A 56,819-nucleotide genomic window follows, 5' to 3' on the forward strand; every position below is an offset into this window, starting at 1 on the left:
CCGCCGGTGTGCGTCAGATCGTCGATGCCGGCCGAGGCCGACGTCATGACGGCCTCCGTACGGAGCGGGTTGATCTCCGAGACGGCGCCGACGAAGGTCGTCTTGCCCACGCCGAATCCGCCCGCCACCACGATCTTGGCGGAGGTGGTTGAACGGGCCGCACCGCCGCTAGAGCTTGCGAAGTCCACTGAGCACCCTTTCGAGCAGTGTCACATCCGGCGTGCCGCCGGCCTCTCCGTTGCCCGGCTGGTGGATCGCCACCATGCCCGCCTCCGCCAGGTCGGCGACGAGGATCCGGGCCACACCCAGCGGCATCGACAGCAGCGCCGAGACCTCGGCCACCGACTTGACCTCACGGCAGAGGTGGCAGATCCGCTGGTGCTCGGGGAGCAGTCCGCCGAGCAGAGCCGGGTCGGCCGTGGTGGACACCAGCGCCTCTATGGCGAGCTGGTACCGGGGCCGCGTCCGTCCGCCCGTCATGGCGTACGGACGGACCAGCGGTTGGTCGCCCTCATGCCCGTACCCGGCGTCTGTCGAGACGCCGTACGGATCGTGAGAGGCGGTGGGCGGGGTCATGAATCCTCCGGGCTGACAGCAGGTGGTCTGCCTGTCGTCTGACTCGGGCCGGTGGGGGGCCGGATGAGGCGGCCGACGATGAACGGTGTGAGGGAAACGGTACGGAGGGGCGTACCGGGCCTCAGTGGAGCAGGCTGCCCTGGAGCTCGGCGCGGAGATCCGGGGTGAGGACGCTGCCGGCCCGGTCGACCAGCAGCGTCATCTCGTAGCCGACAAGGCCGATGTCGCAGTCCGGGTGTGCGAGCACGGCCATGGAAGAACCGTCGGAGACGGACATGATGAAGAGGAAACCGCGTTCCATCTCCACCACGGTCTGCGCGACCGCGCCGCCCTCGAAGATCCGGGACGCCCCCGCGGTCAGCGAGGTGAGCCCGGACGCGACCGCCGCGAGCTGGTCCGCGCGGTCCCGGGGGAAACCTTCCGACATGGCCAGCAGGAGTCCGTCGGCGGAGACCACCACGGTGTGGGACACCCCGGGGGTGTTGTCCACGAAGTTGGTGATCAACCAGTTCAGGTTCTGGGCCGCCTGGCTCATGGCTCTCAACTAACGCTCCTGCTGGTGAGTGGGGCCGATGTTGAAGCTGCCCGTGGTCGAGCTGCCTGCCTGGCGGCCCTGCTGAATACCGCGGCGGAGATTGGTCAGCCGACCGCGTACGTCGTCGGGAGCGCGCGACACCTGCGGACCGGACTGGTGGGTCTGCTCCTGCGCGGTGCCCGGTACGAGGTTCGCTCGCGGAACCCGGCGGGGCAGACCCGAGGTGGTGACACCGCCCGCGGCGGGCTTGCGGACCCGCTCGGCCTGGCGCACCAGTTCGTCGTTGGGGGAGGTGCGCCACGAACCCGTCGTGGACGCGGCGTCGGCGGACTGGCCACCGGAGCGCTGCGGCGCCGGGGAGGCCGGGCGGTCCTGCGGCGGCTGTGGCGGAACCACCGGGGTCGGGACCGTCTGGTCGTGACGCGGGAACTGCTCGCCGCCCTGCGCGGGAGGAGCCTGCCGGCCCTCCTGACCGCCGTGGAACCAGTTGGTCTCCAGCGTGTCGTACAGCGGCGTACGGCCGTCACCGGCGTTCGGCGCCGGCGGCAGGGCCTCCGGCTGCTGCTGCGGCAGACCCGCGGCCGGCGGGCGCCGGTCGCGCTGCGGGGCCTGGAAGTCCGGGCGGGTGAACTGCTCGGTGGACGCGGGGTCCTGGCCGCCACGGCCCGGCTGACCGCCCTGCGGGCCGGCGTTCAGGTCCTGCCGGGGTCCGGAGAACTCCGGACGGGCGTACTGGCCGGTGACCTCGGGCTCCTCGTGACCGCGCGGTGCGTCCGGCGGCGTCTGCTGCCGGTGCTGCTGCGGCACACGGGCGGGGTCGTTGCCGCCCCACGTGGTGGCCTGGGGCCGCTGGGTGCGCTGCGGCTGCTGCGGGGCGCTGCCCGGCAGCTCGGCGCGCGGACCGCCCGCCTGCGGCGGCTGCTGGCCGCGGCCGTCGCCCTGCTGACCGGCCCCGCCCTGCTGACCGGCGCCACCCTGGTTGTTGTTCTGCCAGATGTCCGAACGCGTCGGTATGCCGCTCTGCTGACCGGCACCCGACGGGGCGCCTCCACGGCTGCCGGCACCGCCGAAGGCACCCGCGAGCCCCGTGCCCTGACGCTGCGCATCCTGCGGCGCCCGACCGGGCTGCTGGCCCTGCGCGCCCGGACGTCCGCCCTGCTGGCCCTGGGCACCGCCCTGACCACGTCCGGCCGCGTCGTCCCGGCCGGGCAGTGCCGCACGGGGCGCGGAGCCCGCGCCCACCTGGCCGCGCGCCGCACCGGCACCGAGCCGGCCCGCGGGCGCGCCGCCGGGGCCGCCGGAGAGACCCTGACCGCCCGCACCACCCGGGAGACCCGGACGGCCACCGGAGCCGGCACCGGGACCGCCGGTCAGCCGGCCGCCGGAAGCCGCCGGAGCCTGCGGCATCGCGCCCTGGCCACCCTGGCCGCCCTGGCCCGGAGCGGGCTTCTTGCCGCCCTGGGCGACGTCGACGGGGAGCATGACCAGCGCGGTCGTGCCGCCCGAGTCGGACGGGCGCAGCTGGATGCGGATGCCGTGTCGCAGGGACAGGCGGCCGACCACGAACAGACCCATGCGGCGGGAGACCGAGACGTCCACGGTGGGCGGCGACGCCAGTCGCTCGTTGATCGCGGCGAGGTCCTCGGGGGAGAGGCCGATGCCGGTGTCGTGGATCTCGACGAGCACCCGGCCGTCGGGCAGCGCGTGACCGGTGACGCGGACCTTCGTCTGAGGCGAGGAGAACGATGTCGCGTTCTCCAGCAGCTCGGCGAGGAGGTGCACGAGGTCGTTGACGACACGGCCGGCGACCTCGGTCGCGGGGACGGCGGCCAGTTCGATGCGCTCGTACTGCTCCACCTCGGAGGCGGCGGCACGGAGCACGTCGACCAGCGGGACGGGCCGGGTCCACCGGCGTCCCGGCTCCTCACCCGCGAGGACGAGGAGGTTCTCACCGTTCCGGCGCATACGCGTGGCGAGGTGGTCGAGCTTGAACAGCGAGGACAGCTGGTCCGGGTCGGCCTCGCGGGACTCCAGCTCGGAGATCAGCGAGAGCTGACGCTGGATCAGACCCTGGCTCCGGCGCGAGAGGTTGGTGAACATCGCGTTGACGTTGCCCCGGAGGAGGGCCTGCTCGGAGGCGAGGCGGACCGCCTCGCGGTGCACGTCGTCGAAGGCCGCGGCCACCTGGCCGATCTCGTCCCGGGAGTGCACACCGACGGACTCCACGGACGTGTCGACGTCCTGCGGGTCGGACTCGGAGAGCTGCTTGACCAGCTCGGGCAGACGTTCCTGGGCGACCTTGGTCGCGGTGTCCTGCAGCCGGCGCAGCGACCGGATCATGGAGCGGGCCACCACGAAGGCGCCGACCAGTGAGACACCGAGCACGAGCAGGATCAGCGCACCGTTGATGATCGCGTCGCGCTGCGACTCCTGGCGCAGGTCACGCGCGGTGCCCTCCATCTCGCCCAGCAGCGTGGCCTCGATGGTGTCCATCGCCCGGATCTTGACCTCGTCCTCGTCGGTCCAGTCCAGGTGGTTACGGGCGGCCTGCTTCTGCATGCCCTCCTCGTCGGCACCGAGGACCTGATCGGCGTACCGGTCGGCGGAGGCGATGGACGGGTTGCCGCTGTTGAGCGGGGCCAGCAGCTCGGCCGCCTCACCGCCCGCGGACTCGTAGATGGCCTCGAAGGACTTGAGGGCGTTCTTCTCGTTGACGCGCGCGGCCTGACCGTACTGGCGGTCGTTCGGGTCGAGCGAGCCCTTCTTGTCGTTCGTCTTGGGCAGGGCGGCGGCGATGATCGCCCGCTGGACGGAGGCGTACTCCTTGGCGGACGAGAACGCCGCCAGCGCGCGGGTGCGCTTGATCATCTCCGGGTTGCTGGTCGCCTGCGCCATGTCCTGCGACAGGCTGAGCAGCGATTCGATCAGCCGGCTGTAGCGCTCGACCGTCTGGAAGTCCTGGGTGCCGGGCGCATAGGCGCCCTTGCGGAGGTCGCCGAGGGTGACGACCTGGGAGGCGATCTGGTTGACGTTGGCGCGGATGCTCTGGAGCGCCTCGTTGCCCTGGGTGTTGCCGATCGCCTCGGTGGCCTTGAGGAACGCCCGCTGCTTGCGGTCGGAGTCCTTGCGCGGCTCGCTGACCTTGTAGTCCGCCGGGGACGCCCCGTTGCTCAGCGGACCCGCCGACAGGTCCCGCTCCTTCTGGAGCGCCTTGGCGAGGTTGGTCGCCTCCTGAGTCAACTTGGTCAGCAGCTGCATGTGGTCCAGCTGCTCCATGTCGTTCATGGAGTCGTTGATACGAATGCCGCCCAGCGTCGTCGCCGCGACCACGGGGAGGGCCAGCAGCGAGACCAGGCGGGTGCTGATGCGCCAGTTGCGCAGGGCTATTCGTGAGCCGGCCTCGGAAGGCCCCTTCGGCTTCGGGGCGGATTTGGGCTCAGCACCGCCCGCGCCACCGCGGGAGGCTCGCTCGGCGGCCTCGCCGGCCGCGCCCGGTCCCGGGTTCTGGGTGTGCTGGGGCGAGGACCCGCGGTCGGTCCCGCGCGGCTCTGCATCCGCCGCAGCTTCCCCTCGCCCCTGGCGGGGCTGGGGAGACCCCATGCCATCCCTCTTGAAACGTCCCTGCACTAGCGTCGCAACCTCTGGACCAGGCGTCCCTCCGCGTGAACGGACGAGACGGTGTCGGCGTCGTGGAGCGCGAGTGCGCCCCATGGTGGTCGTTGAGTGACCGGCGCTCTTCCCCCTTCCCCGCCGCCACTCGGCGCTGCGTTGCGCCCCTGCGCGCCGGCCTACAAACCGCGGCGGTGCGTGGAATTCCAGCACAGTGCCGGATCTCCAACAAGGGCACCGACACGCGCCCCGGCGGGGGCGACGGAACGTGAGCACGGCGTCACGAACCGTAGAAGCCGATCAGGGAGAAAACGGACTAACCGGGGTGAGTCGCTTAGGGGGCGGGGGTGTCCCAGTCGCCATGATCAGGAGCGGAATGATGCGTTCAGGGGCGCAATGTCCGTTTTCACTGGTCCAGCCACCAGCCTGTAATGTCGGGATTGCCCCCCAGGTGGTGAGCAAACTCACACGTAGATCGTTGAGACATACCGTCATTCGCGGGGAATCCCATGTTTAGCCTGACGCTTTACAGGGATGGGAAATCCGTCAACCAGCGCCACGACCGGCGCCCGTACCCCGAGGTCTGAAGCCACCGATGAAGACGACGATGACGTTCCGCAGCATCGCCAACCCCCGCCGCACCACCCTCGTCCACCTGGCCGACGCCGGTGAGCTGGAGCAGGGTGCCCGGCCGGAGCCCTCGGCAGACCTCCCCACGAGCACGGCCAACCCGCGCCGCACCACCCTGATCGACGCCCCCGTCGCCGTCGCGCAGTAATACGGCAGGTGGGCGGCGGCTTCCGCGTTAGCCTGGAGCGTCAGACTCCAGCCAGCGGAAGTAAGGGGCACGGCATCCCGTGCGCATCGCCAGGTTCTCCATCGACGGCAATGTCGCCTTCGGCGCGGTCGAGGGTGAAGGCCCCGACAGCCTCGTCCTCGACATCATCAAGGGTATTCCGTACGCCGACTTCGAACTCAGCGGGACCAAGGTCCCGCTGAGTAAGGTCCGGCTCCTGCCGCCCGTGCTCCCCAACAAGGTCGTGGCCATCGGCCGCAACTACGCGGAGCACGCGCGGGAGCTCGGGAACGACGTCCCCGACGTGCCCGTCGCCTTCTTCAAGCCCACCACCTCGGTGATCGGCTCCGGCGACGCCATCGAGTACCCCTCCTTCTCCGAGGAACTGCACCACGAGGCCGAGCTCGCCGTCGTCATCGGCCGCATGTGCCGCGAGGTCCCGCGCGAGCGCGTCAAGGACGTCATCTTCGGCTACACCTGCGCCAACGACGTCACCGCTCGCGACGTGCAGAAGCGCGAGCCCCAGTGGGCCCGGGCCAAGGGATTCGACACCTCGTGCCCGCTCGGCCCCTGGGTGGAGACCGACATCGACCCCGGCGACCTCACCATCCAGTGCACGGTCAACGGTGAACAGCGCCAGCTGGGTCGTACGAGCGACATGACCCGCTCCATCGAGGACCTGGTCGTCCACATCACCGAGGCCATGACGCTGCTCCCGGGCGACGTCATCCTCACCGGCACCCCGGCCGGGGTCGGCCCCCTCTCCGTCGGCGACGAGGTCGCCGTCACCATCGAAGGCATCGGCACTCTCACCAACAAGGTGATCAAGCGTGGCTAACGCGATCCGCGTACGTTTCTGTCCCTCGCCGACCGGCAACCCCCACGTGGGCCTGGTCCGCACCGCCCTGTTCAACTGGGCGTTCGCCCGGCACCACCAGGGCACCATGGTCTTCCGCATCGAGGACACCGACGCGGCCCGCGACTCGGAGGAGTCCTACCAGCAGCTGCTGGACTCCATGCGCTGGCTGGGCCTCGACTGGGACGAGGGCCCCGAGATCGGCGGCCCCCACGCGCCGTACCGCCAGTCGCAGCGCATGGACCTCTACAAGGACATCGCGCAGAAGCTCCTCGACGGCGGCTACGCCTACCCCTGCTACTGCACGGCCACCGAGCTCGACGAGCGCCGCGAGGCCGCCCGCGCCGCCGGCCGCCCGTCCGGCTACGACGGCACGTGCCGCGACCTGACCGCCGAGCAGAAGGCCGCGTACGAGGCGGAGGGCCGCGAGTCCATCGTCCGCTTCCGCATGCCGGACGAGCCGATCACCTTCACCGACCTGGTCCGCGGCGAGCTGACCTTCACCCCGGACAACGTGCCGGACTACGGCATCGTCCGCGCGAACGGCGCCCCCCTCTACACGCTCGTCAACCCGGTCGACGACGCGCTGATGGAGATCACCCACGTGCTGCGCGGCGAGGACCTGCTGTCCTCCACCCCGCGCCAGATCGCGCTCTACAAGGCGCTGATCGAGCTGGGCGTGGCCAAGTCGATCCCGGCCTTCGGCCACCTGCCCTACGTGATGGGCGAGGGCAACAAGAAGCTCTCCAAGCGCGACCCGCAGGCGTCCCTGAACGTCTACCGCGAGCGCGGCTTCCTCCCCGAGGGCCTGCTGAACTACCTCTCCCTGCTCGGCTGGTCCTTCTCGGCCGACCAGGACGTCTTCACCATCCCCGAGATGATCGAGAAGTTCGACGTCGCGGACGTGAACGCCAACCCGGCGCGCTTCGACCTGAAGAAGGCCGAATCCATCAACGCGGACCACATCCGCATGCTGGACGTGAAGGACTTCACCGAGGCCTGTGAGCCGTGGCTGAGCGCCCCGCACGCCAACTGGGACGCCGAGGACTTCGACCGGGCCGCGTGGGAGGCGATCGCCCCGCACGCCCAGACGCGGCTGACGGTGCTGTCCGACATCACCGCCAACGTCGACTTCCTCTTCCGCAAGGAGCCGGTCGAGGACGAGGCGTCCTGGCAGAAGGCGATGAAGGAGGGCTCCGACGCCCTGCTGCGCACGGCCCGCGCCAAGCTGGAGACCGCGGACTGGACCAGCCCGGAGTCGCTGAAGAACGCCGTCCTGGCGGCCGGTGAGGAGCACGGCCTCAAGCTCGGCAAGGCCCAGGCCCCGGTCCGCGTCGCGGTCACCGGCCGCACCGTCGGCCTGCCGCTGTTCGAGTCGCTGGAGGTCCTCGGCAAGGAGCGCACCCTGGCCCGGATCGACGCGGCGCTGGCGAAGCTGGCCGCGTAGCACCCGGCACCCACGCCGCGGGGGCGGCCACCGGAGGACGGTGGCCGCCCCCGCGGCGTTGTCGGTGCCCGTCGCTAGGGTTCCCCCGTACGAGCCGCACCCCGTGTGCCGGCGCACCATCCCGAGGGGGGACCCGCAATGCCCATGGCCGCCGCCGACTTCTCCTGGCACTTCACGCCGGGGAACACCTTCCGGTTCGAGTCGGGCCAGACCGGCACGCTGTCCGTGGCGCCCGGCGGGGAGCTCTGGCTGCCCACCGGCCGGGTCGTCGCCTGCGACCCCTTCATCAGCCTCGGCGCCGGGGAGGCCGAGCCCTTCACCGCCGCCGTCGAGCCGGGGCGGTACGCCGTGGAGGCCGCCGTGGTCACCGTCACACAGCCGGACGAGCCGCCCGCCGACCGCCCCCACCTGAGGATCGCCGCCGCCCGGCTGGTGATCAAGGACACGCCGACGGTCTCGTACGAGCTCGCGCTCCAGCCCGGCCAGGACGCCTCCGAGCTCTCCGACGACGAGTTCTACGGGTACGGCGTGGACGCCGGCACCGGGTGCTTCTACGACGCGGCGTGCGACGAGTCCTTCCCCGAGTGCGAGGGCGACGAAGGGCCCCTGTGGGACGCCTTCGACCAGGACGGCTGGTCCGAGGGCCCGCACCTGATCACCGCCCCGGACACCGGCCACAACCTGGTCGCCTTCACCTCCGGCTGGGGCGACGGCGCCTATCCGACCTGGGTCGGCCGGGACGCCGAGGGCGCGATCACGTGTTTCGTCACGGACTTCTTCGTCGTCCCCCGGGAGGCGGTACCGGCCACGTAGGCTCGATCCATGCCGATCCGCGCCGTCCTCTGGGACATCGACGACACGATCTTCGACTACGCGAGCGCCGACCGCGCCGGCATGCTGAACCATCTGACGGCCGAGGGCCTGGTGGACGGGTACGACTCCGTCGACCAGGCCCTTCTCCGCTGGAAGGAGATCACCACCTTCCACTGGCGCCGCTTCGAGGCCGGCGGCGTCGACTTCCAGGACCAGCGCCGCGACCGGGTCCGGGACTTCCTGTCGGCGGAGCTGACCGACGCCGAGGCCGACGCCTGGTTCAACCGGTACGTGACCCACTACGAAGCCGCCTGGGCGCTCTTCCCGGACACCGTGCCCGCCCTCGACCTGCTGGCGAGCGGCTACCGACACGCCGTGCTGTCCAACTCCTCCGCCCTCAATCAGGACCGCAAGCTGCGCGTGCTGGGCGTACGGGACCGTTTCGAGGCCCTGCTGTGCGCGGCCGAGCTCGGTGTCTCCAAGCCCGCCGCCGAGGCCTTCCACGCCGCCTGCGAGGCGCTGGCGCTGCCTCCCGGGGACGTGGCCTACGTCGGCGACCAGCCGGACATCGACGCCCGGGGGGCCGTCGAGGCCGGTCTCACGGGCATCTGGCTGGACCGGACGGGCGCCGGCGGGCGGCCCGAACTGACCCGGATCACCGGGCTGGCCCAGCTGCCCGCGCTGTTGCGCGGCGATACCCGTTTTGGAGCGTCGGACACCTTCAGGTAATGTTCTTCCTGCGCCGAGGGGAGCGGGCCGAAAGGCCGGAACTCCGGAGCGTAACCCGAACAAAAACCCCTACCGGGGGTTGCGTTTTGGTGGCCTATGGTGTAATTGGCAGCACGACTGATTCTGGTTCAGTTAGTCTTGGTTCGAGTCCAGGTAGGCCAGCTCGCAGAGCTCATCTGCAAAGCCCCCGTTGTGTAGCGGCCTAGCACGCTGCCCTCTCAAGGCAGTAGCGCCGGTTCGAATCCGGTCGGGGGTACAGATCCTTCCCGCGCAGGTCATCCGGGTCGCACCCGATGACCTGCGATGCAGGATCGCTAGGGCCCCCGTTGTGTAGCGGCCTAGCACGCCGCCCTCTCAAGGCGGTAGCGCCGGTTCGAATCCGGTCGGGGGTACCAACTGGTCTAAACCACCAGTGGCCTATGGTGTAATTGGCAGCACGACTGATTCTGGTTCAGTTAGTCTTGGTTCGAGTCCAGGTAGGCCAGCGGGATCATGCAAGTGATCCATGCCCCCGTTGTGTAGCGGCCTAGCACGCCGCCCTCTCAAGGCGGTAGCGCCGGTTCGAATCCGGTCGGGGGTACGCATCGAGGAAGCCCTCCCCAGCAGGGGAGGGCTTCCTCGTTTTCATGATCGAAAAATGCACAGAGGGCGAGAACAACTCCGGCCCACCGCTGCGGCGTTGAAGCGGAGGGCCGGTCGTTGGCAGAAGGGATGGACGGGAAGCCGGTCAGCCCGAGCGGCGCAGGGCGTCCGACAGCCGGGCGGCCGCGTCGATGACGGCCTGGGCGTGCATACGGCCCGGGTGGCGCGTCAGCCGCTCGATCGGCCCGGAGACCGACACGGCGGCCACCACGCGGTTCGACGGGCCGCGTACCGGCGCGGAGACCGAGGCCACACCGGGCTCCCGCTCGCCGATCGACTGGGCCCAGCCGCGGCGCCGTACGCCCGACAGGGCCGTCGCCGTGAAGCGGGCGCCCTGGAGGCCCCTGTGCAGCCGCTCGGGCTCCTCCCAGGCCATCAGGATCTGCGCCGACGAGCCGGCCTTCATCGTGAGCGTGGAGCCGACCGGCACGGTGTCCCGCAGTCCGGACAGCCGCTCCGCCGCGGCGACACAGATCCGCATGTCGCCCTGGCGCCGGTAGAGCTGCGCGCTCTCCCCGGTCACGTCCCGCAGATGAGTCAGTACCGGTCCGGCCGTGGCCAGCAGCCGGTCCTCACCGGCCGCGGCGGCGAGCTCCGCCAGCCGCGGGCCCAGGATGAACCGGCCCTGCATGTCCCTCGCCACCATCCGGTGGTGTTCCAGTGCCACGGCAAGGCGATGTGCCGTGGGTCGTGCGAGCCCTGTCGCCGCGACCAGCCCGGCGAGGGTGGCCGGACCGGACTCCAGGGCGCTCAGTACCAGAGCTGCCTTGTCGAGAACGCCGACGCCGCTAGAGTTGTCCATGCAACGATATTCACGTCTCACTCTGTGAAACGCAAGTTCAATTTTCCAGGGATCTTGCCACTCTGGAGGTGCGGCCCGCGGACCAACGGGTCCGTTGCCGGCGTCCGGCACGTGGGAACGGACGCGGGCCCACATATCTCTAGAGGTGCCGGCACAACACGCCGGCCGGAGGGAAAGCGATGGGTAGGACACTCGCGGAGAAGGTCTGGGACGACCATGTCGTCCGGCGCGCCGAGGGCGAGCCCGACCTCCTCTTCATCGATCTGCACCTGCTGCACGAGGTGACCAGCCCCCAGGCCTTCGACGGCCTGCGCCAGAACGGCCGCCAGGTGCGGCGGCTCGATCTCACCATCGCCACCGAGGACCACAACACCCCGACCCTCGACATCGACAAGCCCATCGCCGACCCGGTCTCCCGGGCCCAGCTGGAGACGCTGCGGAAGAACTGCGCCGAGTTCGGCGTGCGCCTGCACCCGCTCGGCGACGTCGAGCAGGGCGTCGTCCACGTGGTGGGCCCGCAGCTGGGCCTGACCCAGCCGGGCACCACCGTGGTCTGCGGCGACTCCCACACCTCCACGCACGGCGCCTTCGGGGCGCTCGCCTTCGGCATCGGCACCTCCCAGGTCGAGCACGTCCTGGCCACCCAGACCCTGCCCATGGCCCGCCCGAAGACCATGGCGATCACGGTCGACGGCGAGCTGCCCGACGGTGTCACCGCCAAGGACCTGATCCTGGCGATCATCGCGAAGATCGGCACCGGCGGCGGCCAGGGATACGTCCTGGAGTACCGCGGCAGCGCCATCGAGAAACTGTCGATGGAGTCCCGGATGACCATCTGCAACATGTCCATCGAGGCGGGCGCCCGCGCGGGCATGATCGCCCCGGACGAGACCACCTTCGCCTATCTGAAGGGCCGCGCCCACGCCCCCGAGGGCGAGGACTGGGACGCCGCGGTGGCCTACTGGAAGACCCTGAAGACGGACCAGGACGCGGTCTTCGACGCCGAGGTCGTCATCGACGCCGCCGAGCTGGCGCCGTTCGTCACCTGGGGCACCAACCCCGGCCAGGGAGCGCCGCTTTCGGCGTCCGTCCCCGACCCTGCTTCGTACGAAGACGCTTCGGAGCGCCTGGCCGCCGAAAAGGCCCTGGAGTACATGGGGTTGACCGCCGGGCAGCCACTGCGCGACATCAAGGTCGACACCGTCTTCGTAGGCTCCTGCACCAACGGCCGGATCGAGGACCTGCGCGCCGCCGCCTCCATCCTGGACGGCCGCAAAGTAGCCGACAACGTACGCATGCTGGTCGTCCCCGGCTCCGTCCGGGTCGCCCTGCAGGCCGTCGAGGAGGGCCTGGACAAGGTCTTCAAGGAGGCCGGCGCCGAATGGCGGCACGCGGGCTGTTCCATGTGTCTGGGCATGAACCCCGACCAACTCGCGCCCGGTGAGCGTTCCGCGTCCACCTCCAACCGCAACTTCGAGGGCAGGCAGGGCAAGGGCGGCCGCACCCACCTGGTGTCGCCGCAGGTCGCCGCCGCCACCGCGGTGCTGGGCCACCTCGCCTCGCCCGCCGACCTGTCCGAAGCCCCCGCGACCGCCGGAGTCTGAGAACCATGGAAGCCTTCACCACCCACACCGGCCGGGCCGTCCCGCTGCGCCGCAGCAACGTCGACACCGACCAGATCATCCCCGCGCACTGGCTGAAGAAGGTCACCCGCGACGGCTTCGAGGACGGGCTGTTCGAGGCCTGGCGCAAGGACTCCGCATTCGTCCTCAACCGCCCCGAGCGGCAGGGCGCCACCGTCCTGGTCGCCGGCCCCGACTTCGGCACCGGCTCGTCCCGCGAGCACGCCGTCTGGGCGCTGCAGAACTACGGCTTCAAGGCCGTCATCTCCTCCCGCTTCGCCGACATCTTCCGCGGCAACTCGCTGAAGAACGGCCTGCTCACGGTGGTTCTCGACCAGAAGGTCGTGGACGCGCTGTGGGAGCTGACCGAGGCCGACCCACAGGCCGAGATCACCGTCGACCTGCAGGACCGCCAGGTCCGTGCCGAAGGCATCACCGCCGACTTCGAACTCGACGAGAACGCCCGCTGGCGGCTGCTGAACGGCCTGGACGACATCAGCATCACGCTGCGGAACGAGGACGACATCGCCGCCTACGAGGCGAAGCGCCCCTCCTACAAGCCGCGGACCCTGCAGGTCTGAGCCCCGCGTCACCTGGATGCCCCCGGCCGTTCGACGGCCGGGGGCATCTGTGTGTACGGCTCCGGAAACCGGGCACGGATCCGGGGGTCCGGGGGTGGACGCGGGCACGGTCCGGAGCGCCACGGGCACCCCAACTCGTTGGCGTGAAAGTGACCCTGCGAAGGTCGGCCGGACCGTCCGAGGGGCCATCCGGCTGACGTTGTCCACCGGTTTCCCAGGACGCCGCAGCGCCCTCGGAGAGGTAGCCGAAAGGGACTCCAACTCGGCTTGCGCACAGGGAAATTGGCTGCTGAGGGGGGTGACGGTGCGAGGTGCCCCGCAGTGCCCCGATCGGCCCTCGGGGCAGGCCAGTTACCCCCTACGGAGGCGACAACTCGCCCCAGATGGCACAATCGGTGCATGGAACGCGACAGCCAACTCGAGCTCTATGAGGTGGTCGCAGCCCGACTGAAAGAAGCGCACACCCGAGTGCGCGAACTGCAAGTCCCGGAGGGCGTAAGGATGGCGCTGTCCCGGAAGCTGCTGGCCGTGACGGCCTCGGCGAAGCACGATCTCGCAGGCGCGGCAAAGCGCCTGGACCGGTTGATGAAGGACCTCGATGAGGGCCGATTCCCTGAAGGCGACTAACTCTCCGAACTCCGCGACGGCCGACTTCGTTGCGGCACTAGGGTGATTAGCCCGTTTCGTGTTTGATTTGCGGTATATATCTGCCTAACGTGCGAAAAAGCTTGAACACTTTCGTTCCGGCAATGTCTCCGAAGGGGAAGACGTGAACAAGGCGCAGCTCGTAGAAGCGATTGCCGACAAGATGGGCGGCCGCCAGCAGGCCGCCGATGCTGTCGACGCGGTACTCGACGCGATCGTCCGCGCCGTGGTCGGCGGCGACCGGGTCTCGGTCACCGGCTTCGGTTCGTTCGAAAAGGTCGACCGTCCCGCCCGTTACGCCCGTAACCCGCAGACGGGTGAGCGCGTGCGGGTCAAGAAGACCTCCGTTCCGCGCTTCCGCGCAGGCCAGGGCTTCAAGGACCTGGTCAGCGGCTCGAAGAAGCTCCCCAAGGGTGGCGAGGTGTCGGTCAAGAAGGCGCCCAAGGGCAGCCTTTCCGGCGGCGCCGCCGCCCGCACCACGGTGAAGAAGGCCGCGGCGAAGAAGGCCACCACCAAGAAGGCCGCGGCGAAGAAGACCACCCCGGCGAAGACCACCGCGGCGGCGAAGAAGACCACCGCCGCCAAGAAGACCACCGCGGCGGCGAAGAAGACCACCGCGAAGAAGGCGGCGCCGGCGAAGAAGGCGGCCCCCGCCAAGACCGCGGCGGCCAAGAAGACCACGGCCAAGAAGACCGCTCCGGCGAAGAAGGCCGCGGCCAAGAAGGCCCCCGCCAAGAAGGCCACGGCGCGCAAGACCACCGCCAAGAAGACCACCGCGCGGAAGAGGTAAGCGGCACAGGCTCCAAGGGCCACTCACATGCCGGGCCGGACTCCCCCTCGGGGAGCCCGGCCCGCGGTGTGTGTGGAGCGTGATCAGAGCGTCTGCAGCGTCACCAGCGTGATGCGCAGGGCCTCGCCCTCGCCCTCGGTCTCGATCCGGACCCGCTGTCCCGGGCGCAGCAGCAGCAGACCGCCCGCGTCGAACGCCTCCGTCCCGAAGTCCACCGGGGTGCCGTCGTCGAGCAGCACACTTCCGCTGCGGGATTCGGGGTCGTACGTGTACGCGGTCGCCTGCATGACCGCAGCCTATCCGGACCGGGGCACCGGGGACCCTCCGGCGGATCCCCCCGGCACACCGGCCCCGGCCGCCGCCCACCGCTCGGCCGTGCGCGGCCCGACGCCCAGCGCCAGGGCCGCCCGCAGATCCGCGACGGTGTCCACGTCCTGGCGCACGGACGCGACGCCGTCCAGTCCTATTTCGACCGCGCCCGTCGACAAATGGCGGCGCCGCGACGCCCCGCCGAATGCCGGGCGCAATTCCACACCGGGCGCCGCGGCCAGCAATGTCGTACCGATTTCGGCGGCATCCGGGAGAAAAGCACGCGGAAATTGCCCGGCCGCCGACAGCACGCGCGCCAGCTCCCCCGGGCGCAGCGCCGGCAGGTCGGCGTTGAGCGTCGCGACCGGTGCCCCGGGGCTGTGGGCGCGGACCACCTCCGCACCGTGCGCCAGGGCGGCGTTGAGACCCGCGGCGGGGGAATCCGGCACGATCAGTGCCCCCAGGGCCCCCAGCGCCCGCCCGGCCAGCGGGTCGTCCGTGACGACCGCCACATCCCGCACCGCGGGGCAGGCCAGCGCGGCGGCCACCGTGTCCAGCGCGAACGCCAGTGCCAGGCCGGGCCGGGCCGGGGCGCCGGCGTCGGGAGCAAGCCTGCTCTTGGCCAGCACAAGGGGTTTCAGCGGGACCACGAGGGACCAGGAATGGGACCAGGGACGGGTCGGTTCGGCGTTCGTGGCGGAGTCTCCTTCCGTGCGCTTCGCGCTCATTGTGGCGCGGCCGTGCCGCGACCCGGAGGGCTGGTGACAGGGGTGGGGCGTACGGTGTTCTCGACAGACCAGGGCCCCGGGGCGACACTTGACCCCCGGCAAGCCAGCCCAGAGGAAGGTGCACGAGTGTCCCGCCGCAGAATCGGCTTCTGGTACCGCCTTGCGGCGGTCATCGCAAAACCGCCGCTGGTGGTTCTGTTCAAGCGGGACTGGCGGGGAATGGAGCACATTCCGGCCGACGGCGGATTCATCACCGCCGTGAACCACAACTCCTATCTCGACCCGCTGTCGTACGCGCACTACCAGTACAACACCGGACGGGTTCCGCGCTTTCTGGCGAAGGCCGCCCTTTTTAAGGGCTCGTTCGTCGGGACGATGCTGCGCGGCACCGGCCAGATCCCCGTCTACCGCGAGACGACCAACGCGCTGGACGCCTTCCGCGCCGCCGTGGCCGCCATCGAACGCGGGGAGTGCGTCGCCTTCTACCCCGAGGGCACCCTCACCCGCGACCCGGACATGTGGCCCATGGCGGGCAAGACCGGCGCCGCACGCGTCGCGCTGCTCACCAAGGTGCCCGTGATCCCGGTCGCCCAGTGGGGCGCCAACTTGGCGATGCCGCCGTACGCCAGGGAGAACAAGATCCGGCTCTTCCCGCGCAAGACCCTGATCGTGCAGGCCGGACCGCCGGTCGACCTTTCGCGGTTCTACGACAAGGAGCCCACCCCCGAGGTGCTGCGCGAGGCCACCGAGGTCATCATGGCCGCGATCACCGCGCTGCTGGAGGAGGTACGGGGCGAGAAGGCGCCCGCCGTGCCGTACGACCACCGCAGGGCCAGGCTGGAACAGCGGCGCAAGGCCGCGGGGGAGGAAGCCAAGTGACACGCCCCGTCAAGGCAGCGGTCTTCGGAACCGGCTCGTGGGGGACGGCCTTCGGCGTGGTGCTCGCCGACGCCGGCTGCGAGGTGACCCTCTGGGGCCGCCGGCAGGAGATCGCCGACGCCATCAACACCACCCGCACCAACCCGGACTACTTCCCGGGCGTCGAACTCCCCGCGTCGCTGCGTGCCACCACGGACCCCGCGGAAGCCGCGCACGACGCCGACTTCACCGTACTTGCCATCCCCTCCCAGACCCTGCGCGACAACCTCGCCGAATGGGCGCCCAAACTGGCCCCGGACACCGTGCTCGTCTCCCTCATGAAGGGCATCGAACTCGGCACCGCCAAGCGGATGAGCGAGGTCGTCCAGGAGGTCGCCCACGTCCCCGCGAGCCGCGTCGCCGTGGTCACCGGCCCCAACCTGGCCAAGGAGATCGTCGCCCGCATGCCGGCCGCCGCCGTCGTCGCCTGCGAGGACGAGGAGGTCGCCCGGCGCCTCCAGGCCGCATGCCACACCCCGTACTTCCGCCCGTACACCAACACCGACGTGGTCGGCTGCGAACTGGGCGGCGCGGTGAAGAACGTCATCGGTCTGGCCGTCGGCATCGCGGACGGCATGGGCCTCGGTGACAACGCCAAGGGCTCGCTCATCACACGCGGCCTCGCCGAGACCACCCGCCTCGGCCTCGCCATGGGCGCCGACCCGCTGACCTTCTCCGGCCTCGCCGGCCTCGGCGACCTGGTGGCCACCTGCTCGTCCCCGCTCTCCCGCAACCACACGTTCGGGACGAACCTGGGCAAGGGGATGACCCTGCGCGAGACCATCGCGGTCACCAAGCAGACCGCCGAGGGCGTCAAGTCCTGCGAGTCCGTGCTCGATCTGGCCCGCCGCCACGGCGTCGACATGCCCATCACGGAGACCGTCGTCGGCATCGTCCACGAGGGCAAGCCGCCGATGGTGGCGCTCAAGGAGCTGATGTCGCGCGCCGCCAAGCCCGAGCGGCGCTGATCGGACGACTTCGGGGGCCCGCCGGAGCCGGTGGCCGTGGCCGTCGCTGACGGGGCGGGGAGGAGCGGGTACGCTCATCGCGATATGAGCAGCGAGAACCTCCCCACCAGCCCCGGGCGTAAGCCGCGCGTGGCCGTCGTCTTCGGCGGGCGCAGCTCCGAGCACGCCATCTCCGTCGTCACGGCCGGTGCCGTCCTGCGCGCCATCGACCGGACCAAGTACGACGTGCTGCCCATCGGCATCACCACTGACGGCCGCTGGGCGCTGACCGCCGACGAACCGGAGCGGATGGCCATCGCCGACCGCGCGCTGCCGAGCGTCGCCGATCTCGCCGAGTCCGACGAGGGCAGCGTCGTCCTCTCCGTCGACCCGGCCAACCGCGAGGTCGTCTACAGCGAGCCGGGCTCCGTGCCCAAGGTCCTCGGCGACGTCGACGTGGTCTTCCCGGTGCTGCACGGCCCGTACGGCGAGGACGGCACCCTCCAGGGCCTCCTGGAGCTCTCCGGCGTGCCCTACGTGGGCGCCGGTGTGCTCGCCTCGGCCGTCGGCCAGGACAAGGAGTACATGAAGCGGGTCTTCATCTCCTACGGGCTGCCCGTCGGCCCGTACGAGGTGATCCGCCCCCGCGAGTGGCAGCAGGATCCTTCCGCCGCCCGCAAGAAGATCGTCGACTTCGCCGGTGAGCACGGCTGGCCGCTCTTCGTGAAGCCCGCCCGGGCCGGCTCGTCGATCGGCATCACCAAGGTCGACGACGTCTCCGGGCTCGACGCGGCGATCGAGGAGGCCCGGCGCCACGACCCCAAGATCCTCGTGGAGTCGCTGCTGACCGGTCGCGAGATCGAGTGCGGTGTGCTGGAGTTCGAGGACGGCCCGCGCGCCAGCGAGCCCGCCTGGATCCCGCCGGTCAGCGACCACGACTTCTACGACTTCGAGGCCAAGTACATCGACTCCGCCTCCGGTGTCGTGCCCGCACCGATCACCCCGGAGCAGACCGCCGAGGTGCGGCGGCTGGCGATCGCCGCGTTCGACGCGGTGTCGTGCGAGGGCCTGGTCCGCGCGGACTTCTTCCTGACCGACGACGGCGAGTTCGTCATCAACGAGATCAACACCATGCCGGGCTTCACCCCGATCTCGATGTACCCGCGCATGTGGCAGGAGAGCGGCGTCAGCTACCCCGAGCTGATCGACCTGCTGATCCAGGCCGCCCTGCGGCGCCCGACCGGCCTGCGCTGACGCGCCCGACCGGCCTGCGCTGACGCGCCCGACCGGCCTGCGCTGACGCGCCCGGCCGGGCCGCCCGGCGGCCGTGGCCACCGGGCCGGGGCGTTTCCGCCGGAGCACGATCCGGAAGAAGCGCGCCCCAGGGCGTGTTTCGAAAGTGGCGTCGTTCGCCCGGAGGGCGGGGCCGGGGGCGCCCGGTGCGTGCGATCGCGAGGCGGAGGGTGGGGGTACCTCCCGCGCCGCCAGGCGCAGGGGGAGAGAGCGCGGCGGGCTGCGCCGACGACCGACGACGCCGCGAGCGTGCGTGTCGGGCGTTCCCGGCCGGACGGGACTTTCGAAACACGCCCTAGAGGCGCTTCGGGACCGTCTTCCGGACGGGGGCGGCGAGATCCAGCAGCGGGCTCACCTCGGTGAACCGTTTGTCCAGCGTCACCTCGACATATGTCATGCGATAGGTCGTGGTGAACCGGGTCGCGCCGCCCGCCTGCTTCTCCAGCATCCAGTTGACCCCGTCGACCTCCACGGCGTCGGCCTTCTCGTCGCTCATCCTTTCGGGCCGGGGGACACCGCAGCGCAGTACGATCGCCTCGTCACCCCACCCGGCGGTCAGGTCGGAACCCGGCTCCGGATCATTCCGGCCGAGTCCCGCGAGGGTCTCGGGAAGCTCCTTGTGCAGCGCTCGGCAGAAGGGGGCCTCCTCCGCCGGCGGGCTGGGAACCGTGATCGACGCCTCGGCGTCGCTGGAGGAACAGCCCGCTGCCGCCAGCAGGACGGTGGCGGCAGCGACGGGCATGCGTGAGAGCCGGCGGGAAGACATCACCGGCCAAGGGTAGACGGGGGCTACAGGTGCACGACGGGGCAGGTGAGGGTTCGGGTGATGCCGTCCACTTGCTGGACCTTCGCGACCACCATGCGGCCGAGTTCGTCGACCGTGTCGGCCTGGGCACGCACGATCACGTCGTAGGGACCGGTGACGTCTTCGGCCTGGATCACCCCCGGGATCTTGGAGATGGTCTCGGCGACCGTCGACGCCTTGCCCACCTCGGTCTGAATAAGGATGTACGCCTGAACCACGGAACCTCCAGGGCGGCCACGAGGATCTTGTGGATAGAAGAAAGGGACGCCACGGTACCGCGTCGCCGCGGGAGACGGGGAGACCTGCGCGGCCGGTGGCGTACGAGGTCGGCGTACGGAATGGCGTACGGAACACAGAGTTGACGGTTCACTTGACGGTACCTACAGCAGTGACGGCGCGCGACCGCAACCGCACTGGGGCAGAAGGGGCACAGGCATGAAGGGCACTGTCGGCGAGTTGGGGGAGTTCGGGCTCATCAGAGAGCTCACCTCCCGGCTCACCTCCACCCCGGCGGTACGGATCGGGCCGGGCGACGACGCCGCGGTCGTGGCCGCACCGGACCGGCGCGTGGTGGCCAGCACGGACATCCTGCTGGAGGGACGGCACTTCCGCCGCGACTGGTCCACCGCCTACGACGTGGGACGCAAGGCCGCCGCCCAGAATCTGGCCGATATCGCGGCCATGGGCGCCGTGCCGACCGCGCTGCTGCTCGGCCTGGTCGTCCCCGCCGAACTCCCCGTCACCTGGCCCACCGAGCTCATGGACGGGCTGCGCGACGAGTGCCAGGTCGCGGGTGCCGCCGTGGTCGGCGGCGACGTCGTACGCGGCGACACCATCACCGTTTCCATCACCGCCCTCGGCGACCTGCGCAACCACGAGCCGGTCACCCGGGCCGGCGCCCAGCCCGGTGACGTCGTCGCCTACACCGGCTGGCTGGGCTGGTCCGCGGCCGGGTACGCGGTCCTCTCCCGCGGTTTCCGCTCGCCCCGCGCCTTCGTCGAGGCACACCGCCGGCCCGAGCCGCCCTACCACGCGGGTCCCGCCGCCGCCGGCCTCGGTGCCACCGCCATGTGCGACGTCAGCGACGGGCTGATCGCCGACCTCGGCCACATCGCCGAGGCCAGCAAGGTCCGCATCGACCTGCGCTCCGGTCTCATCGACATCCCGACCCAGATGAACGACATCGGCCAGGCCGTCGGTGTCGACCCGCTGCAGTGGGTGCTCACCGGGGGAGAGGACCACGCGATCGTCGCGACCTTCCCGCCGGACGTGAAGCTGCCCGCCCGCTGGAAGGTGATCGGCGAGGTCCTCAACCCCTCCGCGCTGCCCCAGGTCACCGTGGACGGCGCCCCCTGGCACACCAAGGGCGGCTGGGACCACTTCGGCGGCCACTACGGGGACGGCGAATGACCCAGGCGCCGCCCCGGGTGCTGACCGTCGCCGGCTCCGACTCCGGCGGCGGCGCCGGCATCCAGGCCGACCTCAAGACCATGCTCGCCCTCGGCGTCCACGGCATGAGCGTGATCACCGCCGTCACCGCGCAGAACTCCCTCGGCGTCCAGGGCGCCTGGGAGCTGCCCGTGGAGGCGGTCCGGGCCCAGTACCGCAGTGTCGTCGACGACATCGGCGTGCAGGCCGTCAAGACCGGCATGCTGGCGTCCGCGCCGCTCGTCGAGACGGTGGCCGGACTGCTGGCCGGGACCGACGCACCCGTGGTCGTCGACCCGGTCGGGGTGTCCAAACACGGCGACTCGCTACTCGCGGCGTCCGCGCTGGACTCCGTACGCAAGGCGCTGCTGCCCGTCGCGACCGTCGCGACGCCCAACCTCGACGAGGTCGCCCAGCTCACCGGCGTGACCGTGGAGAGCGAGGACGACCTGCGGCGCGCGGCCGCGGCGGTACTGGAACACGGGCCGCGCTGGGCGCTGATCAAGGGCGGCCACCTGCCCGGCGGGGCCGACGCGGTCGATCTGCTGACCGACGGCACCGAGGAGCACTGGCTGCGGGCACCCCGGTACGACAACCGGCACACGCACGGCACGGGCTGCACACTCGCCTCGGCGGTGGCGTCGGGCCTGGCGAAGGGCCTGACCGTGCCCGAGGCCGTCCGGGCCGCCAAGGAGTACGTCACGGGGGCCATCGCCGCCGGGTTCGCGCTGGGCGGCGGGATCGGCCCGGTCGACCACGGCTGGCGGTTGCGGCCCTAGGGCGTGTTTCGAAAGTCCCGTCCGGCCGGGGGCGTCCGGGGTCCGGCGTACCCGGAGGCCGGGACGCCGGAATCCGGGAGGCCGGAATCCGGGAGGCCGGAATCCGGGAGGCCGGAATCCGGGAGACCGGAGGCGGGGAAACCGGTTCAGGGAAACCGGTTCAGGGAAAGGCAAAAAGCCGGTCCACCGAGGTGGACCGGCTTTTCGGGCAACCGGACAGGCTGCGCTACGACGGGAGCGTCAGCGCGAGACCTTGCCGGCCTTGATGCACGAGGTGCAGGCGTTGAGGCGCTTCGGCGTCCCACCGACCACGGCACGCACACGCTGGATGTTCGGGTTCCAGCGACGGGGCGTACGGCGGTGCGAGTGCGAGATGTTGTTGCCGAAGCCCGGCCCCTTGCCGCAGACGTCGCAGTTGGCAGCCACGGGTCACTCCAAAGACTTCAGATGCACTTACAGTGAAATCCGGCGAGCCGGAATCAGGTCTGGTGACTGAAGTGGCGTTGCCGGGGGAATGGCCCGACTCTCGTCGGGCAACCGGAGCAGCATACAACGGCTGCTTCGGTACAACGAAACTACCACGGCTCGCCCCGCCCCCGCGTGGGCCCCCGGCGCCGGGCGGGGTCTACCCTGCGTGCAGCCCGCCCCCGCTCCGCCACGGCGCGCGGGACCGCCGAAGGAGGAGCACCAGGTGCCGCAGAACCTCGACCCGGACGTGGTCCGTGCCTGGTGCTCGCTGGCGCTGGAGGCGCTCGGCCGGGAGCGCGAGGAGATCGACGCGATCAACGTCTACCCGGTCGCGGACGGGGACACCGGCACCAACCTCTACCTGACCGTCGAGTCCGCCTCCCAGGCCGTGGAGGCCGTCTTCACCGCCCTCACCGCCCCCGGCCTCGACGACGCCGTGAGGGCCATGGCGCACGGCGCCCTGATCGGCGCCAGGGGGAACTCCGGGACCATCCTGGCCCAGCTGCTGCGCGGCATGAGCGAGATCCTCACCGAGGGCCGTGACGGAGATCACCTGGCCCGGGCGCTGCGCCGGGCCGCCTCCTCCGCGCGCGATGCGGTCGCCCACCCCGTCGAGGGCACCATCCTGAGCGTGGCCTCGGCGGCGGCCTCGGCCGCGGCGGGCATCTCCGACCCGGCGGCCGTCGCCCGCGCCGCCTACGAGGGGGCCCGCAAGGCTCTGGACTCCACCCCCGGACAGCTCGCCGTGCTGGAGCGGGCCGGCGTCGTGGACGCCGGCGGACGGGGACTGGTCACCGTGCTCGGCGCCCTGGTCCAGGCGGTCTCCGGCGAGGCGCCCGCCCGCCCGGTCCACGCGACCAGGACGACCGTCACCGCCTCCCCCGAGCCCTGCCCGGACGGCGGGCCGGCCTTCGAGGTCATCTATCTGCTGGAGGCGGACGACGAGGCCGTGGCCCGGCTCCGCGCCCGGCTCGACGCACTCGGCGACTCCCTGGTGGTGGTGGGCGGCGACGGGTTGTGGAACGTCCATGTACATGTGGACGACGCGGGCGCGGCCGTGGAGGCCGGGATCGAGGCGGGGCGCCCGTACCGCATCCGGATCACCCACTTCGGCACGCCGTCGGCGGAGCCCGTGGAACGGGCCCAGCGCGCCGTCGTGGCGGTACTGCCCGGCGAGGGACTCGCCGCCCTGTGCGCCGAGGCGGGCGCCACCACCCTGCTGGCCAGGCCCGGGGAGCCGCCTGCGAGCGGCGAGCTGGTCGAGGCCATCCGCCGCGCCCACGCGCGCGAGGTGGTGCTCCTGCCGAACGACTCCGAACTGCGGCACACCGCCGGTGCCGCCGCCGAACAGGCCCGGGCGGAAGGCATCCGGGTGGCCCTGATCCCGACCCGCGCCGCCGTCCAGGGCATCGCCGCGCTGGCCGTCCACGAACCGGACCGCCGCTTCGACGAGGACGTGGTCGCGATGACCGCCGCGGCCGGCACCACCCGCTACGGCGAACTGGCCTTCGCCGAGGCCCAGTCGTTCACCTCGGCCGGCGTCTGCCAGGCCGGCGACGTCCTCGGCCTCATCGACGGCGACGTCGCGGTGATCGGCCAGGATCTGTCCACCACCGCGGTGACGGTCCTGGACCGCATGCTCTCGGCCGGCGGTGAACTGGTCACCCTCGTCCTCGCCGACGACGCCCCACCGGAGCTGGCCGGACTGCTGGAGGCCCATGTCCGCGAGGCCCACCTGGCCGTCGACACGATCACCTACCAGGGCGGCAGCCAGGCATCCCCGCTCCTGATCGGCGTCGAATAGCGCACTTGTCACTGCCGTGGTGTGCAATGGATCGCGTGCCTGCGTTCGACGAACCACTGAAGAAGCTGCTCGGGCCCGCCACCGCCAAGGTGATGGCCGAGCACCTCGACCTGCACACCGTCGGTGATCTGCTCCACCACTACCCGAGGCGGTACGCGGAGCGCGGCGAGCTGACCGCGCTCGCCGACCTGCCGCTCGACGAGCACGTCACCGTGGTCGCCCAGGTCGCCGACGCGCGCGTGCTGACGTTCAACGGCGCCAGGGGCCGCGGCCAGCGCCTCGAAGTGACCATCACCGACGGCAGCGGCCGGCTGCAACTGGTCTTCTTCGGCAAGGGCGTCCACAAGCCCCACAAGGAGCTGCTCCCCGGCACACGCGCGATGTTCGCCGGCAAGGTCTCGCTCTTCAACCGCAAACTGCAGCTCGCCCACCCGGCGTACGAGCTGCTGCGCGGCGACGGCGACGAGGCGGTCGACTCCTGGGCCGGAGCGCTGATCCCGATCTACCCCGCCACCACGAAGCTGGAGTCCTGGAAGATCGCCAAGGCGGTCGACGCGGTGCTGCCCAGCGCCCGGGAGGCGGTCGACCCGCTGCCGCCCGCGCTGCGCGAGGGCCGCGGCCTCACCGGTCTGCCGGACGCCCTGCACAAGGTCCACCGCCCGCGCACCAAGGCCGACATCGCCGACGCGCGCGACCGCCTCAAGTGGGACGAGGCGTTCGTGCTCCAGGTCGCGCTCGCCCGCCGGCGGTACGCCGAGACCCAACTGCCCGCCGTCGCACGGAAGCCGGCCCCCGACGGCCTGCTCGCGGCCTTCGACGCCAAGCTGCCCTTCACCCTCACGGAGGGCCAGCAGAAGGTCTCCGGGGAGATCTTCGACGACCTGGCCACCGAGCACCCGATGCACCGGCTCCTCCAGGGCGAGGTCGGATCCGGCAAGACCATGGTCGCCCTCCGGGCGATGCTCGCCGTGGTCGACGCGGGCGGTCAGGCCGCCATGCTCGCCCCCACCGAGGTCCTGGCCCAGCAGCACCACCGCTCGGTCGTGGAGATGATGGGCGAGCTCGCCGAGGGCGGCATGCTCGGGGGCGCCGAACAGGCCACCAAGGTCGTCCTGCTCACCGGCTCCATGGGCGCGGCCGCCCGCCGCCAGGCCCTGCTGGACCTGGTCACCGGCGAGGCGGGCATCGTCATCGGCACCCACGCGCTGATCGAGGACAAGGTGCAGTTCCACGACCTCGGCCTGGTCGTGGTGGACGAGCAGCACCGCTTCGGCGTGGAGCAGCGCGACGCCCTGCGCGGAAAGGGCCACTCCCGGGGGGAGAAGCGGATCCCGCACCTGCTGGTCATGACGGCCACGCCGATCCCGCGCACGGTCGCCATGACGGTCTTCGGCGATCTGGAGACCTCGGTCCTCGACCAGTTGCCGGCGGGACGCTCCCCCATCGCCAGCCATGTCGTCCCCGCCCAGGACAAGCCGCACTTCCTCGCCCGCGCCTGGGAGCGGGTGCGCGAGGAGGTCGAGAACGGCCACCAGGCGTACGTCGTCTGCCCCCGCATCGGCGATTCCCTCGACGAGGCGGCCGCGTCCGGCAAGAAGTCCAAGGAGGAGGAGGGGGCGGAGAAGCGTCCCCCGCTCGCCGTCCTGGACGTCGCCGAACAGCTCGCCGGGGGCCCGCTCGCCGGTCTGCGCGTCGAGGTGCTGCACGGCCGCATGGCCCCGGACGACAAGGACGGCGTGATGCGCCGCTTCGCCGCGGGCGACACCGACGTCCTCGTCGCGACCACCGTCATCGAGGTCGGCGTCAACGTGCCCAACGCCACCGCCATGGTGATCATGGACGCGGACCGGTTCGGCGTCTCGCAGCTGCACCAGCTGCGCGGCCGTGTCGGCCGCGGCTCCGCCCCCGGCCTGTGCCTGTTGGTCACCGAGATGCCCGAGGCGAGCCCGGCCCGCCGTCGCCTCGCCGCCGTCGCCTCCACCCTCGACGGCTTCGAGCTCTCCCGCATCGACCTCGAAGAGCGCCGTGAGGGCGATGTCCTGGGCCAGGCCCAGTCCGGCGTGAAGTCCTCCCTGCGCATGCTCACGGTCATCGACGACGAGGAGGTCATCGCCGCCGCCCGGGAGGAGGCCGTCGCGGTGGTGACCGCCGATCCGGAACTGGAGCACCTCCCCGAGCTGCGCACGGCACTGGAGGCCCTGCTCGACAAGGAGCGCGAGCGGTACCTGGAGAAGGGCTGATCCGGCTCCGGGGCCGGACGGCGCACCCGTGCCGCGAGCCCATATCGTGGAGTCACAGACCCCATCCGAAGGACCGAGGACCGCAGATGACCCGCGTGATCGCCGGCGTGGCCGGCGGACGCCGCCTGGCAGTTCCGCCGGGCAACGGCACCCGCCCCACCTCCGACCGGGCGCGCGAGGGCCTGTTCTCCACCTGGGAATCGCTTCTCGGGACACTCGAGGGCATCCGGATCGCCGATCTGTACGCCGGGTCCGGTGCCGTCGGCCTGGAGGCGCTCTCCCGCGGCGCCGCCCACGCCCTGCTCGTCGAGGCCGACAGCAGGGCCGCCAGGGTCGTCCGTGAGAACGTCCGGGGGCTGGGCCTCCCCGGGGCCGAGGTCCGCACCGGCAAAGCGGAACAGATCGTGACAGGTCCGGCGCCGACCCTGCCGTACGACGTGGTGTTCCTCGACCCGCCGTACGCCGTTTCCGACGGCGATCTTGGGGAGATCCTCCTCACACTCCTCGCTCAGGGCTGGCTCGCGGAGGATGCCCTCGTCACCGTGGAGCGCAGCACCAGAGGCGGGGAATTCGCCTGGCCGCGGGGATTCGAGCCACTGCGGGCCCGTCGCTACGGCGAGGGAACGTTTTGGTACGGTCGCGCCGCCTCTACGTGCGAAGACGCACCATGACCGGACCGGAGAGCGAGGGACTTCAGTTGCGCCGCGCAGTCTGTCCGGGGTCGTTCGACCCCATCACCAACGGACACCTCGACATCATCGCCCGCGCCTCCAAGCTGTACGACGTCGTGCACGTCGCGGTGATGATCAACCAGTCCAAGAAGGGGCTGTTCACCGTCGAGGAGCGGATCGAGCTGATCCGCCAGGTCACCGCCGACTTCGGCAACGTCGAGGTGGAGTCCTTCCACGGCCTTCTCGTCGACTTCTGCAAGCAGCGGGAGATCCCGGCCATCGTCAAGGGGCTCCGCGCGGTCAGCGACTTCGACTACGAGCTCCAGATGGCCCAGATGAACAACGGCCTCTCGGGCGTCGAGACCCTCTTCGTACCGACCAACCCGACCTACAGCTTCCTCTCGTCCTCCCTGGTCAAGGAGGTCGCCGCCTGGGGCGGCGACGTGTCGCACCTGCTCCCGCCGGTGGTGCACGAGGCCCTGGTCGAGCGCCTGCGCCGGAAGTGACCCCCGCGCACCCCGTCTGACAGAACGTCACCCGGTGTCGGCCGGGAGCCGACTGGCCTTACAGTCGTCCCGTCGTCTCCAATCCGGCTGTAGAGAGTGTGGCGAGCACACGGTGGACGTGCAGAAGAAGCTCGACGAGATCGTCGCGACGGTCGGGAACGCCCGTTCCATGCCCATGTCGGCCTCCTGCGTGGTCAACCGCGCCGAGCTGCTGTCGCTGCTCGAAGAGCTCCGGGAGGCCCTTCCCGGCTCGCTCGCCCAGGCCCGGGAGCTGATCGGCGGCCGCGACCAGATGGTCGAGCAGGCCCGGCAGGAGGCCGAGCGGATCATCGAGGCCGCCCACGCCGAACGCGGCTCGCTGATCTCCGACACCCAGGTCGCCCGCCAGTCGCAGGAGGAGGCCGACCGCATCCTCGCCGAGGCCCGCCGCGAGGCCGAGGAGATCCGCGCCGAGGCCGACGACTACGTCGACTCCAAGCTGGCCAACTTCGAGGTCGTCCTCACCAAGACCATCGGCTCCGTCGACCGCGGCCGCGAGAAGCTGCTCGGCCGGGGCCCCGGCGACCCCGCCGACGACGACGCCCCCGAGTACAGCTCCGACCCGCAGACCCTGATCCGCCGCGCGGACGACTACGTCGACGCCAAGCTCGGTGCCTTCGAAGCCGTGCTGTCCAAGACCCTCGAAGCCGTCGGCCGCGGCCGGCAGAAGCTGCACGGCAGGATCGCCACCGACGACCTCGGCGCCCACATGGCGGCCCAGGACGCGGCCGGCGCACCGGGGCACACCAGCGACGCCGACTACCTGGCCGGCCTGGCCGAGCTCGCCGACCCCGAGCCGGGCCGGTCCGCCCAGGCCGCCCCTCAGCCCGTCGCGGCACAGGTGCCGCAGATCCCGGTCCAGCAGCCCGACCCGTACGCCTACCAGCAGCCCCAGCACAGCCAGGAGGCGTACGGCTACCAGCAGGACCCGTACGCGTACCAGCAGCACCCGCAGCAGGGCTACGACCAGGGCTACGGGCAGCAGGCCGACCCCTACGGCTACGGCGGGCAGCACCAGGTCCCGGCCCAGCCGCAGCCGCAGACCGCCGCGCTCGACGAGACGAGCTTCTTCGACACCAGCATGATCGACATGGAGCAGCTGCGGCGGTACGAGCAGGGCCGCTGAGCGGCCGGCCGGCATCCCGGACGCTTCCCGGCAGCCCTCCGCGGCCGTCTCCACGGTCCGGATTGGGCTCTGGGTGAAGCGTCCAGTATCCTGGCTGTTCGGTCGCGAGTACGTCCGCGATCCGGGCTGCCCGCTTCGTCGTACGACGAATGGCGGGGCGGCCCCCACACGATTCCGAAAGCGGGAAAAGCCCTGAGTACGCGCCTCGACCACCGCAACCCCCTCGTGTTCGACACGCACGAGCTGGGTCGGCGTCCCGGTGCGCTCCAGCGGCTGACCCGCTCGGTCGAGGCCCCAGCGGACCTCGGGATCGACGGGGTCATCGGCGTACCGGAGGGCTCGCCCGTCGAGCTCGAACTCCGTCTCGAGTCGGTCATGGAAGGTGTGCTCGTCACAGGCACCGCCCGTGCGTCGGCCGAGGGGGAGTGCGTAAGGTGTCTGGAGCCGCTGCGCCAAGAGGTCGTGGCGGACTTCCAGGAGATGTTCTCGTACCCCGACACCGACGACCGGGGCCGTTCCGCGGCCTCGGGCGACGATGCCGAGGACGACGAGGACATGATCCCCCTCGAGGACGGCATGTTCGACCTCGAGCCCGTGCTGCGCGATGCGGTGGTGCTCGCACTGCCGATGCAGCCGGTGTGCCGGGAGGACTGTGCAGGACTGTGCCCCGACTGCGGGGTCAGCCTGAACGACAACCCGGACCACCACCACGACGCCGTCGACATCCGTTGGGCGGCACTGCAGGGACTCGCCGATTCACTCGGGACCGGCGAGAAGGACAACATGGGCGGCGCCGAAGCGGGCGTCGACGAGAAGCAGGAGAAGTAGCCGTGGCTGTTCCGAAGCGGAAGATGTCGCGCAGCAACACGCGCCACCGCCGGTCGCAGTGGAAGGCTGCGGTCCCCACCCTGGTTTCGTGCGAGCGTTGCCAGGAGCCGAAGCAGCAGCACATCGCGTGCCCGAGCTGCGGCACGTACAACAAGCGCCAGGTCCTCGAGGTCTGAGCGGCTGGTGAGAGGCACCGTGTCTGGCCACAAAACGGCGGATGACGCCAAGAAGCAGGCGGAGAACACGGCCTCGTCCCACACGCTTCTGGAAGGGCGGCTCGGGTACCACCTCGAGTCCGCCCTTCTGGTGCGTGCGCTGACCCACCGGTCGTACGCCTACGAGAACGGCGGTCTGCCCACCAACGAGCGCCTGGAGTTCCTCGGCGACTCCGTGCTCGGCCTGGTGGTCACGGACACGCTGTACCGCACCCACCCCGACCTGCCCGAGGGCCAGCTGGCCAAACTGCGGGCCGCGGTGGTCAACTCGCGTGCGCTGGCGGAGGTCGGCCGCGGCCTCGACCTGGGCTCCTTCATCCGGCTCGGCCGTGGTGAAGAGGGCACCGGAGGCCGGGACAAGGCGTCCATCCTCGCCGACACCCTCGAAGCGGTGATCGGCGCGGTCTATCTCGACCAGGGTCTCGAAGCGGCGTCCGAGCTGGTGCACCGGCTCTTCGACCCGCTGATCGAGAAGTCCTCGAACCTCGGCGCCGGCCTGGACTGGAAGACCAGCCTCCAGGAGCTGACCGCGGCCGAGGGCCTCGGTGTCCCGGAGTACCTGGTCACCGAGACCGGACCGGACCACGAGAAGACCTTCACTGCTGCTGCCCGCGTCGGTGGTGTCTCGTACGGCACCGGCACCGGCCGCAGCAAGAAGGAAGCGGAGCAGCAGGCGGCGGAATCCGCCTGGCGGGCCATCCGGGCCGCCGCGGACGAACGGGAGGCGGCGGCGAAGGCCGCGGCCGAAGAGGCCGCCGACCCCTCTTCGACATCCCGGACCGCCGCGGACTCGGCCACGGCCTGACCGCTGCGCTTCCTCGCCCCGTCGCACCCCCCGAACGCCCCGCCGGGCGGGGGGCACGTGCGACGGGGTTTCCCCATGCCGTGTCTCACCCTCCGGAGGACCCCCGTGCCCGAGCTGCCCGAGGTCGAAGTCGTACGGCGCGGCCTGGAGCGCTGGGTGAGCGGCCGGACCGTCGCCGCCGTCGAGGTGCTGCACCCACGTGCCGTGCGGCGGCACCTCGCGGGCGGGGAGGACTTCGCGGCCCGGCTGAAGGGGCACCGCATCGGCGCCGCCCGGCGCCGCGGGAAGTACCTGTGGCTGCCGCTGGACGACACCGACGCGTCCGTGCTCGGGCACCTCGGCATGAGTGGCCAGCTGCTCGTACAGCCCGAGGACGCCCCGGACGAAAAGCACCTGCGCATCCGGATCCGCTTCGACGACCACCTCGGCACCGAGCTGCGCTTCGTCGACCAGCGCACCTTCGGCGGGCTTTCCCTGCACGAGAACACCCCCGACGGGCTGCCCGAGGCGATCGCCCACATCGCCCGCGACCCGCTCGACCCGGACTTCGACGACGCCGCCTTCCACACCGCGCTGCGGCTGCGCCGCACCACCGTCAAGCGCGCCCTGCTCGACCAGACGCTGATCAGCGGGGTCGGCAACATCTACGCGGACGAGGCGCTCTGGCGCTCCCGGCTCCACTACGACCGGCCCACCGCCGGACTCACCCGGCCGCGGTCCGCCGAACTCCTCGGACACGTCCGGGACGTGATGACAGCGGCGCTCGCCGTCGGCGGCACCAGCTTCGACAGCCTGTACGTCAATGTGAACGGCGAGTCGGGGTACTTCGACCGGTCCCTGGACGCCTACGGCCGTGAGGGCGAGCCCTGCCGGCGGTGCGGCACACCCATGCGCCGCCGCCCCTGGATGAACCGGTCCAGCTACTTCTGCCCGCGCTGTCAGCGGCCGCCGCGCATCTCGCCGCGCGCCACGTCGTAGCGCTCGCGGGCCGACAGCACCTCGGGCATCCGGTCCTCGACGAGCCGGATCAGCGCCAGCAGGCGCTCGGCGACGACCCGGCCCAGCGGGGTGAGCTCGTAGTCCACCCGCGGCGGGTTCGTCGGCTGTGCCTCCCGCAGGACCAGGCCGTCCCGCTCCAGCGCGTGCAGCGTCTGGGAGAGCATCTTCTCGCTGACGCCGTCCACCCGGCGCCTCAGTTCGTTGAAGCGGAAACCGCCCTCGTACAGCGCGGTGAGCGTCAGGCCGCCCCACCGTCCCGTCACATGCTCCAGCGTGCCGCGCGAGGGGCAGGCCCGGGAGAACACGTCGAACGCGAGATCGTCGTCCATACCGGTCAGCGTACTGCGGTGCAGCGCCACCCGACGGACAGCGCTTTCGCGAAGTGAGCCGGAACGGGCGCGAGCGGGCAGGGTCCTAGGGCACGCCCTAGAAACCGAAGTCCTGGGTCCACCACGGGCCGCCGGCACCGAAGTGCACACCGACGCCGAGCGTCGTGTAGTCGCAGTTCAGGATGTTGGCGCGGTGGCCGTCGCTGGTCATCCAGGACTGCATCACCGCCTCGGCGTCGGCCTGTCCCCGGGCGATGTTCTCGGCGGCCATCCCCTCGACACCGGCCTTGGCGGCGCGGTCCCAGGGCGACTCGCCGTCGGGGTTGGTGTGCGAGAAGAAGCCGCGCTCCGCCATCTCCTGGCTGAACGCCCGGGCCAGGGAGCCCAGCGACTCGGAGGCGCGCAGCGGGCTGCAGCCCACCTTGGCCCGTTCGGCGTTGACCAGGCTGAGCACCGCGGCCTCGGCCGCCGCCTCCCGGCCGCTGACCGCGGCGCCCGCGGCCGCCGGGGCCTCGGGTCGCGCGGTGGTGCGCTCGGGCGTCGGTGCGGCCGTCGCCGTACGCGTGGGCGCGGCGCTCTTCGTCCTGCTGGGCTCGGCGGCCTCGGTCCGCTTCGGCGCCGGGGACGACGGCTTCGCGCCGGCCGGCGGAGCCGTCTTCGTCGACGGTGCGGCCGAGGGCTTCCCGGCGCCGCGGCTCGGGGAGGCGGACGTGCCGCCCTTCGGCGTGGCGCCGGTCGGAGTGGCGCTCGACTCGCCCTGCGGCTGGAGCAGCTGCGGCACGCCGCCGGACTCCACCCGCTGGTCGGAGGAGCTTCCGCCCACCGTGAACGTGTCGCCCCCGGGGAGCATCCCCGACGCGACCGCGACGGCGCCGACCGCCATGGCGGCGGAGGCACCGAGCAGACCGGTGCGAACGGGGACCACGGCCCGCTTCTTACGGTGGCGTCCCATCTGCGCTGCCTTCCTGCTGTGCGTCCTGGGATCAATGGGACTCGCCCGAATGGGTGAGGCTCATTGCGTCGGGACTGTACGCCATGACGCGTGGGCGAGAAGTGCCGTGAGAGCTATTGGCCGGTTAGCGTGCAGCCATGAATGGAGACGCACGGCTCACCGCCTGGGTACGCGGCCGAGTACAGGGAGTGGGCTTCCGCTGGTTCACCAGGGCCAATGCGCTGGAGATCGGCGGCCTCAAGGGCTTCGCCCTCAATCTCGAGGACGGCAGGGTGCAGGTCGTGGCCGAGGGCCCGAGTGAGAATTGCCACCGTCTTCTGGAATGGCTCCGCTCCGGCGACACACCCGGACGCGTCGACGGAGTCACTGAGATCTGGGACACGCCGCGCGGCGGATACGACGGTTTCGACGTCCGCTGACGATCTTCCCCACCGGCTCCCGCGACCCCGTGCCCCGGCCACCGGAAGCAACGCTTCCAAAGGTCGGGTACGCAAGAAATGACCTGGTGGTTGCCAAGAAAAGGGTTGTCGTGCCACGCTGCGCGGGTAAGGATGATCCACACGCCCCTTCGGGCACCGCGCGAGAGGCGCGGCCGCACAGCAGCGGCCGCCTGCCCCCCGGTCGCCCCTTGATACGGGGCGTGATCGTGTTGACCGTCAAACTTTTTGGTGAGACTCTGGAAGCCCCGCGCACCTTAGCTGTTTGGCAGTAAGAACCGCAGCGGCACCACCCACTGCCGAGCACCGCGGGTGCGAATCCCTCACGACCCACACCGCTTCGGTCGGTCACTCAGTGTGGAGGACCATCCATCATGGCAAAGGCGCTTCTCGGTTATGTCGGCGGTTCCGACCCGCGACTTCTCGCCGAGATGCGACGGCTTCAGCAGCGCGTCCAGGACCTGGAGTCCGAGCTCGTACGGATTCAGTCCGAGAACGACGCGCTCAACGCTGCCGCCGCACACAGCGAGCTGCTCGACGGCATCGACATCGACGTACCCAAGGCGGAGCCTGCGCTCACCTGACCCCCAGCCCCCATCGGGCAGGTGAGAAACACTCTCGCGAGATATGCAAGGGACGCCCAGGGCGTCCCTTCTTTCTTGCCATACGCCGCGGATCCCGGAATTCACCCCCCGTACGCCTCTCCCTCACCATCTGAGATGCCCTGCGCGTTCATGGGTCAAACGAGGCCCGGCAGGTAGAGTCCGGGGGCGTGCACCTCAAGGCCCTGACCCTGCGCGGATTCAAATCCTTCGCCTCCGCCACCACACTCCGGTTCGAACCGGGCATCACCTGTGTCGTGGGGCCGAACGGCTCGGGCAAGTCCAATGTCGTGGACGCCCTCTCCTGGGTCATGGGCGAGCAGGGCGCCAAGTCGCTGCGCGGCGGCAAGATGGAGGACGTCATCTTCGCCGGGACGACCGGGCGGCCCCCGCTCGGCCGCGCCGAGGTCTCCCTCACCATCGACAACTCCGACGGCGCGCTGCCCATCGACTACGCCGAGGTCACCCTCACCCGGATCATGTTCCGGGGCGGCAGCAGCGAGTACCAGATCAACGGCGACACCTGCCGGCTGCTGGACATCCAGGACCTGCTCAGCGACTCCGGCATCGGCCGCGAAATGCACGTCATCGTCGGCCAGGGCCAGCTCGACTCGGTCCTGCACGCCGATCCGATGGGGCGCCGCGCCTTCATCGAGGAGGCCGCCGGCGTCCTCAAGCACCGCAAGCGCAAGGAGAAGGCGCTGCGGAAGCTGGACGCCATGCAGGCCAACCTCGCCCGCGTCCAGGACCTCACCGACGAACTGCGCCGCCAGCTCAAGCCGCTCGGCCGGCAGGCCGCGGTGGCCCGGCGGGCCGCCGTCATCCAGGCCGATCTCCGCGACGCCCGGCTCAGGCTCCTCGCCGACGACCTCGTACGCCTCCAGGAGGCGCTGAGGGCCGAGATCGCCGACGAGGCCGCGCTGAAGCAGCGCAAGGAACGGGCCGAGACCGAGCTGAAGGCGGCCCTCAACCGCGAGTCGGAGCTGGAGGACGAGGTACGGCGCCTGGCGCCGCGGCTGCAGCGCGCCCAGCAGACCTGGTACGAGCTGTCGCAGCTGGCCGAGCGGGTGCGCGGCACGATCTCGCTGGCCGACGCGCGGGTCAAGAGCGCCACCGCCCAGCCGCCGGAGGAACGGCGCGGGCGCGACCCCGAGGACATGGAGCGCGAGGCCGCCCGTGTCCGCGAGCAGGAGGCGGAGCTGGAGGCCGCGCTGGAAGCCGCCGAGCGGGCGCTGGAGGACACCGTCGCCCACCGTGCCGAACTGGAGCGGGAACTGGCGGTCGAGGAGCGGCGCCTCAAGGACGTGGCACGGGCCATCGCCGACCGGCGCGAGGGCCTCGCCCGGCTGTCGGGGCAGGTCAACGCCGCCCGCGGCAAGGCCGCTTCGGCCCAGGCGGAGATCGACCGGCTGGCCGCCGCACGCGACGAGGCCCAGGAACGGGCCGTCGCCGCCCAGGAGGAGTACGAGCAGCTCAAGGCCGAGGTCGACGGGCTGGACGCCGGCGACGCCGAACTGGCCGAGCGACACGAGGCGGCCAGGAGCGAACTCGCCGAGGCCGAGGCGGCGCTGGCCGAGGCCCGGGAGGCGGCCACCACCGCCGAACGCCGGCGCGCCGCCACCCAGGCCCGCCACGAGGCACTCGCGCTCGGGCTGCGCCGCAAGGACGGCACCGGTGCCCTGCTCGGCGCGGCCGACCGCCTCACCGGACTGCTGGGCCCGGCCGCCGAGCTCCTCACCGTCACCGCGGGGTACGAAGTCCCCGTCGCCGCCGCCCTCGGCGCGGCCGCCGACGCACTCGCGGTCCGGGACCCGGCCACGGCCGCCGAGGCGATCCGGCTGCTGCGCAAGCAGGACGCGGGCCGCGCGGCGCTGCTGCTGGGCGGGGTGCCGGGCCGCGAGGAGCCGCGTGAGGAGCGGCCCGACGGGCCGCCGTACGCCGTCGATCTGGTGCGCGGCCCCGAGGAACTGATGCCCGCCGTGCGCCGCCTGCTGCGGGACGTGGTGGTGGTCGGCACCCTGGAGGACGCCGAGGACCTGGTGTACGCCCGGCCCGGTCTGATCGCCGTCACCGCCGACGGCGACGTCCTCGGCGCGCACTTCGCGCACGGCGGGTCGGCCGGCGCTCCCAGCCTCCTGGAAGTGCAGGCGTCCGTCGACGAGGCCGCCGCGGAGCTCGCGGAGCTGGCCGTCCGGTGCGACGAGCTGGCCCTGCGGCAGCAGGAGGCGGCCGAACGCAGACGTGCCTCGGCCGCGCGGGTCGAGGAGCTGGGGGAGCGGCGCCGGGCCGCCGACCGGGAGAAGTCCTCGGTGGCGCAGGCGCTGGGGCGGCTCGCCGGGCAGGCGCGCGGCGCCGCCGGTGAGGCCGAGCGCACCACGGCCGCCGCGGCCCGGGCCCAGGAGGCTCTGGAGAAGGCGACGGCGGAGGCCGAGGAGCTTGCCGAGCGGCTGCTCGTGGCGGAGGAGGCCGCCTCCTTCGGGGACGGGGAGGAGGAGCCGGACACCGCGGTCCGCGACCGGCTCGCCGCCGACGGTGCCAACGCCCGGCAGACCGAGATGGAGGCCCGCCTCCAGGTCCGCACGCACGAGGAGCGGGTCAAGGGCCTGGCCGGGCGCGCCGACGCGCTGGACCGGGGCGCCCGAGCCGAGCGCGAGGCACGCGCGCGGGCCGAGCAGCGCCGTGCCCGGCTGCGCCACGAGGCCGAGGTCGCCACCGCCGTCGCGTCCGGCGCCCGCCAGCTGCTCGCGCACGTCGAGGTCTCCCTCGTACGGGCCGAGCAGGAACGTGCCGCCGCTGAGGCCGCGAAGGCGGCGCGCGAGCAGGAGCTGGGCACCGCCCGCGCGCTGGGCCGGGAGCTGAAGGGCGAGCTGGACAAGCTCACGGACTCCGTGCACCGCGGTGAGGTCCTCGGTGCCGAGAAGCGGCTGAGGATCGAGCAGCTGGAGACCAAGGCCCTGGAGGAGCTGGGCGTGGAGCCGGCCGGCCTGGTCTCCGAGTACGGCCCCGACCAGCCGGTCCCGCCGTCCCCGCCGGCCGAGGGGGAGGAGCTCCCGGAGGACCCGGAGCATCCCCGCAATCAGCCGAGACGTTTCGTCCGCGCGGAACAGGAGAAACGCCTGAAGTCGGCGGAACGGGCGTACCAGCAGCTCGGGAAGGTGAATCCGCTCGCGCTGGAGGAGTTCGCGGCGCTGGAGGAGCGGCACCAGTTCCTCTCCGAGCAGCTCGAGGACCTGAAGAAGACGCGGGCCGACCTCCTTCAGGTGGTGAAGGAGGTGGACGAACGTGTCGAGCAGGTCTTCACCGAGGCCTACCGGGACACGGCGCGCGAGTTCGAAGGGGTCTTCTCGCGCCTCTTCCCCGGCGGGGAGGGCCGGCTCGTGCTGACCGACCCCGACAACATGCTGACCACGGGTGTGGACGTGGAGGCCAGGCCGCCCGGGAAGAAGGTCAAGCGGCTGTCGCTGCTCTCGGGCGGTGAGCGGTCGCTGACGGCGGTGGCCATGCTGGTGTCGATCTTCAAGGCCCGGCCGAGCCCGTTCTACGTCATGGACGAGGTCGAGGCGGCCCTCGACGACACCAACCTCCAGCGGCTGATCCGGATCATGCAGGAGCTCCAGGAAAGCTCACAGCTGATCGTGATCACCCACCAGAAGCGGACGATGGAGGTCGCGGACGCGCTGTACGGCGTCTCCATGCAGGGCGACGGGGTCTCCAAGGTCATCAGCCAGCGCCTCCGTTGATCGCCTTCAAGTACTGAACACAATCTGACACGCCGTGGCCTCGGGCGAATTTCTTGCCAGGTATTGACTTCGAAACTTGAAGGCATAGTCTCTGCAACGTTGCTTTTACCTTCAAGTGGTGGGCGCCATGAAGTTGTGTGCCACTTGAAGGGCTCGCCCCCTATGCCCGGCGACGCTGCCGGGCCCAGGAGTTCACGTGACCAGCACCGCGCAGCCACCGGCGTCGGGGGCCCGTCAGGCCCATCCCGACCACCTCGGGCATGTCATCTTCATCACGGCCGCCGCCGCGATGGGCGGCTTCCTCTTCGGCTACGACAGCTCCGTGATCAACGGCGCCGTCGAGGCGATCCGGGACCGCTACGACATCGGCTCGGGCACCCTGGCCCAGGTCATCGCCATCGCCCTGATCGGCTGCGCCATCGGCGCCGCGACCGCCGGCCGTATCGCCGACCGCATCGGCCGCATCCGCTGCATGCAGATCGCCGCCGTGCTGTTCACGGTGAGCGCCGTCGGCTCCGCCGTGCCGTTCACCCTCTGGGACCTCGCCATGTGGCGGGTCATCGGCGGCTTCGCCATCGGCATGGCCTCCGTGATCGGCCCCGCCTACATCGCCGAGGTCGCCCCCGCCGCCTACCGCGGCCGCCTCGGCGCCTTCCAGCAGGCCGCCATCGTCATCGGCATCGCCGTCTCGCAGCTGGTCAACTGGGCCATCCTCAACCTCGCCGACGGCGACCAGCGCGGCACCGTCGCCGGGCTCGAGGCCTGGCAGTGGATGCTCGGCGTCATGGTCGTCCCGGCCGTCCTCTACGGCCTGCTCTCCTTCGCGATCCCCGAGTCACCCCGGTTCCTGATCTCCGTCGGCCGCGAGGACAAGGCGAAGGAGGTCCTCGCCGAGGTCGAGGGCCACGGCGTCGACCTGGACGCGCGTGTCGCCGAGATCGAGCTGGCGATGCGCCGCGAGCACAAGTCCACCTTCCGCGACCTGCTCGGCAGCCGCTTCGGCTTCCTGCCGATCGTCTGGGTCGGCATCGGCCTGTCGGTCTTCCAGCAGCTCGTCGGCATCAACGTCGCCTTCTACTACTCCTCGACGCTGTGGCAGTCCGTCGGCATCGACCCGTCGAGCTCGTTCTTCTACTCCTTCACCACGTCGATCATCAACATCATCGGCACCGTGATCGCGATGGTCCTCGTGGACCGGGTCGGCCGCCGGCCGCTCGCCCTCGTCGGCTCCGCCGGTATGGCCGTCGCCCTCGCCTTCGAGGCCTGGGCCTTCTCCGCCGACCTCGTCAACGGCAAGCTGCCCACCACCGAGGGCGTCGTCGCCCTGATCGCCGCCCACGTCTTCGTGCTCTTCTTCGCCCTCTCCTGGGGCGTGGTGGTCTGGGTCTTCCTCGGCGAGATGTTCCCCAACCGGATCCGTGCCGCCGCCCTCGGCGTCGCCGCCTCCGCGCAGTGGATCGCCAACTGGGCCATCACCGCCAGCTTCCCGTCCCTGGCGGACTGGAACCTCTCCGGCACCTACGTCATCTACACGGTCTTCGCCGTGCTCTCCATCCCCTTCGTGCTCACGTACGTGAAGGAGACCAAGGGCAAGGCGTTGGAGGAGATGGGCTAATCCCCGCTGCCCCTCTCCTCGGTCACGAAACTGCCCCGGCTCAGCCCCTCAGGGTCCTGAGCCGGGGCAGTACGCGTTCGCCCAGCAGATGCAGACTCCGCCAGCCCTCGTCCACCGGCATCCCGCCGCACAGCGGATGCAGCACCAGACTCTCCGACGCCGAATCCAGGCACTCCTCGGGCGTCACGATCCGGTACACGCCCTCCGCGCGCAGCTCCTCCACCGTCGTCGCCCGCGAACGCACCGCAGACGGGATGTCCTTCGACTGCCAGGAGGCGTACGTCCGCGCCTCGTGCAGGAAGTGCTCGCCGTACAACGCCCAGGTGCGGTCGGGGTCCTCCGCCAGGTGCAGCAGCGGCGTGCTCGCCGCCGGCATCATGCAGAACCCCTCCGTGCCGAAGGCCGCACGCCGCTCCTGGTAGTAGGCCTCCAGCTCCGGCAGATGGGCGCTCGGGAAGAACGGCAGGCCCAGCCGGGCCGCGCGCCGGGCGGCCGCCCGGGACGAGCCGCCCACCAGCAGCAGCGGATGGGGTCTGCTGTACGGGCGGGGGGAGACCCGTACCGTACGCCCCTGGTACTCGAACTCCTCACCCGTCCACGCCCGCAGCAGCGTCTCCAGCAGCAGGTCCTGGAGCTTGCCGCGCCGGCCCCAGTCGACGCCGTACGCCTCGTACTCCTCGGGCCGGTAGCCGATGCCCGCGACCGTCACCAGCCGCCCCCCGGACAGCAGGTCCAGTACGGCGATCTCCTCGGCCAGCCGCAGCGGGTCGTGCAACGGGCCGATGACCGCGGAGACGGTGACCGTGATCCGGCGGGTCGCTCCGAAGACCGCGCCGGCGAAGACGAAGGGGGAGGGCAGCCAGTTGTTGGCGGCGCCGTGGTGCTCCTCGGTCTGGATCGTGCCGACGCCGCGGTCGTCCGCGTACGCCGCCATCTCCAGCGCCGCGCGATAGCGGTCGGAGAGCTCCCCGGGCGTCGCACCGGGGGCGACGAGATTGAACCGGACGACTGTGACGGCCATGAGAAGTCCCCCTCCGCCGGACGGTGAGCCGACGCAGGGGGACCGTAGCTGACGTAGCGTCAGTTGGAAACAGTGGCGGCCAGGGGTTCCTCCGCCCCGGCCCCGGCGGCGGGCCCGGCGGCCCGGTCGCGCGGCAGCGCGGCGTAGAGCGCCGCCGCCGCCAGGATCGTCAGCAGCCAGCCCAGACCGTTCGTCCCGATCCAGGAGCCGGCCAGCGGGCCGGCGAACCAGTCGACCCGGGTGAAGACCAGCCCGACGAGCAGGGCGGCGCCCCACGCGGTCATCGCCTGCCAGGCGAAGCCGCCCCGGTACCAGTACGCGCTGGTGCGGGTGGTGTCCATCAGCGCCTCCCCGTCGTACGACGTCCGGCGCAGCATGTCGACGCCGAAGACCCCGATCCACGCCGAGAACGCCACCGCCAGCAGCGTCAGGAACGAGACGAACGAGCCGATGAAGCTCGTGGCCACCACCATCAGCAGAAAACCGAAGATCAGGCTGATCAGCGCGTTCACACTCACGGCCCAGGCCCGCGGGACCTTGATCCCGAGGGTCTGCGCGGTGAACCCGGCCGAGTACATCGACATGGAGTTGATCAACAGCATGCCGACCAGCGCGATGAGCAGGTACGGCACGGAGAGCCAGGCCGGCAGCAGTTCGCCGATGAACGACACCGGGTCCTGCGCGGACGCCAGGTCCGGCGTGCCCACCGCCATCACCGCGCCCATCAGGACCATCGGCAGCACGACGATCCCGGCGCCGCCGACCGTGGAGCCCACCATGGCCCTGGACGACGCCGTACGCGGCAGGTAGCGGGTGAAGTCCGGGCCGGAGGGCACCCAGCTGATGCCGCCCGCGGCGAGCGTGCCGATGCCCGCGATCATCATCGCGGTTGAGCCCGCGGGCTTGTCGAAGACCGCGCTCCAGTCCGTGTTCGCCACCAGGTGGCCCAGCACCAGCACCGAGAAGGCGCCGAACAGATACGTCGACCAGGTGCTGCAGACCCGCAGGGCGTTGATGCCCAGGCCCGAGACCAGGAACGTGCAGGCCACGAAGAGGAGGAGGGTGACGACGATCAGCGGGGTGCTGCTCTTCACGCCGAAGCACAGATCGAGCACGGTCAGCAGGGCGTACGCCCCCGTCACGGCGTTGATCGTCTCCCAGCCCCAGCGCGCCACCCAGATCAGCGTGCCCGGGAAGAGGTTCCCGCGCTGGCCGAACACCGCGCGGGACAGAGCCATGCCGGGCGAGCCGCCGCGCTTCCCGGCGATCGAGATCAGGCCGACGATCCCGTACGAGAGGATGGGGGCGGCCGTCGCGACGACCAGCACCTGCCAGAGGTTCAGGCCGTTGAACACGATCAGGCCGGCGCCCATGGTGAGCAGCAGCACACTGATGTTCGCCGCGACCCAGGTGGGGAACAGCTCCCGGATGTGCCCGGTCCGCTCGGCGTCGGGGACCGGTTCGAGACCGCGGGTCTCTATCGCGCCTTCGGATGCGGAGGCGTGGGGCATGGATCAGCTCCGTGCGGAAGTGGGGGATCTCACGACATCGTACATTCCCCCCAAAAGACCCAGATAGGGGCCTACTCCCCTGGGGGATACTGGTCGGGTTATGGAAATCGTCATCCTTGCTGTAGTCATCGCTCTGGTCGCGGTCGGCGCGATCAGCGGCCTCGTGGTCAGCAGCCGCAAGAAGAAGCAGCTGCCCCCTCCGCAGGCGCCGCCCAGCACGCCGACCATCACAGCTCCGCCCGCCGAGCCGCACGTCGGCGAGGAGGCGGAGACACCGCGGGAGGAACCGCGCCGCACGATCGAGGAGGTGGACCTCCCGACGGCCGAACAGGCGCTCGAAGCCCCGGCCGCCCTCGAGGACCCCCTCGTCACGGCGCCGCCCGCGCCCGAGATCGAGGTCCCGGAACCGACCGCGGGCCGGCTGGTCCGGCTGCGTGCCCGGCTCGCCCGCTCACAGAACTCGCTCGGCAAGGGGCTGCTCTCCCTGCTGTCCCGGGAGCACCTCGACGAGGAGACCTGGGAAGAGATCGAGGACACCCTCCTCACCGCCGACGTCGGCGTCACACCCACCCAGGAGCTCGTGGAGCGGCTGCGTGAGCGCGTGAAGGTCCTCGGCACCCGGACGCCCGCGGAGCTGCGCGGCCTGCTCCGGGAGGAGCTGCTGACCCTGGTCGGCACGGACTACGACCGCACCGTGCACACGGAGAGCGACACCGCCACGCCGGGCATCGTGATGGTCGTCGGTGTGAACGGCACCGGCAAGACCACGACCACGGGCAAGCTCGCGCGTGTCCTGGTGGCCGACGGCAAGTCGGTCGTGCTGGGCGCCGCGGACACCTTCCGCGCCGCCGCCACCGATCAGCTCCAGACCTGGGGCGACCGGGTCGGCGCCCGCACGATCCGCGGCCCGGAGAACGGCGACCCGGCGTCGGTCGCCTTCGACGCGGTCAAGGAGGGCATCGCCGAGGGGGCCGACGTGGTGCTCATCGACACCGCGGGCCGGCTGCACACCAAGACCGGTCTCATGGACGAGCTCGGCAAGGTCAAGCGGGTCGTCGAGAAGCACGGCCCGCTGGACGAGGTCCTGCTGGTCCTGGACGCCACGACCGGTCAGAACGGTCTCGTCCAGGCGCGCGTCTTCGCCGAGGTGGTCGACATCACCGGCATCGTGCTGACCAAGCTGGACGGCACCGCCAAGGGCGGCATCGTCGTGGCGGTCCAGCGAGAGCTGGGAGTCCCGGTCAAGCTGATCGGTCTGGGCGAGGGCCCGGACGACCTGGCTCCGTTCGAGCCCGAGGCCTTCGTCGACGCCCTGATCGGCGACTGAGCACCACCGAGTTCCCCAGGGGCGCCCCGGGCGGCTACCGCCGGGGCGCCCCTTCGTGTGTGCTGCCGCCTCCGCCTCCGCCTCCGGCTCCGGGGCCCGGGGCCGGCGCGTACCTCGGGCCGCCTCGTGCGCCGGGGCCACCTCGTGTCCCGGGCCACCTCGTACCGTGGGCCGCCTCGTGCGCCGGGCGGCTTCGGGTCAGGCCGCGGACCGGTGGCAGATGTACGCCAGGGTGCCCAGCAGCAGACGGGCCTGCGGCGGCGCCCCGGCGTTCAGCGCCGGCGGGCGCAGCCAGCGGGCGGGGCCCAGTCCGGCGTGGTCGGAGGGCGGGGCCGTGATGTGGTGGCCCGGGCCCAGGCCGCGCAGGTCGAGGCCCGCGTCGTCCCACCCCATGCGGTAGAGCAGCCGGGGCAGCTCGGCCGCCGCCCCCGGGGCCACGAAGAACTGCGCCCGACCGGTCGGCGTGGCGCACACCGGGCCGAGCGGCAGCCCCATCCGCTCCAGGCGCACCAGTGCGCGGCGCCCGGCTGCCTCGGCGACCTCCAGGACGTCGAACGTACGGCCCACCGGCAGCAGCAGCGCCGCGCCCGGGAACCGCGACCACGTCCCGGTCACCTCGTCGAGCGTCGCGCCGGCCGGCACTTCGGGCGCGAACCCCAGCGGATGCGCGCCGGGGGACGAGCACGCCACGTCCCCGCAGGAGCACCGGCCGGACGCCGCCCGGGCGCCGGGGACCACGTCCCAGCCCCACAGGCCGGTGTACTCCGCCGCCACGGTGCACTCCGCGGCGCGGCCGGCCCGCCACCGCGAACCGGACAAGCTCGTCAACCCGGACCGCATCTCACGGATACGGGTGGTGCCGATCGTGAAGCCCATGCCCCCTCCAACGGGTGGAACTCGCCGGTGGTTACGACCTGGAGTCCATCGGTCACACTCCGTCGCCGCCACCCCCTGAAGAGGGGCTCCCAGAGGCGCCCGGGGTGGTGCGTCCCGTCGCGCGCGCCTCGTTCCACAACGACCCGCCGACTCCAGATTCGTGCTGTGTCAAGTGAATCGCGCCTGGCAGGAGGCGACTTCATTCGAAGGGGTGGCGAATGGTGGCGTTTACGGAATCAGCCTCGCGGGACGGGTGATCGTAGGATTACTTTCGGTGCACGAACCTTCGGGGTAGCGACCGCGCCGCAGGGTATGCCGGAGGCAAGACGGCTCGCCCGTTCGAAAGGGTGCGGTCGCCGGACGGATGGCCACAACTCACGGCATTCTGATAAGGGTTCGCGCAACAAAAGCGATTTCGGCGGGATGGGGGCGTTCCAGTGGGCAGCAGCGGCGCAGACGGTACGAATGCCGGCAAGCGCCCGAACGAGCAACTGAGCTCGTGGTTCGTGCGCAGTGGCTGGTCCAAGGGCGAGCTCGCGCGACAAGTGAACCGCCGGGCGCGCCAGATGGGCGCACACCACATCAGCACAGACACCTCCCGGGTGCGGCGCTGGCTCGACGGCGAGCAGCCACGTGAGCCGATCCCGCGCATCCTCTCCGAGCTGTTCTCCGAGCGGTTCGGCTCCGTCGTCGCCGTCGAGGACCTCGGCCTGCGCACGGCCCACCAGTCACCCTCCGTGTCCGGAGTCGACCTGCCCTGGGCCGGACCCCAGACGGTCTCCCTGCTCAGCGAGTTCTCCCGCAGCGACCTCATGCTCGCCCGGCGGGGCTTCCTGGGCACCTCCCTGGCCCTGGCCGCCGGCCCCGCCCTCATCGAGCCGATGCAGCGCTGGCTCGTCCCCACCCCGGTCGCGGAGGCGGGCCGCCCCGAACCGGCCGGCTCCCCGCGCCGCCCCACCCGGCTCTCCAAGCCGGAGTTGGACCTCCTGGAGTCCACCACCGTCATGTTCCGCCAGTGGGACGCCCAGTGCGGCGGAGGGCTGCGCCGCAAGGCGGTCGTGGGCCAGCTCCACGAGGTCACCGACCTCCTCCAGGAACCGCACCCCGCGAACACCGCGCGCCGGCTGTTCAAGTGCGCCGCCGAACTGGCCGAGCTGGCCGGCTGGATGAGCTATGACGTGGGGCTCCAGCCCACCGCCCAGAAGTACTTCGTCCTCGCTCTGCACGCCGCCAAAGAGGCCGGCGACAAGCCCCTCGGCTCGTACATCCTCTCGTCCATGAGCCGCCAGATGATCCACCTCGGGCGGCCCGACGACGCCCTGGAGCTCATCCACCTCGCCCAGTACGGGAGCCGTGACTGCGCGACCGCCCGCACCCAGGCCATGCTGTACGCCATGGAGGCCCGGGCGTACGCCAACATGGGCCAGCCCAGCAAGTGCAAGCGCGCCGTGCGGATGGCCGAGGACACCTTCGCCGACGTCGGCCTGGACGGAGAGCCCGAGCCGGACTGGATCCGCTTCTTCTCCGAGGCCGAGCTCAACGGTGAGAACGCCCACTCCTACCGCGACCTCGCCTATGTGGCCGGCCGCAGCCCCACCTACGCCTCGCTCGCCGAGCCGGTGATGGAGCGCGCCGTGGAGCTCTTCGGCAACGACGAGGAGCATCAGCGGTCGTATGCACTCAACCTCGTCGGCATGGCCACCGTGCACCTGCTCAAGCGCGAGCCCGAGCAGTCCACGGCGCTCGCCGAGAGGGCGCTCGCCATCGCCAAGCGGGTCCGCTCCGAGCGGGTCAACACGAGGCTGCGCAAGACCGTCGACACCGCGGCCAGGGGCTTCGGCGACGTCCCCGAGGTCGCGAGGCTCACCGACATCCTCACCGCACAGCTCCCGGAGACCGCCGAAGCCGTCTGAGACCGCCCGGCGGGCCGCCACCAGACCCCGGCCGCGACAGCCACCCCGTACAGCCCGACTCGGCTCCCCTACGCCAGGTCAACAGGGTGACTGTCGCGGCCGGTCCGCGTGTGCGCAGAGGGTACTGCCGTAATCTCCCCGTTACCCGGCGTTTCATCCTGACGTAACACACCCGGCCCCTTCGTCACGGCCGCGAAACATCGAGCGGCATCGACCGAAACCGTGCTGCGCAAATGTCGGGTCCCACAACGGCCACCCCTCAAAGCCGCGCAGCACCGGCTCCGCCCCGCACAGGCCGTACGACGACGAGGAGACGCCGATGCCCCCAGGCATCACGCTTGCCGCAGACACACCCACCCTGTCTGCCGCCAACACCGGATTCATGCTCATCTGCTCCGCGCTGGTGATGCTCATGACGCCCGGCCTGGCCTTCTTCTACGGAGGCATGGTCCGCGTCAAGAGCACCCTGAACATGCTGATGATGAGCTTCATCAGCCTCGGGATCGTCACGATCCTGTGGGTGCTCTACGGCTTCAGCATCGCCTTCGGCACGGACTCCGGATCGGTCATCGGCTGGTCGTCGGACTTCGTCGGGCTGAGCGGCATCGGCCGCGACGAACTCTGGACCGGCTACACCATCCCGGTCTACGTCTTCGCGGTCTTCCAGCTGATGTTCGCCGTGATCACGCCCGCCCTGATCAGCGGCGCCCTCGCGGACCGCGTCAAGTTCAGCGCATGGGCCCTGTTCATCGCCCTGTGGGCCACCGTCGTCTACTTCCCGGTCGCGCACTGGGTGTGGGGTGCGGGCGGCTGGCTCTTCGAGATGGGCGTCATCGACTTCGCGGGCGGTACGGCCGTCCACATCAACGCCGGCGCCGCCGCCCTCGGCGTGATCCTGGTCATCGGCAAGCGCGTCGGCTTCAAGAAGGACCCCATGCGGCCGCACAGCCTGCCGCTGGTCATGCTCGGTGCGGGCCTGCTGTGGTTCGGCTGGTTCGGCTTCAACGCCGGCTCGTGGCTCGGCAACGACGACGGCGTCGGCGCGGTCATGTTCGTGAACACGCAGGTCGCCACCGCCGCCGCGATGCTGGCCTGGCTGGCCTACGAGAAGATCCGCCACGGCGCCTGCACCACCCTCGGTGCCGCCTCCGGCGCGGTCGCCGGCCTGGTCGCCATCACCCCGTCGGGCGGCTCCTGCTCGCCGCTCGGCGCGATCGCCATCGGCGCGATCGCCGGTCTGCTCTGCGCCATGGCCGTCGGCCTGAAGTACAGGTTCGGCTACGACGACTCCCTCGACGTCGTCGGCGTCCACCTCGTCGGCGGTGTGGTCGGCTCCCTGCTCGTCGGCTTCTTCGCCACCGGCGGCGTCCAGTCCACGGCCAAGGGACTCTTCTACGGCGGCGGGTTCGAGCAGCTCGGCAAGCAGGCCATCGGTGTCTTCTCGGTCCTCGCCTACTCTCTGGTCGTCTCCGCGCTGCTCGCCCTCGTCATCGACAAGGTGATGGGCATGCGGGTCAGCGAGGACGTGGAGGTCGCCGGCATCGACCAGGCCGAGCACGCCGAGACGGCGTACGACTTCAGCGGGGCCGGCGGCGGCGCCGGATCGCGCAAGGCCGTGCCGTCGACCCAGGGCGAGTCCGTGACAGCAGTGGCGCAGAACAAGAAGGTGGACGCATGAAGCTCATCACCGCAGTCGTCAAACCGCACCGACTGGACGAGATCAAGGAGGCCCTGCAGGCCTTCGGCGTCCAGGGGCTGACGGTCACCGAGGCCAGCGGCTACGGACGGCAGCGCGGTCACACCGAGGTCTACCGGGGCGCCGAGTACACCGTCGACCTCGTGCCGAAGATCCGTATCGAGGTACTGGTGGAGGACGAGGACGCCGAACAGCTGATCGACGTCGTCGTCAAGGCCGCCCGCACCGGAAAGATCGGTGACGGCAAGGTGTGGAGCGTCCCGGTCGACACGGCGGTACGCGTCCGCACCGGCGAACGCGGCCCCGACGCACTGTGAGGAGCTGCTGGGTGACGAGCCTCGACACGAGCGCAGAAGCGGACGACTCGGGACCCAGCGGCTACGCGGCGGCCCGGCTGAGCCTCCTCCAGGAGGAGGCTCGGTCCGGGCCGCCGCGCCGTGCCGCCCTCGCCCGGCTCACCGACGAGTGGCTGGCCGGCCTGTTCGCCGCAGCCGAACCGCCCCGGGGCACGGCGCTCGTCGCCGTCGGCGGGTACGGCCGCGGCGAACTGTCCCCCCGCAGCGACCTGGACGTGCTCCTCCTGCACGACGGCGGCTCCGACGCCAAGGCCGTCGCCGCCCTGGCCGACCGGATCTGGTACCCGGTCTGGGACCTGGGCCTCGCCCTGGACCACTCCGTACGCACCCCCGGCGAGGCCCGCAAGACGGCGGCCGAGGACCTGAAGGCGCAGCTCGGGCTCCTCGACGCCCGCCACATCGCCGGCGACCTCGGACTCGTCTCCGGCCTGCGCACCACCGTCCTCGCCGACTGGCGCAACCAGGCCGCGAAACGTCTGCCCGAACTCGACGAACTGTGCCGGGAGCGCGCGGAACGCCAGGGCGAGCTGCAGTTCCTCCTCGAACCCGACCTCAAGGAAGCCCGCGGCGGCCTGCGCGACGCCACCGCCCTGCGCGCCGTCGCCGCCTCCTGGGTCGCCGACGCCCCGCGCCAGGGCCTCGCCGAGGCACGCCGCCGCCTCCTCGACGCGCGCGACGCCCTCCACCTGGCCAGCGGCCGCGCCACCGACCGGCTCGCCCTGCAGGAGCAGGACCAGGTCGCCGCCGCCATGGGCCTGCTCGACGCCGACACCCTGCTGCGCGAGGTGTACGAAGCGGCCCGCACCATCGCCTACGCCGGGGACGTCACCTGGCGCGAGGTCAACCGGGTCCTCAAGGCCCGCTCCGTCCGGCCCCGGCTGCGCGCCATGCTCGGCGGCGGCCGGCCCCGGCCGCAGCCCGCACGCACCCCGCTCGCCGAGGGCGTCGTCGAGATGGACGGCGAGGTCGTGCTCGCCCGCACCGCCCGGCCCGAACGCGACCCGGTCCTCCCGCTGCGGGCCGCCGCCGCGGCCGCCCAGAACGGGCTGCCGGTCTCCCCGCACGCCGTACGGCTCCTCGCCGCCACCGCCAAACAGCTGCCCGTGCCCTGGCCCGCCGAGGCGCGGGAGGAACTGGTCACCCTGCTCGGCGCGGGCGAACCGACCGTCCCCGTCTGGGAGGCCCTGGAGGCCGAAGGCCTGATCACCCGGCTCATCCCCGACTGGGAACGCGTCCGCTGCCGCCCGCAACGCAACCCCGTCCACACCTGGACCGTCGACCGGCACCTCGTCGAGACGGCCGTACGGGCCTCCTCCCTCACCCGCCGCGTCGGGCGGCCCGACCTGCTCCTGGTCGCCGCCCTGCTCCACGACATCGGCAAGGGCTGGCCCGGCGACCACTCCGTGGTGGGCGAGACCATCGCCCGGGACGTCGCCACCCGGGTCGGTTTCGACCGCGCCGACGCCGCCGTCCTCGCCTCCCTCGTCCGCCACCACCTGCTGCTCGTCGAGACCGCGACCCGCCGCGACCTGGACGACCCCGCCACCGTGCAGTCCGTCGCGGACGCCGTCGGCTCCCTGTCCGCCCTGGAGCTCCTGCACGCCCTCACCGAGGCCGACGCCCTGGCCACCGGCCCCGCCGCGTGGTCGTCATGGCGCGGCTCGCTGGTTGCCGACCTGGTGAAACGCGTCGCGGGCGTCCTCGCGGGCGAGCCGCCGCAGGCCCCCGAACCGGCCGAGCCCAGCGCGGAGGAGGAACGGCTCGCCATCGAGGCCCTCCGCACCGGCGAACCCGTCCTGACACTGCACACCCAGGCCGAGACCCCGGCGGAGGACGGCGAACCGGAACCGGTCGGCGTCGAGCTGCTGATCGCCCTGCCCGACCAGCCGGGCGTGCTGCCCGCCGTCGCCGGCGTCCTCGCCCTGCACCGGCTGACCGTCCGGGCGGCGGACCTGCGGGCCATAGAGCTGCCGGCCGGACTGGGCGCGGACGGCCCCGGCGGGGCGGGAGGCCCGGAGGGCCCCGGCACCAAGGGAGGCTCCGACGGAACGGGAGGCTCCGGCGCCGTGCTCGTACTGAACTGGCGCGTCGCCGCCGAGTACGGCTCCCTCCCGCAGGCCGCGCGGCTGCGCGCCGACCTCGTCAGGGTGCTGGACGGCTCGCTCGACATCCGGGCCCGTCTGGCCGAGCGCGAGGCGGCCTATCCGCGGCGCCGCGGCCTCAAGGCGCCGCCCCCGAGGGTCACCGTCGCCGCCGCGGGCTCGGCCCTGGCCACCGTCATCGAGGTCCGCGCCCAGGACGCCCCCGGCCTGCTGCACCGCATCGGCCGGGCCCTGGAAACGGCGGCGGTGCGGGTGCGCAGCGCCCATGTGTCCACGCTGGGTGCCAACGCGGTGGACGCGTTCTACGTCACCGACCCGCGGGGCGCCCCGCTCCCGGCCGAGGAGGCACCGGGGGTGGCCCGGGCACTGGAAGCAGCGCTGCGGGACCAGTAGGCGCCGAAGACCCGGCCAGGCCCCGCCCGGCCCCCGCACAGGCCCCCGTACAGGGTCTTCCGCCCGCGTCCGTTGCCCACTGGCGCGGGCGGATACCCTTGGGTGCAACCGTCACCCCGCCCCCGAGACCCGAGGACCCGCGACCACCGTGTTCGATACCCTCTCCGACCGCCTTGCAGCGACATTCAAGAACCTCCGGGGCAAGGGCCGCCTTTCCGAGGCCGACATCGACGCCACGGCCCGGGAAATCCGTATCGCGCTGCTCGAGGCCGACGTGGCGCTGCCCGTCGTCCGCGCCTTCATCAAGCAGGTCAAGGAGCGGGCGCTCGGCGTCGAGGTCTCGCAGGCGCTGAATCCCGCCCAGCAGGTCATCAAGATCGTCAACGAGGAGCTCATCGGCATCCTCGGCGGCGAGACCCGCCGGCTGCGCTTCGCCAAGACCGCGCCCACCGTGATCATGCTGGCGGGCCTCCAGGGTGCCGGTAAGACCACCCTCGCCGGAAAGCTCGGCCTCTGGCTGAAGGGCCAGGGCCACGCCCCGCTGCTCGTCGCCTGTGACCTCCAGCGCCCCAACGCGGTCAACCAGCTCTCCGTCGTCGCCGAGCGCGCCGGCGTCGGCGTCTACGCGCCGGAGCCGGGCAACGGCGTGGGTGACCCGGTCCAGGTCGCGAAGGACTCCATCGAGTACGCGCGCACCAAACAGCACGACATCGTCATCGTCGACACCGCCGGCCGCCTCGGTATCGACCAGGAGCTGATGCAGCAGGCCGCGGACATCCGCGACGCCGTCAGCCCGGACGAGGTCCTCTTCGTCGTCGACGCCATGATCGGTCAGGACGCGGTCAACACCGCCGAGGCCTTCCGCGACGGCGTCGGCTTCGACGGCGTGGTGCTGTCCAAGCTCGACGGTGACGCCCGCGGTGGTGCCGCCCTGTCGATCGCGCACGTCACCGGCCGCCAGATCATGTTCGCCTCCAACGGCGAGAAGCTGGACGACTTCGACGCGTTCCACCCGGACCGCATGGCGTCCCGCATCCTCGGCATGGGCGACGTGCTGTCGCTCATCGAGAAGGCCGAGCAGACCTTCAGCCAGGAAGAGGCCGCCAAGATGGCCTCCAAGCTGGCGTCCAAGAAGGGCCAGGAGTTCACCCTCGACGACTTCCTGGCCCAGATGGAGCAGGTCCGCAAGATGGGCTCCATCTCCAAGCTCCTCGGCATGCTGCCCGGTATGGCGCAGATGAAGGAGCAGATCAACAACATCGACGAGCGCGACGTGGACCGCACGGCCGCCATCATCAAGTCGATGACGCCGGGCGAGCGCCAGGACCCCACGATCATCAACGGCTCGCGCCGCGCGCGTATCGCCCGCGGTTCCGGTGTCGACGTCAGCGCCGTCAAGGGCCTGGTCGAGCGGTTCTTCGAGGCCCGCAAGATGATGTCGCGGATGGCCCAGGGCGGCGGCATGCCCGGCATGCCGGGGATCCCCGGCATGGGCGGCGGCCCCGGCCGCCAGAAGAAGCAGCAGAAGCAGGCCAAGGGCAAGCGCAAGAGCGGCAACCCGATGAAGCGGAAGGCCGAGGAGCAGGCCGCCGCGGCGCGCCGGGAACAGGCTCAGCAGGGCGGCGCGTTCGGCCTGCCGGACGGGCAGCCGGGCAAGGACTTCGAGCTGCCGGACGAGTTCAAGAAGTTCATGGGCTGAGCATCCCGCGAACGGCCCGGTGCCAGGCTTCCCAGGGGCGTCCACCACGGGTGGGCGCCCCTCGGCGTATCCGCCGCCCTGGGTTGCGCCCCGCCGGGTGTCCGCCACACGGCTGCCCGTAATGCCGGTCCTGCCGGTTTCTCGCATGATGGCCGCGTGGCCAACTCCGTACCCCCACGCGATCGCACCGACCAGCCGTGGCGCTCCGAGGGCGCCCCGCCGCCGCCCCCGCCCCGGCGAAGGACGCCCGGCCGCTGGGGCTGGCTCATCATCACCGCGCTCGCCCTCCTCGTCATCATCAACGTGGGCCTGTCCGTCTTCGGCGACGGCGACGGGCGGCGGATCTCGTACACCGAGTTCAGCCGGCAGGTCAGCGACGGCAACGTCACCAAGATCTACTCCAAGGGTGACGCCATCGAGGGCGAGCTGAAGAACAAGGACCGGTTCACCACCCAGCGGCCCGCCTTCGCCGACGACGACCTCTGGGCCCAGCTGACCAGGCAGAAAGTCACCGTGACGGCCGAGCCGGTCGTCGAGCGGCCGAGCTTCCTGGCCAATCTGCTCTTCTCGCTGGCGCCGATCCTGCTCCTGGTCCTGCTGTGGGTGTTCATCTCCCGGCGGATGAGCCACGGGCCGGGGGCCGGCGGCATGCTCGGCCGCAAAGCCCCGCCGAAGCCGGTCGAGGTCCACGCCGAACACCGCACGACCTTCGCCGACGTCGCCGGGATCGACGAGGTCGAGAGCGAGCTCAACGACGTCGTGGACTTTCTGAAGAACCCCGACGACTACTGGCGGATGGGCGCCAAGATGCCGCGCGGCGTCCTCCTCGCCGGAGCCCCGGGCACCGGCAAGACCCTGCTCGCCCGGGCCGTGGCGGGCGAGGCCGGCGTGCCGTTCTTCTCCGCCTCGGCCTCCGAGTTCATCGAGATGATCGTGGGCGTCGGCGCCTCACGCGTGCGAGAGCTCTTCAACGAGGCCCGCAAGGTCGCCCCGGCCATCATCTTCATCGACGAGATCGACACCATCGGGCGGGTGCGCGGCGGCGGCGCGACCATGGGCGGACACGACGAACGCGAACAGACCCTCAATCAGATCCTCACCGAGATGGACGGCTTCTCCGGCTCCGAGGGCGTCATCGTCATCGCGGCCACCAACCGGGCGGACGTCCTCGACCCCGCCCTCACCCGCCCCGGCCGCTTCGACCGCATCGTCAACGTCAGCCCGCCCGACCGAGGCGGCCGCGAGGCCATTCTCAGGATCCACACCCGGGAGATCCCGCTCGCCGACGACGTCGACCTCGCCCAGGTCGCCCGCACGACGCCCGGCATGACGGGGGCGGAACTCGCCAATCTCGCCAACGAGGCCGCCCTGCTGGCGGTCAAGCGCCGCCAGGACCTGGTCACCCGGACGGACCTCTCCGACGCGCTGGAGAAGGTCCAGCTCGGCGCCGAACGCGCCCTGGTCATGCCCCTGGAGGAGCGGCGCCGCACCGCGTACCACGAGAGCGGCCACGCGCTCCTCGGCATGCTGCAGCCCGGCGCCGACCCCGTCCGCAAGGTCACCATCGTCCCGCGCGGACGTGCCCTCGGCGTGACCCTGTCGACACCCGACGCCGACAAGTACGCCTACACGGAGGAGTACCTGCGCGGCCGCATCATCGGCGCGCTCGGCGGCATGGCCGCCGAACACGTCGTCTTCGGCGTCATCACGACGGGCTCCGAGAGCGACCTGGAACAGGTCACCAACATCGCGCGCGGCATGGCCGGGCGCTGGGGCATGAGCGAGCGGGTCGGCCGGCTCAGCGCCATCCCCGGCGACGCGCAGCAGGCGTACGGCCTGTCCGCCGCGCCCGCCACGCTCGACGCGGTGGCTCACGAGATGCGGCGCATCGTCGACGAGTGCTACGAGGATGCCTGCCGGCTCCTCCAGGAGCACCGCCCCAAGCTGGACGCGCTGTCGGCGGCGCTGCTGGAGAACGAGACCCTGGACGAGGCGGAGGCCTACCGGGCCGCCGGCGTCCCCCGGGTCACCAAGGACACCAACCACTAGCCCGGGCGCGCCGTCCTTCGGGTCGCCGCAGGACACCGGCATTGGCCGGGGCGGGCGGCGGGCGGGTCGCCGAGGACACCAACCACTGGCCCGGCGGGCGGGTCGCGTCCTTCGGGTCGCCGCAGGACACCGGCATTGGCCGAGGCGGGCGGCGTGCGGGTCACCGAGGACACCTCGGCACGGGCAGGGGCCGGCGGGTCACCGAGGACCGGGCACTGGCCCGGTGGCCCACCCGGGCGGGCGGCGCGCGGGATCAGGGAATCCGGGCCACGAGGTAGCGGAAGACGTTGGGCATCCAGACGGTGCCGTCCGGGCGCCGGTGGGGGTGGAGCGCCTCCACGACCTCCTTCTCCACGGTCGCCTGGTCGGAGGCCTCCACGGCCGCGTCGAACAGGCCGGTCGAGAACAGGCCGCGCACCGCGCTGCCCATGTCCGCGTACCCGAACGGACACGCCACCCGTCCCGAGCCGTCGGGCTTCAGCCCCGCCTGCGCGGCGACGTCCTCCAGGTCGTCCCGGAGCGCCGGGCGCCAGCCCGTACCCGTCGGCTCGGTCAGCCGGCCCGCCACGCGCAGCACCGCGGAGGTGGCGCACCGCTCCGGAGGACCCCAGCCCGCCAGGACGACGGCACTGCCCCGCTCCGTCAGGCGCACCGCGGCGGAGAGCGTGGGCGCCAGCCCGTCGGAGTCACCGGAAGTGCAGCCGATCGGCTGGAAAGCGGTCACGAGGTTGTACGCCGGACGGGTGGGATCCGCGGCGTCGGAAGGCTCGCCGTACAGGAGTCTGGTCTCCAGCCGCGGTTCGCCCCGGCGGGACACCCGCGCACCGGAGTCCGGCATCAGCCGCTCCCTGGCCAGGTCCACGCGCGCGTGGTCCGTGTCGACACCCGTCACCTGCGCGCCGCGCGCGGCGGCCATCAGCAGGGCGAGCCCCGAGCCGCAGCCGAGCCCCAGCAGCCGTGTTCCGGTGCCCACCTCCAGATGCTCGTACACCGCCTCGTACAGCGGGACCAGCATCCGTTCCTGGATCTCCGCCCAGTCACGGGCACGGCCGGGCGCGTCCGTCGCCGGAGGGGCCGAGGCCGGGAGGGGGTGGTGCTGGACGAGCATAGGTGTCATCGAAAGCGCCCCAATCCGCCGAGAGGTCCATCTGTGCGTCTGTGCCCTGATTGACAGCCCCCGTGTACGTGCGCTCGCACTCCCCGTATGCCAGGGAACTCCGCATCCGTCCCCAAGTCCAGGGGTTGGGTGGCAATGCTTGCGTGCCCCGGTTGTGCGCCCCCGAGTCCGGCACGAACCTCCCCCCATAGTGCTGCCGGCTGCCGGATCGCGCATGCCAGGAGGTGACCGTGGGTGCGGCCGCCCGGCACGCCCCCGGCGCACGCGTCGGGAGGGTAGGGTTTCGGCCTCCCGCAAGGCCCGGTGCCACGGGTCGCGTGAGACCCCGGTACTGTCGCCGACGGCGGCCGGCTCCGGCGCGGCCCCGTACGCCCCGGGAAGGGGCGAGCGCCCGGCGCGCGGGCCCGTCCACGCGCCGGGGCGTACGCGCCGCTACGTACCACCTTGGTGTGAGCTGCGCGGCTTCTCCGCAGATCAGCGCACTGGCCCTCGTGAGGACGCATCAATGGCAACTGACGGGTACGTGCAAATTATTTGGGATGGCCCGGAATGGAACCCGGGACGGCCCCGGCTCGTTGTCACGACGTGAGCACGACACCACCTGTTCTCGCCGCAGAGCTGGCACAGGCGTGGGCCGACATTCAGCGGCACCACCCCGAGCTGCCCGATCTTGCCGCGCCCGAATCCCTGATCGGAGAGTCGTCGTCCGCCTGTGGCGCCGAGCTCTCCTTCGAACGGCTGCTCCACGAGGCAGTCCACGGCATCGCCGCCGCACGAGGTGTCCGCGACACCTCCCGCGCCGGCCGCTACCACAACCGGAGATTCCTGGCGATCGCCGAGGAGATGGGCCTGGACCACTCCGAGGAACCGCACCCCAGCAGCGGTTTCTCACTGGTCACGCTCAGCCCCGACGCCAAGCGCCGGTACCGCCCGACGATCGAGCGGCTGCAGCGCGCCCTGAAGGCGCACACGGTCGCCACCGCCGCCGACACCAAGCGCTCCTTCCGCGGACCGGCCGCCCGGCACGGTTCCTCGGGCGGCGGGGTGCGGGTCAAGGCGGTCTGCGACTGCGGCCGCAACGTCCGGGTGGTGCCGTCGGTGCTCGCCCAGGCCCCCATCATGTGCGGCGGCTGCGGCAAGCCGTTCAGAATCCCGGAAGCCGTGGGCGCGGCGGGCTGACCCGGAGCGGTGTGGCACAATGGCTAGCTGTACTCGACAGTCGAACAGGACCCCTCTCTCCTCCGGCTGACGCGTCCATCGGGCACTCGGGTACCGCAACCCCACGTGGCATCTCGTTGTGCCCAACCACGTCAAGACCAGGAGACACCACACCCGTGGCAGTCAAGATCAAGCTGAAGCGTCTGGGCAAGATCCGTTCGCCTCACTACCGCATCGTCGTCGCCGACTCCCGTACCCGCCGTGACGGCCGGGCCATCGAGGAGATCGGTCTGTACCACCCGGTGCAGAACCCGTCGCGCATCGAGGTCAACTCGGAGCGCGCGCAGTACTGGCTGTCCGTCGGCGCCCAGCCGACCGAGCCGGTCCTCGCCATCCTGAAGCTCACCGGCGACTGGCAGAAGCACAAGGGCCTGCCGGCCCCGGAGAAGCCGCTGCTGGCCCCGGCGACCAAGGAAGACAAGCGCGCCTCCTTCGACGCCTTCGCCAAGGCGCTCGAGGGCGACGACTCGAAGGGTGAGGCCATCACCCCGAAGGCGAAGAAGGCCGACAAGAAG

Annotated in this window: 51 protein-coding genes, 5 tRNA genes and 1 pseudogene (1 of these 57 running past the window's edge); 41 read left to right on the forward strand and 16 right to left on the reverse strand. The window is 71.4% G+C overall.

Translation table 11 applies throughout. The annotated features are described in order from the left end of the window. From ACY34K_RS20780 to ACY34K_RS20795, 4 genes and pseudogenes are all read right to left on the reverse strand, one after another. Window positions 1-188: pseudogene (locus ACY34K_RS20780) on the reverse strand (ATP-binding protein); the annotation flags it as partial. Next, entirely contained in the window at window positions 169-576 is a 408-nt protein-coding gene (locus ACY34K_RS20785; RefSeq protein ID WP_462749192.1) for a DUF742 domain-containing protein, read from the reverse strand. The pseudogene ACY34K_RS20780 and the gene ACY34K_RS20785, both read right to left, overlap by 20 nt. Before the next feature lie 121 nt (window positions 577-697). After that, window positions 698-1,111: a roadblock/LC7 domain-containing protein gene (locus tag ACY34K_RS20790; RefSeq protein WP_462749195.1), complete on the reverse strand. Its 414-nt coding sequence runs from the start codon at window positions 1,109-1,111 to the stop codon at window positions 698-700. Window positions 1,112-1,120: 9 nt separating this feature from the next. Next, window positions 1,121-4,711 (reverse strand): sensor histidine kinase, encoded by a 3,591-nt coding sequence (locus ACY34K_RS20795; protein WP_462749197.1) that lies wholly within the window; start codon window positions 4,709-4,711, stop codon window positions 1,121-1,123. 604 nt (window positions 4,712-5,315) lie between these two features. Between ACY34K_RS20795 and ACY34K_RS20800 the strand changes: the two genes are divergently transcribed. The 10 genes from ACY34K_RS20800 (at window position 5,316) to ACY34K_RS20845 (ending at window position 9,941) form a co-directional block, all read left to right on the forward strand. Beyond that, entirely contained in the window at window positions 5,316-5,498 is a 183-nt protein-coding gene (locus tag ACY34K_RS20800) for a hypothetical protein (protein ID WP_462749200.1), read from the forward strand. Window positions 5,499-5,577: 79 nt separating this feature from the next. After that, entirely contained in the window at window positions 5,578-6,354 is a 777-nt protein-coding gene (locus tag ACY34K_RS20805; protein ID WP_462749202.1) for a fumarylacetoacetate hydrolase family protein, read from the forward strand. Next, complete coding sequence (gene gltX / locus ACY34K_RS20810) at window positions 6,347-7,819, forward strand: glutamate--tRNA ligase (protein ID WP_462749204.1); 1,473 nt, start codon at window positions 6,347-6,349, stop codon at window positions 7,817-7,819. The genes ACY34K_RS20805 and gltX overlap by 8 nt, the downstream gene beginning before the upstream one ends. Window positions 7,820-7,957: 138 nt before the next feature. Beyond that, window positions 7,958-8,632 (forward strand): DUF4241 domain-containing protein, encoded by a 675-nt coding sequence (locus ACY34K_RS20815; RefSeq protein WP_462749206.1) that lies wholly within the window; start codon window positions 7,958-7,960, stop codon window positions 8,630-8,632. Between the two features lie 9 nt (window positions 8,633-8,641). Next, window positions 8,642-9,361, forward strand: coding sequence for an HAD family hydrolase (locus ACY34K_RS20820; RefSeq protein WP_462749208.1), 720 nt, complete (start codon window positions 8,642-8,644; stop codon window positions 9,359-9,361). 90 nt (window positions 9,362-9,451) lie between these two features. Further along, window positions 9,452-9,523, forward strand: a tRNA-Gln gene (locus ACY34K_RS20825). Between the two features lie 21 nt (window positions 9,524-9,544). Continuing rightward, a tRNA-Glu gene (locus tag ACY34K_RS20830) sits at window positions 9,545-9,617 on the forward strand. Window positions 9,618-9,680: 63 nt separating this feature from the next. Further along, window positions 9,681-9,756, forward strand: a tRNA-Glu gene (locus ACY34K_RS20835). Window positions 9,757-9,774: 18 nt separating this feature from the next. After that, window positions 9,775-9,846: transfer RNA gene (locus ACY34K_RS20840), tRNA-Gln, on the forward strand. A gap of 22 nt (window positions 9,847-9,868) precedes the next feature. Next, window positions 9,869-9,941: transfer RNA gene (locus ACY34K_RS20845), tRNA-Glu, on the forward strand. A gap of 147 nt (window positions 9,942-10,088) precedes the next feature. Here the strand turns inward: ACY34K_RS20845 and ndgR are convergent. Continuing rightward, complete coding sequence (gene ndgR / locus ACY34K_RS20850) at window positions 10,089-10,805, reverse strand: IclR family transcriptional regulator NdgR (RefSeq protein ID WP_017947593.1); 717 nt, start codon at window positions 10,803-10,805, stop codon at window positions 10,089-10,091. Between the two features lie 179 nt (window positions 10,806-10,984). Here ndgR and leuC point away from each other — a divergent pair, with 179 nt between their 5' ends. The 4 genes from leuC (at window position 10,985) to ACY34K_RS20870 (ending at window position 14,443) form a co-directional block, all read left to right on the forward strand. Next, window positions 10,985-12,409 carry a 3-isopropylmalate dehydratase large subunit gene (gene leuC / locus ACY34K_RS20855; RefSeq protein ID WP_462749210.1) on the forward strand — a complete coding sequence of 475 codons (1,425 nt, stop codon included), beginning with the start codon at window positions 10,985-10,987 and terminating at the stop codon, window positions 12,407-12,409. Between the two features lie 5 nt (window positions 12,410-12,414). Beyond that, window positions 12,415-13,008 (forward strand): 3-isopropylmalate dehydratase small subunit, encoded by a 594-nt coding sequence (leuD, locus tag ACY34K_RS20860; RefSeq protein WP_462749212.1) that lies wholly within the window; start codon window positions 12,415-12,417, stop codon window positions 13,006-13,008. Window positions 13,009-13,407: 399 nt separating this feature from the next. Next, complete coding sequence (locus ACY34K_RS20865) at window positions 13,408-13,635, forward strand: SCO5555 family protein (RefSeq protein WP_462749213.1); 228 nt, start codon at window positions 13,408-13,410, stop codon at window positions 13,633-13,635. Between the two features lie 142 nt (window positions 13,636-13,777). Beyond that, a complete protein-coding gene (locus ACY34K_RS20870) occupies window positions 13,778-14,443 on the forward strand; it encodes an HU family DNA-binding protein (protein WP_462749215.1) in 666 nt (221 codons plus the stop codon). Between the two features lie 83 nt (window positions 14,444-14,526). On the opposite strand, the gene ACY34K_RS20875 is transcribed toward ACY34K_RS20870, so the two are convergent. After that, complete coding sequence (locus ACY34K_RS20875) at window positions 14,527-14,730, reverse strand: hypothetical protein (RefSeq protein ID WP_462749217.1); 204 nt, start codon at window positions 14,728-14,730, stop codon at window positions 14,527-14,529. Between the two features lie 9 nt (window positions 14,731-14,739). Further along, a complete protein-coding gene (cofC, locus tag ACY34K_RS20880; protein WP_462749220.1) occupies window positions 14,740-15,480 on the reverse strand; it encodes a 2-phospho-L-lactate guanylyltransferase in 741 nt (246 codons plus the stop codon). Between the two features lie 126 nt (window positions 15,481-15,606). On the opposite strand from cofC, the gene ACY34K_RS20885 reads away from it, so the two are divergent. The 3 genes from ACY34K_RS20885 (at window position 15,607) to ACY34K_RS20895 (ending at window position 18,599) form a co-directional block, all read left to right on the forward strand. Continuing rightward, complete coding sequence (locus tag ACY34K_RS20885; RefSeq protein WP_462749222.1) at window positions 15,607-16,359, forward strand: lysophospholipid acyltransferase family protein; 753 nt, start codon at window positions 15,607-15,609, stop codon at window positions 16,357-16,359. After that, window positions 16,356-17,366: an NAD(P)H-dependent glycerol-3-phosphate dehydrogenase gene (locus tag ACY34K_RS20890; RefSeq protein ID WP_462749223.1), complete on the forward strand. Its 1,011-nt coding sequence runs from the start codon at window positions 16,356-16,358 to the stop codon at window positions 17,364-17,366. The genes ACY34K_RS20885 and ACY34K_RS20890 overlap by 4 nt, the downstream gene beginning before the upstream one ends. 84 nt (window positions 17,367-17,450) lie before the next feature. Then, complete coding sequence (locus ACY34K_RS20895) at window positions 17,451-18,599, forward strand: D-alanine--D-alanine ligase family protein (RefSeq protein ID WP_462749224.1); 1,149 nt, start codon at window positions 17,451-17,453, stop codon at window positions 18,597-18,599. A 334-nt stretch (window positions 18,600-18,933) separates the two neighbouring features. Here ACY34K_RS20895 and ACY34K_RS20900 read toward each other — a convergent pair whose 3' ends face one another. Together ACY34K_RS20900 and ACY34K_RS20905 are read right to left on the reverse strand one after the other, a co-directional pair. Further along, window positions 18,934-19,404 carry a DUF3515 domain-containing protein gene (locus tag ACY34K_RS20900; protein ID WP_462749391.1) on the reverse strand — a complete coding sequence of 157 codons (471 nt, stop codon included), beginning with the start codon at window positions 19,402-19,404 and terminating at the stop codon, window positions 18,934-18,936. A 23-nt stretch (window positions 19,405-19,427) separates the two neighbouring features. After that, a complete protein-coding gene (locus tag ACY34K_RS20905; RefSeq protein ID WP_028802415.1) occupies window positions 19,428-19,661 on the reverse strand; it encodes an Lrp/AsnC family transcriptional regulator in 234 nt (77 codons plus the stop codon). 217 nt (window positions 19,662-19,878) lie between these two features. Between ACY34K_RS20905 and ACY34K_RS20910 the strand changes: the two genes are divergently transcribed. Both ACY34K_RS20910 and thiD read left to right on the forward strand, forming a co-directional pair. Beyond that, entirely contained in the window at window positions 19,879-20,853 is a 975-nt protein-coding gene (locus ACY34K_RS20910; protein ID WP_462749228.1) for a thiamine-phosphate kinase, read from the forward strand. Next, window positions 20,850-21,650 (forward strand): bifunctional hydroxymethylpyrimidine kinase/phosphomethylpyrimidine kinase, encoded by an 801-nt coding sequence (gene thiD / locus ACY34K_RS20915; protein ID WP_462749231.1) that lies wholly within the window; start codon window positions 20,850-20,852, stop codon window positions 21,648-21,650. Before ACY34K_RS20910 ends, thiD begins: the two co-directional genes overlap by 4 nt. Before the next feature lie 240 nt (window positions 21,651-21,890). On the opposite strand, the gene rpmB is transcribed toward thiD, so the two are convergent. Next, on the reverse strand, window positions 21,891-22,076 hold the full coding sequence (gene rpmB / locus ACY34K_RS20920) for a 50S ribosomal protein L28 (RefSeq protein WP_030195073.1): 186 nt from the start codon (window positions 22,074-22,076) through the stop codon (window positions 21,891-21,893). Window positions 22,077-22,341: 265 nt separating this feature from the next. On the opposite strand from rpmB, the gene ACY34K_RS20925 reads away from it, so the two are divergent. The 9 genes from ACY34K_RS20925 (at window position 22,342) to mutM (ending at window position 31,330) form a co-directional block, all read left to right on the forward strand. Then, on the forward strand, window positions 22,342-23,922 hold the full coding sequence (locus tag ACY34K_RS20925; protein ID WP_462749233.1) for a DAK2 domain-containing protein: 1,581 nt from the start codon (window positions 22,342-22,344) through the stop codon (window positions 23,920-23,922). 26 nt (window positions 23,923-23,948) lie between these two features. Then, window positions 23,949-26,162 carry an ATP-dependent DNA helicase RecG gene (recG, locus tag ACY34K_RS20930; protein ID WP_462749235.1) on the forward strand — a complete coding sequence of 738 codons (2,214 nt, stop codon included), beginning with the start codon at window positions 23,949-23,951 and terminating at the stop codon, window positions 26,160-26,162. Window positions 26,163-26,248: 86 nt separating this feature from the next. Then, on the forward strand, window positions 26,249-26,833 hold the full coding sequence (gene rsmD, locus ACY34K_RS20935) for a 16S rRNA (guanine(966)-N(2))-methyltransferase RsmD (protein WP_462749237.1): 585 nt from the start codon (window positions 26,249-26,251) through the stop codon (window positions 26,831-26,833). A gap of 26 nt (window positions 26,834-26,859) precedes the next feature. Continuing rightward, window positions 26,860-27,339, forward strand: coding sequence for a pantetheine-phosphate adenylyltransferase (gene coaD / locus ACY34K_RS20940; protein ID WP_462749393.1), 480 nt, complete (start codon window positions 26,860-26,862; stop codon window positions 27,337-27,339). A gap of 112 nt (window positions 27,340-27,451) precedes the next feature. After that, window positions 27,452-28,504, forward strand: a complete 1,053-nt coding sequence (locus tag ACY34K_RS20945; protein WP_462749239.1) for a cell division initiation protein — start codon at window positions 27,452-27,454, stop codon at window positions 28,502-28,504. Between the two features lie 225 nt (window positions 28,505-28,729). Beyond that, a complete protein-coding gene (locus tag ACY34K_RS20950) occupies window positions 28,730-29,332 on the forward strand; it encodes a YceD family protein (protein WP_462749240.1) in 603 nt (200 codons plus the stop codon). Window positions 29,333-29,334: 2 nt separating this feature from the next. Further along, window positions 29,335-29,508, forward strand: coding sequence for a 50S ribosomal protein L32 (gene rpmF / locus ACY34K_RS20955; protein ID WP_026165248.1), 174 nt, complete (start codon window positions 29,335-29,337; stop codon window positions 29,506-29,508). A gap of 7 nt (window positions 29,509-29,515) precedes the next feature. Further along, window positions 29,516-30,352, forward strand: coding sequence for a ribonuclease III (rnc, locus tag ACY34K_RS20960; RefSeq protein ID WP_462749243.1), 837 nt, complete (start codon window positions 29,516-29,518; stop codon window positions 30,350-30,352). Between the two features lie 105 nt (window positions 30,353-30,457). After that, window positions 30,458-31,330, forward strand: coding sequence for a bifunctional DNA-formamidopyrimidine glycosylase/DNA-(apurinic or apyrimidinic site) lyase (mutM, locus tag ACY34K_RS20965; RefSeq protein ID WP_462749246.1), 873 nt, complete (start codon window positions 30,458-30,460; stop codon window positions 31,328-31,330). Here the strand turns inward: mutM and ACY34K_RS20970 are convergent. Together ACY34K_RS20970 and ACY34K_RS20975 are read right to left on the reverse strand one after the other, a co-directional pair. Next, window positions 31,291-31,680 (reverse strand): winged helix-turn-helix transcriptional regulator, encoded by a 390-nt coding sequence (locus ACY34K_RS20970; RefSeq protein ID WP_462749248.1) that lies wholly within the window; start codon window positions 31,678-31,680, stop codon window positions 31,291-31,293. The two genes, mutM and ACY34K_RS20970, sit on opposite strands and share 40 nt — an antisense overlap. Before the next feature lie 97 nt (window positions 31,681-31,777). Next, window positions 31,778-32,632, reverse strand: coding sequence for a CAP domain-containing protein (locus tag ACY34K_RS20975; protein ID WP_462749249.1), 855 nt, complete (start codon window positions 32,630-32,632; stop codon window positions 31,778-31,780). Between the two features lie 137 nt (window positions 32,633-32,769). Between ACY34K_RS20975 and ACY34K_RS20980 the strand changes: the two genes are divergently transcribed. From ACY34K_RS20980 to ACY34K_RS20995, 4 genes are all read left to right on the forward strand, one after another. Then, window positions 32,770-33,051, forward strand: coding sequence for an acylphosphatase (locus tag ACY34K_RS20980; RefSeq protein WP_462749251.1), 282 nt, complete (start codon window positions 32,770-32,772; stop codon window positions 33,049-33,051). Window positions 33,052-33,443: 392 nt separating this feature from the next. Next, the gene (locus ACY34K_RS20985) at window positions 33,444-33,653 is read left to right on the forward strand and encodes a hypothetical protein (RefSeq protein ID WP_064070317.1); all 210 of its coding nucleotides are present in this window, start codon (window positions 33,444-33,446) and stop codon (window positions 33,651-33,653) included. A gap of 188 nt (window positions 33,654-33,841) precedes the next feature. Then, window positions 33,842-37,411, forward strand: a complete 3,570-nt coding sequence (smc, locus tag ACY34K_RS20990) for a chromosome segregation protein SMC (RefSeq protein WP_462749253.1) — start codon at window positions 33,842-33,844, stop codon at window positions 37,409-37,411. Between the two features lie 196 nt (window positions 37,412-37,607). Then, the gene (locus tag ACY34K_RS20995) at window positions 37,608-39,026 is read left to right on the forward strand and encodes a sugar porter family MFS transporter (protein WP_462749254.1); all 1,419 of its coding nucleotides are present in this window, start codon (window positions 37,608-37,610) and stop codon (window positions 39,024-39,026) included. Between the two features lie 40 nt (window positions 39,027-39,066). Here ACY34K_RS20995 and ACY34K_RS21000 read toward each other — a convergent pair whose 3' ends face one another. Both ACY34K_RS21000 and ACY34K_RS21005 read right to left on the reverse strand, forming a co-directional pair. Beyond that, window positions 39,067-40,047 (reverse strand): LLM class flavin-dependent oxidoreductase, encoded by a 981-nt coding sequence (locus tag ACY34K_RS21000; RefSeq protein WP_462749256.1) that lies wholly within the window; start codon window positions 40,045-40,047, stop codon window positions 39,067-39,069. Window positions 40,048-40,106: 59 nt separating this feature from the next. After that, entirely contained in the window at window positions 40,107-41,558 is a 1,452-nt protein-coding gene (locus tag ACY34K_RS21005; protein WP_462749258.1) for a cytosine permease, read from the reverse strand. 100 nt (window positions 41,559-41,658) lie between these two features. On the opposite strand from ACY34K_RS21005, the gene ftsY reads away from it, so the two are divergent. Further along, entirely contained in the window at window positions 41,659-42,885 is a 1,227-nt protein-coding gene (gene ftsY / locus ACY34K_RS21010; protein ID WP_462749261.1) for a signal recognition particle-docking protein FtsY, read from the forward strand. Between the two features lie 198 nt (window positions 42,886-43,083). Here the strand turns inward: ftsY and ACY34K_RS21015 are convergent, their stop codons facing one another. Next, window positions 43,084-43,761 (reverse strand): bifunctional DNA primase/polymerase, encoded by a 678-nt coding sequence (locus ACY34K_RS21015; RefSeq protein ID WP_462749262.1) that lies wholly within the window; start codon window positions 43,759-43,761, stop codon window positions 43,084-43,086. A 437-nt stretch (window positions 43,762-44,198) separates the two neighbouring features. Between ACY34K_RS21015 and nsdA the strand changes: the two genes are divergently transcribed. The 6 genes from nsdA to ftsH all read left to right on the forward strand — a co-directional run bounded on the left by nsdA (window position 44,199) and on the right by ftsH (window position 53,969). Beyond that, entirely contained in the window at window positions 44,199-45,674 is a 1,476-nt protein-coding gene (nsdA, locus tag ACY34K_RS21020; protein WP_462749264.1) for a transcriptional repressor NsdA, read from the forward strand. 319 nt (window positions 45,675-45,993) lie between these two features. Further along, on the forward strand, window positions 45,994-47,352 hold the full coding sequence (locus ACY34K_RS21025) for an ammonium transporter (RefSeq protein WP_462749266.1): 1,359 nt from the start codon (window positions 45,994-45,996) through the stop codon (window positions 47,350-47,352). After that, window positions 47,349-47,687, forward strand: coding sequence for a P-II family nitrogen regulator (locus ACY34K_RS21030; RefSeq protein ID WP_365720671.1), 339 nt, complete (start codon window positions 47,349-47,351; stop codon window positions 47,685-47,687). Before ACY34K_RS21025 ends, ACY34K_RS21030 begins: the two co-directional genes overlap by 4 nt. 11 nt (window positions 47,688-47,698) lie before the next feature. Beyond that, complete coding sequence (locus tag ACY34K_RS21035) at window positions 47,699-50,221, forward strand: [protein-PII] uridylyltransferase (protein ID WP_462749269.1); 2,523 nt, start codon at window positions 47,699-47,701, stop codon at window positions 50,219-50,221. Window positions 50,222-50,369: 148 nt separating this feature from the next. Then, window positions 50,370-51,920 carry a signal recognition particle protein gene (gene ffh / locus ACY34K_RS21040; RefSeq protein ID WP_462749271.1) on the forward strand — a complete coding sequence of 517 codons (1,551 nt, stop codon included), beginning with the start codon at window positions 50,370-50,372 and terminating at the stop codon, window positions 51,918-51,920. Window positions 51,921-52,076: 156 nt separating this feature from the next. After that, on the forward strand, window positions 52,077-53,969 hold the full coding sequence (gene ftsH / locus ACY34K_RS21045) for an ATP-dependent zinc metalloprotease FtsH (RefSeq protein WP_462749273.1): 1,893 nt from the start codon (window positions 52,077-52,079) through the stop codon (window positions 53,967-53,969). Window positions 53,970-54,222: 253 nt separating this feature from the next. On the opposite strand, the gene ACY34K_RS21050 is transcribed toward ftsH, so the two are convergent. Then, window positions 54,223-55,086 carry a methyltransferase domain-containing protein gene (locus ACY34K_RS21050; RefSeq protein ID WP_462749275.1) on the reverse strand — a complete coding sequence of 288 codons (864 nt, stop codon included), beginning with the start codon at window positions 55,084-55,086 and terminating at the stop codon, window positions 54,223-54,225. Between the two features lie 585 nt (window positions 55,087-55,671). Between ACY34K_RS21050 and ACY34K_RS21055 the strand changes: the two genes are divergently transcribed. Together ACY34K_RS21055 and rpsP are read left to right on the forward strand one after the other, a co-directional pair. Beyond that, window positions 55,672-56,265, forward strand: coding sequence for a hypothetical protein (locus ACY34K_RS21055; RefSeq protein ID WP_462749277.1), 594 nt, complete (start codon window positions 55,672-55,674; stop codon window positions 56,263-56,265). Window positions 56,266-56,420: 155 nt separating this feature from the next. Further along, window positions 56,421-56,819, forward strand: the 5' portion of a protein-coding gene (gene rpsP, locus ACY34K_RS21060; RefSeq protein ID WP_462749280.1) for a 30S ribosomal protein S16. Its footprint extends 45 nt past the window's final position; the window shows 399 of its 444 coding nt (coding positions 1-399); its start codon is at window positions 56,421-56,423; its stop codon lies beyond the right edge, outside the window.

It is taken from the genome of Streptomyces sp. STAM6 (assembly GCF_054963715.1).

Bases quoted from the DNA above. Each gene is read 5' to 3' on its own strand.
- ACY34K_RS20785 (WP_462749192.1), bottom strand. From the start codon at position 576: ATGACCCCGCCCACCGCCTCTCACGATCCGTACGGCGTCTCGACAGAC.
- ACY34K_RS20790 (WP_462749195.1), bottom strand. From the start codon at position 1,111: ATGAGCCAGGCGGCCCAGAACCTGAACTGGTTGATCACCAACTTCGTG.
- ACY34K_RS20795 (WP_462749197.1), bottom strand. From the start codon at position 4,711: ATGGGGTCTCCCCAGCCCCGCCAGGGGCGAGGGGAAGCTGCGGCGGAT.
- ACY34K_RS20800 (WP_462749200.1), top strand. From the start codon at position 5,316: ATGAAGACGACGATGACGTTCCGCAGCATCGCCAACCCCCGCCGCACC.
- ACY34K_RS20815 (WP_462749206.1), top strand. From the start codon at position 7,958: ATGCCCATGGCCGCCGCCGACTTCTCCTGGCACTTCACGCCGGGGAAC.
- ACY34K_RS20820 (WP_462749208.1), top strand. From the start codon at position 8,642: ATGCCGATCCGCGCCGTCCTCTGGGACATCGACGACACGATCTTCGAC.
- ndgR (WP_017947593.1), bottom strand. From the start codon at position 10,805: ATGGACAACTCTAGCGGCGTCGGCGTTCTCGACAAGGCAGCTCTGGTA.
- leuC (WP_462749210.1), top strand. From the start codon at position 10,985: ATGGGTAGGACACTCGCGGAGAAGGTCTGGGACGACCATGTCGTCCGG.
- leuD (WP_462749212.1), top strand. From the start codon at position 12,415: ATGGAAGCCTTCACCACCCACACCGGCCGGGCCGTCCCGCTGCGCCGC.
- ACY34K_RS20865 (WP_462749213.1), top strand. From the start codon at position 13,408: ATGGAACGCGACAGCCAACTCGAGCTCTATGAGGTGGTCGCAGCCCGA.
- ACY34K_RS20875 (WP_462749217.1), bottom strand. From the start codon at position 14,730: ATGCAGGCGACCGCGTACACGTACGACCCCGAATCCCGCAGCGGAAGT.
- cofC (WP_462749220.1), bottom strand. From the start codon at position 15,480: ATGAGCGCGAAGCGCACGGAAGGAGACTCCGCCACGAACGCCGAACCG.
- ACY34K_RS20895 (WP_462749224.1), top strand. From the start codon at position 17,451: ATGAGCAGCGAGAACCTCCCCACCAGCCCCGGGCGTAAGCCGCGCGTG.
- ACY34K_RS20900 (WP_462749391.1), bottom strand. From the start codon at position 19,404: ATGTCTTCCCGCCGGCTCTCACGCATGCCCGTCGCTGCCGCCACCGTC.
- ACY34K_RS20910 (WP_462749228.1), top strand. From the start codon at position 19,879: ATGAAGGGCACTGTCGGCGAGTTGGGGGAGTTCGGGCTCATCAGAGAG.
- thiD (WP_462749231.1), top strand. From the start codon at position 20,850: ATGACCCAGGCGCCGCCCCGGGTGCTGACCGTCGCCGGCTCCGACTCC.
- recG (WP_462749235.1), top strand. From the start codon at position 23,949: ATGGATCGCGTGCCTGCGTTCGACGAACCACTGAAGAAGCTGCTCGGG.
- rsmD (WP_462749237.1), top strand. From the start codon at position 26,249: ATGACCCGCGTGATCGCCGGCGTGGCCGGCGGACGCCGCCTGGCAGTT.
- ACY34K_RS20970 (WP_462749248.1), bottom strand. From the start codon at position 31,680: ATGGACGACGATCTCGCGTTCGACGTGTTCTCCCGGGCCTGCCCCTCG.
- ACY34K_RS20975 (WP_462749249.1), bottom strand. From the start codon at position 32,632: ATGGGACGCCACCGTAAGAAGCGGGCCGTGGTCCCCGTTCGCACCGGT.
- ACY34K_RS20980 (WP_462749251.1), top strand. From the start codon at position 32,770: ATGAATGGAGACGCACGGCTCACCGCCTGGGTACGCGGCCGAGTACAG.
- ACY34K_RS20985 (WP_064070317.1), top strand. From the start codon at position 33,444: ATGGCAAAGGCGCTTCTCGGTTATGTCGGCGGTTCCGACCCGCGACTT.
- ACY34K_RS21000 (WP_462749256.1), bottom strand. From the start codon at position 40,047: ATGGCCGTCACAGTCGTCCGGTTCAATCTCGTCGCCCCCGGTGCGACG.
- ACY34K_RS21005 (WP_462749258.1), bottom strand. From the start codon at position 41,558: ATGCCCCACGCCTCCGCATCCGAAGGCGCGATAGAGACCCGCGGTCTC.
- ftsY (WP_462749261.1), top strand. From the start codon at position 41,659: ATGGAAATCGTCATCCTTGCTGTAGTCATCGCTCTGGTCGCGGTCGGC.
- ACY34K_RS21015 (WP_462749262.1), bottom strand. From the start codon at position 43,761: ATGGGCTTCACGATCGGCACCACCCGTATCCGTGAGATGCGGTCCGGG.
- ACY34K_RS21025 (WP_462749266.1), top strand. From the start codon at position 45,994: ATGCCCCCAGGCATCACGCTTGCCGCAGACACACCCACCCTGTCTGCC.
- ACY34K_RS21030 (WP_365720671.1), top strand. From the start codon at position 47,349: ATGAAGCTCATCACCGCAGTCGTCAAACCGCACCGACTGGACGAGATC.
- ACY34K_RS21050 (WP_462749275.1), bottom strand. From the start codon at position 55,086: ATGACACCTATGCTCGTCCAGCACCACCCCCTCCCGGCCTCGGCCCCT.